At 58.8% G+C, this 56,415-nt stretch carries 59 protein-coding genes and 3 pseudogenes (1 of these 62 only partly in view); 10 read left to right on the plus strand and 52 right to left on the minus strand.

Features of this window, described 5'->3' with window-relative positions; translation table 11 throughout:
- From AC066Y_RS35525 to ahpD, 6 genes and pseudogenes are all read left to right on the plus strand, one after another.
- A partial coding sequence (locus tag AC066Y_RS35525; RefSeq protein WP_478277977.1) for a transposase domain-containing protein occupies nucleotides 1–106 on the plus strand: 106 nt, incomplete at its 5' end.
- Nucleotides 107–288: 182 nt separating this feature from the next.
- Nucleotides 289–921, plus strand: coding sequence for a hypothetical protein (locus tag AC066Y_RS35530; protein ID WP_478277932.1), 633 nt, complete (start codon nucleotides 289–291; stop codon nucleotides 919–921).
- Nucleotides 918–2,114 (plus strand): molybdenum ABC transporter ATP-binding protein, encoded by a 1,197-nt coding sequence (gene modC, locus AC066Y_RS35535; protein ID WP_478277933.1) that lies wholly within the window; start codon nucleotides 918–920, stop codon nucleotides 2,112–2,114. The genes AC066Y_RS35530 and modC overlap by 4 nt, the downstream gene beginning before the upstream one ends.
- Entirely contained in the window at nucleotides 2,098–2,277 is a 180-nt protein-coding gene (locus AC066Y_RS35540) for a hypothetical protein (RefSeq protein ID WP_478277934.1), read from the plus strand. Before modC ends, AC066Y_RS35540 begins: the two co-directional genes overlap by 17 nt.
- A 277-nt stretch (nucleotides 2,278–2,554) precedes the next feature.
- Nucleotides 2,555–3,109: a peroxiredoxin gene (locus AC066Y_RS35545; protein ID WP_478277935.1), complete on the plus strand. Its 555-nt coding sequence runs from the start codon at nucleotides 2,555–2,557 to the stop codon at nucleotides 3,107–3,109.
- Nucleotides 3,110–3,115: 6 nt separating this feature from the next.
- A pseudogene (gene ahpD, locus AC066Y_RS35550) lies at nucleotides 3,116–3,663 on the plus strand (alkylhydroperoxidase, AhpD family).
- A gap of 182 nt (nucleotides 3,664–3,845) precedes the next feature.
- Here ahpD and AC066Y_RS35555 read toward each other — a convergent pair.
- The 8 genes from AC066Y_RS35555 to nifH all read right to left on the minus strand — a co-directional run bounded on the left by AC066Y_RS35555 (nucleotide 3,846) and on the right by nifH (nucleotide 11,702).
- Entirely contained in the window at nucleotides 3,846–4,142 is a 297-nt protein-coding gene (locus AC066Y_RS35555; protein ID WP_157348532.1) for a ferredoxin family protein, read from the minus strand.
- 39 nt (nucleotides 4,143–4,181) lie between these two features.
- Complete coding sequence (locus AC066Y_RS35560; RefSeq protein ID WP_253626050.1) at nucleotides 4,182–5,489, minus strand: FAD-dependent oxidoreductase; 1,308 nt, start codon at nucleotides 5,487–5,489, stop codon at nucleotides 4,182–4,184.
- 11 nt (nucleotides 5,490–5,500) lie between these two features.
- Nucleotides 5,501–6,610 carry an electron transfer flavoprotein subunit alpha/FixB family protein gene (locus AC066Y_RS35565; RefSeq protein WP_050420689.1) on the minus strand — a complete coding sequence of 370 codons (1,110 nt, stop codon included), beginning with the start codon at nucleotides 6,608–6,610 and terminating at the stop codon, nucleotides 5,501–5,503.
- Between the two features lie 541 nt (nucleotides 6,611–7,151).
- Nucleotides 7,152–7,316, minus strand: a complete 165-nt coding sequence (locus tag AC066Y_RS35570) for a hypothetical protein (protein WP_478277936.1) — start codon at nucleotides 7,314–7,316, stop codon at nucleotides 7,152–7,154.
- Between the two features lie 261 nt (nucleotides 7,317–7,577).
- Entirely contained in the window at nucleotides 7,578–7,919 is a 342-nt protein-coding gene (gene nifW / locus AC066Y_RS35575; protein ID WP_456718463.1) for a nitrogenase stabilizing/protective protein NifW, read from the minus strand.
- A 485-nt stretch (nucleotides 7,920–8,404) separates the two neighbouring features.
- The gene (nifV, locus tag AC066Y_RS35580) at nucleotides 8,405–9,637 is read right to left on the minus strand and encodes a homocitrate synthase (protein WP_478277937.1); all 1,233 of its coding nucleotides are present in this window, start codon (nucleotides 9,635–9,637) and stop codon (nucleotides 8,405–8,407) included.
- 320 nt (nucleotides 9,638–9,957) lie between these two features.
- The gene (locus AC066Y_RS35585; protein ID WP_478277938.1) at nucleotides 9,958–10,668 is read right to left on the minus strand and encodes a nitrogen fixation protein NifQ; all 711 of its coding nucleotides are present in this window, start codon (nucleotides 10,666–10,668) and stop codon (nucleotides 9,958–9,960) included.
- A 149-nt stretch (nucleotides 10,669–10,817) separates the two neighbouring features.
- Entirely contained in the window at nucleotides 10,818–11,702 is an 885-nt protein-coding gene (gene nifH, locus AC066Y_RS35590) for a nitrogenase iron protein (protein WP_050403050.1), read from the minus strand.
- A 561-nt stretch (nucleotides 11,703–12,263) separates the two neighbouring features.
- Here nifH and AC066Y_RS35595 point away from each other — a divergent pair.
- A complete protein-coding gene (locus AC066Y_RS35595) occupies nucleotides 12,264–12,677 on the plus strand; it encodes an ArsC/Spx/MgsR family protein (RefSeq protein WP_478277939.1) in 414 nt (137 codons plus the stop codon).
- A 448-nt stretch (nucleotides 12,678–13,125) separates the two neighbouring features.
- Nucleotides 13,126–13,869: an OmpW/AlkL family protein gene (locus AC066Y_RS35600; protein WP_478277940.1), complete on the plus strand. Its 744-nt coding sequence runs from the start codon at nucleotides 13,126–13,128 to the stop codon at nucleotides 13,867–13,869.
- 566 nt (nucleotides 13,870–14,435) lie between these two features.
- On the opposite strand, the gene AC066Y_RS35605 is transcribed toward AC066Y_RS35600, so the two are convergent.
- The 14 genes from AC066Y_RS35605 to AC066Y_RS35670 form a co-directional block, all read right to left on the minus strand.
- Nucleotides 14,436–14,783: a (2Fe-2S) ferredoxin domain-containing protein gene (locus tag AC066Y_RS35605; RefSeq protein WP_478277941.1), complete on the minus strand. Its 348-nt coding sequence runs from the start codon at nucleotides 14,781–14,783 to the stop codon at nucleotides 14,436–14,438.
- 1,198 nt (nucleotides 14,784–15,981) lie between these two features.
- Complete coding sequence (locus AC066Y_RS35610; protein WP_478277942.1) at nucleotides 15,982–16,455, minus strand: Rieske (2Fe-2S) protein; 474 nt, start codon at nucleotides 16,453–16,455, stop codon at nucleotides 15,982–15,984.
- A 564-nt stretch (nucleotides 16,456–17,019) separates the two neighbouring features.
- Nucleotides 17,020–18,174, minus strand: a complete 1,155-nt coding sequence (locus tag AC066Y_RS35615; protein WP_478277978.1) for a DegT/DnrJ/EryC1/StrS family aminotransferase — start codon at nucleotides 18,172–18,174, stop codon at nucleotides 17,020–17,022.
- A gap of 44 nt (nucleotides 18,175–18,218) precedes the next feature.
- Nucleotides 18,219–18,491 (minus strand): hypothetical protein, encoded by a 273-nt coding sequence (locus AC066Y_RS35620; protein ID WP_478277943.1) that lies wholly within the window; start codon nucleotides 18,489–18,491, stop codon nucleotides 18,219–18,221.
- Between the two features lie 34 nt (nucleotides 18,492–18,525).
- Complete coding sequence (locus AC066Y_RS35625) at nucleotides 18,526–18,885, minus strand: DUF3024 domain-containing protein (protein ID WP_478277944.1); 360 nt, start codon at nucleotides 18,883–18,885, stop codon at nucleotides 18,526–18,528.
- Between the two features lie 15 nt (nucleotides 18,886–18,900).
- Complete coding sequence (locus AC066Y_RS35630) at nucleotides 18,901–19,140, minus strand: nitrogen fixation protein NifZ (protein WP_478277945.1); 240 nt, start codon at nucleotides 19,138–19,140, stop codon at nucleotides 18,901–18,903.
- Entirely contained in the window at nucleotides 19,137–19,457 is a 321-nt protein-coding gene (locus tag AC066Y_RS35635) for a nitrogen fixation protein NifZ (RefSeq protein WP_456718473.1), read from the minus strand. The genes AC066Y_RS35630 and AC066Y_RS35635 overlap by 4 nt, the downstream gene beginning before the upstream one ends.
- 1,334 nt (nucleotides 19,458–20,791) lie before the next feature.
- Complete coding sequence (locus AC066Y_RS35640) at nucleotides 20,792–21,016, minus strand: 4Fe-4S binding protein (protein ID WP_478277946.1); 225 nt, start codon at nucleotides 21,014–21,016, stop codon at nucleotides 20,792–20,794.
- Nucleotides 21,017–21,024: 8 nt separating this feature from the next.
- Nucleotides 21,025–22,584 (minus strand): nitrogenase cofactor biosynthesis protein NifB, encoded by a 1,560-nt coding sequence (gene nifB, locus AC066Y_RS35645; protein ID WP_478277947.1) that lies wholly within the window; start codon nucleotides 22,582–22,584, stop codon nucleotides 21,025–21,027.
- A gap of 337 nt (nucleotides 22,585–22,921) precedes the next feature.
- Nucleotides 22,922–23,767, minus strand: a complete 846-nt coding sequence (locus tag AC066Y_RS35650) for an SIR2 family NAD-dependent protein deacylase (RefSeq protein ID WP_478277979.1) — start codon at nucleotides 23,765–23,767, stop codon at nucleotides 22,922–22,924.
- A gap of 14 nt (nucleotides 23,768–23,781) precedes the next feature.
- Entirely contained in the window at nucleotides 23,782–24,006 is a 225-nt protein-coding gene (nifT, locus tag AC066Y_RS35655) for a putative nitrogen fixation protein NifT (RefSeq protein WP_456718476.1), read from the minus strand.
- Nucleotides 24,003–25,253: a cysteine desulfurase NifS gene (nifS, locus tag AC066Y_RS35660; RefSeq protein WP_478277948.1), complete on the minus strand. Its 1,251-nt coding sequence runs from the start codon at nucleotides 25,251–25,253 to the stop codon at nucleotides 24,003–24,005. The genes nifT and nifS overlap by 4 nt, the downstream gene beginning before the upstream one ends.
- Nucleotides 25,205–25,510 carry a NifU family protein gene (locus AC066Y_RS35665; RefSeq protein ID WP_478277949.1) on the minus strand — a complete coding sequence of 102 codons (306 nt, stop codon included), beginning with the start codon at nucleotides 25,508–25,510 and terminating at the stop codon, nucleotides 25,205–25,207. Before AC066Y_RS35665 ends, nifS begins: the two co-directional genes overlap by 49 nt.
- Nucleotides 25,510–25,830: a HesB/IscA family protein gene (locus AC066Y_RS35670; protein WP_478277950.1), complete on the minus strand. Its 321-nt coding sequence runs from the start codon at nucleotides 25,828–25,830 to the stop codon at nucleotides 25,510–25,512. Before AC066Y_RS35670 ends, AC066Y_RS35665 begins: the two co-directional genes overlap by 1 nt.
- Nucleotides 25,831–26,105: 275 nt before the next feature.
- Between AC066Y_RS35670 and AC066Y_RS35675 the strand changes: the two genes are divergently transcribed.
- Complete coding sequence (locus tag AC066Y_RS35675; protein WP_478277951.1) at nucleotides 26,106–26,696, plus strand: hypothetical protein; 591 nt, start codon at nucleotides 26,106–26,108, stop codon at nucleotides 26,694–26,696.
- Between the two features lie 8 nt (nucleotides 26,697–26,704).
- Here AC066Y_RS35675 and AC066Y_RS35680 read toward each other — a convergent pair whose 3' ends face one another.
- The 10 genes from AC066Y_RS35680 to nifD form a co-directional block, all read right to left on the minus strand.
- The gene (locus tag AC066Y_RS35680) at nucleotides 26,705–27,100 is read right to left on the minus strand and encodes a Rieske (2Fe-2S) protein (protein WP_478277952.1); all 396 of its coding nucleotides are present in this window, start codon (nucleotides 27,098–27,100) and stop codon (nucleotides 26,705–26,707) included.
- Between the two features lie 695 nt (nucleotides 27,101–27,795).
- Nucleotides 27,796–28,656, minus strand: a complete 861-nt coding sequence (locus AC066Y_RS35685; protein WP_478277953.1) for a host specificity protein — start codon at nucleotides 28,654–28,656, stop codon at nucleotides 27,796–27,798.
- 411 nt (nucleotides 28,657–29,067) lie between these two features.
- The gene (fdxB, locus tag AC066Y_RS35690; RefSeq protein WP_456718482.1) at nucleotides 29,068–29,367 is read right to left on the minus strand and encodes a ferredoxin III, nif-specific; all 300 of its coding nucleotides are present in this window, start codon (nucleotides 29,365–29,367) and stop codon (nucleotides 29,068–29,070) included.
- 3 nt (nucleotides 29,368–29,370) lie between these two features.
- Nucleotides 29,371–29,580 (minus strand): CCE_0567 family metalloprotein, encoded by a 210-nt coding sequence (locus AC066Y_RS35695; RefSeq protein ID WP_478277954.1) that lies wholly within the window; start codon nucleotides 29,578–29,580, stop codon nucleotides 29,371–29,373.
- Nucleotides 29,581–29,588: 8 nt separating this feature from the next.
- Complete coding sequence (locus tag AC066Y_RS35700; RefSeq protein ID WP_478277955.1) at nucleotides 29,589–30,053, minus strand: NifX-associated nitrogen fixation protein; 465 nt, start codon at nucleotides 30,051–30,053, stop codon at nucleotides 29,589–29,591.
- A gap of 6 nt (nucleotides 30,054–30,059) precedes the next feature.
- Nucleotides 30,060–30,455 carry a nitrogen fixation protein NifX gene (gene nifX, locus AC066Y_RS35705; protein WP_163154760.1) on the minus strand — a complete coding sequence of 132 codons (396 nt, stop codon included), beginning with the start codon at nucleotides 30,453–30,455 and terminating at the stop codon, nucleotides 30,060–30,062.
- Nucleotides 30,452–31,858, minus strand: a complete 1,407-nt coding sequence (nifN, locus tag AC066Y_RS35710; RefSeq protein WP_478277956.1) for a nitrogenase iron-molybdenum cofactor biosynthesis protein NifN — start codon at nucleotides 31,856–31,858, stop codon at nucleotides 30,452–30,454. Before nifN ends, nifX begins: the two co-directional genes overlap by 4 nt.
- A gap of 9 nt (nucleotides 31,859–31,867) precedes the next feature.
- Nucleotides 31,868–33,514, minus strand: coding sequence for a nitrogenase iron-molybdenum cofactor biosynthesis protein NifE (gene nifE / locus AC066Y_RS35715; RefSeq protein ID WP_478277957.1), 1,647 nt, complete (start codon nucleotides 33,512–33,514; stop codon nucleotides 31,868–31,870).
- 88 nt (nucleotides 33,515–33,602) lie between these two features.
- A complete protein-coding gene (gene nifK, locus AC066Y_RS35720; RefSeq protein WP_478277958.1) occupies nucleotides 33,603–35,159 on the minus strand; it encodes a nitrogenase molybdenum-iron protein subunit beta in 1,557 nt (518 codons plus the stop codon).
- Between the two features lie 65 nt (nucleotides 35,160–35,224).
- Nucleotides 35,225–36,727 carry a nitrogenase molybdenum-iron protein alpha chain gene (gene nifD, locus AC066Y_RS35725; protein ID WP_456828146.1) on the minus strand — a complete coding sequence of 501 codons (1,503 nt, stop codon included), beginning with the start codon at nucleotides 36,725–36,727 and terminating at the stop codon, nucleotides 35,225–35,227.
- Between the two features lie 363 nt (nucleotides 36,728–37,090).
- Between nifD and AC066Y_RS35730 the strand changes: the two are divergent.
- Nucleotides 37,091–37,201: pseudogene (locus tag AC066Y_RS35730) on the plus strand (IS5/IS1182 family transposase); the annotation flags it as partial.
- Between the two features lie 252 nt (nucleotides 37,202–37,453).
- On the opposite strand, the gene AC066Y_RS35735 reads toward AC066Y_RS35730, so the two are convergent.
- The 20 genes and pseudogenes from AC066Y_RS35735 to AC066Y_RS35830 form a co-directional block, all read right to left on the minus strand.
- A complete protein-coding gene (locus AC066Y_RS35735) occupies nucleotides 37,454–38,701 on the minus strand; it encodes a cysteine desulfurase (protein ID WP_478277959.1) in 1,248 nt (415 codons plus the stop codon).
- Nucleotides 38,698–40,014: a Fe-S cluster assembly protein SufD gene (gene sufD / locus AC066Y_RS35740; protein WP_478277960.1), complete on the minus strand. Its 1,317-nt coding sequence runs from the start codon at nucleotides 40,012–40,014 to the stop codon at nucleotides 38,698–38,700. The genes AC066Y_RS35735 and sufD overlap by 4 nt, the downstream gene beginning before the upstream one ends.
- Nucleotides 40,015–40,033: 19 nt before the next feature.
- Nucleotides 40,034–40,786: a Fe-S cluster assembly ATPase SufC gene (sufC, locus tag AC066Y_RS35745; RefSeq protein ID WP_478277961.1), complete on the minus strand. Its 753-nt coding sequence runs from the start codon at nucleotides 40,784–40,786 to the stop codon at nucleotides 40,034–40,036.
- A gap of 63 nt (nucleotides 40,787–40,849) precedes the next feature.
- Complete coding sequence (sufB, locus tag AC066Y_RS35750; RefSeq protein ID WP_478277962.1) at nucleotides 40,850–42,346, minus strand: Fe-S cluster assembly protein SufB; 1,497 nt, start codon at nucleotides 42,344–42,346, stop codon at nucleotides 40,850–40,852.
- A gap of 194 nt (nucleotides 42,347–42,540) precedes the next feature.
- Entirely contained in the window at nucleotides 42,541–42,735 is a 195-nt protein-coding gene (locus tag AC066Y_RS35755; RefSeq protein ID WP_128971097.1) for a 4Fe-4S dicluster domain-containing protein, read from the minus strand.
- 640 nt (nucleotides 42,736–43,375) lie between these two features.
- On the minus strand, nucleotides 43,376–44,488 hold the full coding sequence (gene ald / locus AC066Y_RS35760; RefSeq protein WP_478277963.1) for an alanine dehydrogenase: 1,113 nt from the start codon (nucleotides 44,486–44,488) through the stop codon (nucleotides 43,376–43,378).
- A gap of 379 nt (nucleotides 44,489–44,867) precedes the next feature.
- On the minus strand, nucleotides 44,868–45,914 hold the full coding sequence (hypE, locus tag AC066Y_RS35765) for a hydrogenase expression/formation protein HypE (RefSeq protein ID WP_478277964.1): 1,047 nt from the start codon (nucleotides 45,912–45,914) through the stop codon (nucleotides 44,868–44,870).
- The gene (gene hypD, locus AC066Y_RS35770) at nucleotides 45,911–47,053 is read right to left on the minus strand and encodes a hydrogenase formation protein HypD (RefSeq protein WP_478277965.1); all 1,143 of its coding nucleotides are present in this window, start codon (nucleotides 47,051–47,053) and stop codon (nucleotides 45,911–45,913) included. The genes hypE and hypD overlap by 4 nt, the downstream gene beginning before the upstream one ends.
- Nucleotides 47,050–47,286, minus strand: a complete 237-nt coding sequence (locus tag AC066Y_RS35775; protein ID WP_456718501.1) for a HypC/HybG/HupF family hydrogenase formation chaperone — start codon at nucleotides 47,284–47,286, stop codon at nucleotides 47,050–47,052. The genes hypD and AC066Y_RS35775 overlap by 4 nt, the downstream gene beginning before the upstream one ends.
- A gap of 1 nt (nucleotide 47,287) precedes the next feature.
- The gene (hypF, locus tag AC066Y_RS35780) at nucleotides 47,288–49,546 is read right to left on the minus strand and encodes a carbamoyltransferase HypF (protein ID WP_478277966.1); all 2,259 of its coding nucleotides are present in this window, start codon (nucleotides 49,544–49,546) and stop codon (nucleotides 47,288–47,290) included.
- Entirely contained in the window at nucleotides 49,543–50,490 is a 948-nt protein-coding gene (gene hypB, locus AC066Y_RS35785) for a hydrogenase nickel incorporation protein HypB (RefSeq protein WP_478277967.1), read from the minus strand. The genes hypF and hypB overlap by 4 nt, the downstream gene beginning before the upstream one ends.
- Nucleotides 50,490–50,831: a hydrogenase maturation nickel metallochaperone HypA gene (gene hypA, locus AC066Y_RS35790; RefSeq protein WP_456724961.1), complete on the minus strand. Its 342-nt coding sequence runs from the start codon at nucleotides 50,829–50,831 to the stop codon at nucleotides 50,490–50,492. The genes hypB and hypA overlap by 1 nt, the downstream gene beginning before the upstream one ends.
- A complete protein-coding gene (locus tag AC066Y_RS35795; protein ID WP_478277968.1) occupies nucleotides 50,824–51,240 on the minus strand; it encodes a hypothetical protein in 417 nt (138 codons plus the stop codon). The genes hypA and AC066Y_RS35795 overlap by 8 nt, the downstream gene beginning before the upstream one ends.
- On the minus strand, nucleotides 51,237–51,917 hold the full coding sequence (locus AC066Y_RS35800; protein ID WP_478277969.1) for a hypothetical protein: 681 nt from the start codon (nucleotides 51,915–51,917) through the stop codon (nucleotides 51,237–51,239). Before AC066Y_RS35800 ends, AC066Y_RS35795 begins: the two co-directional genes overlap by 4 nt.
- Nucleotides 51,918–52,016: 99 nt before the next feature.
- Complete coding sequence (locus AC066Y_RS35805; protein ID WP_478277970.1) at nucleotides 52,017–52,880, minus strand: hydrogenase expression/formation protein; 864 nt, start codon at nucleotides 52,878–52,880, stop codon at nucleotides 52,017–52,019.
- A gap of 20 nt (nucleotides 52,881–52,900) precedes the next feature.
- A complete protein-coding gene (locus AC066Y_RS35810; RefSeq protein WP_478277971.1) occupies nucleotides 52,901–53,311 on the minus strand; it encodes a thioredoxin domain-containing protein in 411 nt (136 codons plus the stop codon).
- 188 nt (nucleotides 53,312–53,499) lie between these two features.
- A complete protein-coding gene (locus AC066Y_RS35815; protein WP_478277972.1) occupies nucleotides 53,500–53,790 on the minus strand; it encodes a HypC/HybG/HupF family hydrogenase formation chaperone in 291 nt (96 codons plus the stop codon).
- Between the two features lie 16 nt (nucleotides 53,791–53,806).
- Nucleotides 53,807–54,406: a HyaD/HybD family hydrogenase maturation endopeptidase gene (locus tag AC066Y_RS35820; RefSeq protein ID WP_478277973.1), complete on the minus strand. Its 600-nt coding sequence runs from the start codon at nucleotides 54,404–54,406 to the stop codon at nucleotides 53,807–53,809.
- Nucleotides 54,403–55,122: a Ni/Fe-hydrogenase, b-type cytochrome subunit gene (cybH, locus tag AC066Y_RS35825; protein WP_478277974.1), complete on the minus strand. Its 720-nt coding sequence runs from the start codon at nucleotides 55,120–55,122 to the stop codon at nucleotides 54,403–54,405. Before cybH ends, AC066Y_RS35820 begins: the two co-directional genes overlap by 4 nt.
- Before the next feature lie 4 nt (nucleotides 55,123–55,126).
- Nucleotides 55,127–56,415 (minus strand): annotated as a pseudogene (locus tag AC066Y_RS35830) (nickel-dependent hydrogenase large subunit) (it continues 501 nt past the right edge of the window).

A 56,415-nucleotide genomic window follows, 5' to 3' on the forward strand; every position in this document is an offset into this window, starting at 1 on the left:
CAACGTCGATCCGTTCGCCTGGCTCACCCTCACGCTTCAGCGTATCGCCAATGGCTGGCCGAGCAGCCAAATCGACGTACTTATGCCATGGAACCACGCCGCCTGACGGCCTCAGCTTGCCGCTTACGCATGTTCGCCAACGCACCATCTCCAGCGCAAGTGACGATGGGGCCCCGCCCAGCTTCCATCTCATCGCCCTGCATGTGCGGTTGATGACGCGAGCGTCCAAAACCCTACCATAAGATACGACCATCTAAGACGCCGGGCGGAGAGCGATGCGAAGCCCCTTTGTCACGCCAGCCGCGCACCATATTCCTTGGAACGGCACGCGGATTGCTCGGCAAGGATCAACGAGCTGCCGCGAAGAAAGCGGTCGCAGCGGACCCGGAGTCTAAAGTGAGACTTATCCGATTGATCTTGATCGATCTGACTTTGATGCTGCTTGCACCCGGGAACGCTGAAGCTACGATTAGGGCCACCGGCGCAGCCTTCACATCTGCTACCAAAACTGTGGCGTCATCGGAGCGGATTTCGGCCCCAGAGCCAATCTGGAGCTCTGGCGCGAGCCGACAGCCTTCCCGCCCAACGACACAAGCGGCGCCATTTCAGCTTGCAACGAACACCCTCGGTCCGGCCAAGCCGGCTGAGCATTCCACGATGCCGGAATTGGGCTCTCCCTGTGTGATCGGAAAGCGCGCACGGCAGCGTCTGATTGCCATGATCATCGATGGCTCGGAGATGCTCAACAAGCCGCTTGTCCTAACACCATCGATCTGTAACGCCGCAGCCATGCGTTATGGCCTCTTGGGGGCGGAGACACCGCGTTGGAGCGGAACAGACTGGATTCTCGGAGGCATGGTGATCGCAGCGATTCTGCTCGTGATCTTGGTAGAACGATACATCACAGGCGCGGGCACGTGAGAGAAGCAAAACCTGGATATATCGAATTCGCCTTCAACGGCTCTCTCGCAAACATCCCGCTAGTGGCCCAATTCAGCGCACCAGCCAAAGGCGTCACGGCTATTTTTGGGCCGCCTGGCTGCGGCAAGACCGCGCTCGCACGCTGCATCGCCGGCGTGCAGCGTCTACCGGGTGGATTTTGCGCAGTCGATGGTGAGATTTGGCAAGATCAGACGACGTTTCGGCCGCCTCATCTGCGTCCCGTCGCTTATGTATTCCAACGACCAATTCTTTTTTCGCATTTGTCCGTCAAGCGCACCCTTCTGTTCAACGCGTCGAAATCGAAACCGACACTGATCGATTTTGATGGCGTGGTCGAATTGCTCGCCCTTACCCCACTGCTCGAGCGTTCGCCATCGCATCTTTCTGACGCCGATCGACAGCGCCTTGCCCTGGGCAGTGCGCTGCTGGCACAACCTCGGCTACTTTTGCTTGACGACCCACTCATTTTGCTCGACCGCTCCGCTAAATGCGAGATCTTGCCGTTTCTCGAGCGCATGCGGGAAGAGCTCCCATTACCCATGATCTATGTCAGCCATGACATGGCTGACATCGAGCGCTTTGCCGATCATCTCGTCATGATGAAAGATGGCGTTGTGACTGCGGCCGGGCCACTCAATGTCGTTCAGATTGCCCCGGCTCTTGCTGCGCACGGCGATGCGGTAGTCTGCCTTGATACCGTGGTCGGCGGCTATGACGGGCGCTATGGGCTGATCATCCTCCGCCTCAAAGGGGCGCGCCTGTTGATCCCTGGATCGCCGCTTAGGCCGGGGGCGCAGCTGCGGCTGCGCGTCGCAGCCGGCGATGTCAGCATCGCGTGCGAGCCGCCGCGCGCCAGTTCCATCCTCAATGTCTTTCCGGCACGCATCAAAGCCTCTCTGCCGTTCGACGATGCTGAGGTCACCTTGGTCCTGGCTCTCGAAACTGGCCGTTCGGGCGTACCGCTTCTAGCCCGCATCCCGCGTCGTTCCTTTGATGCGCTACGGCTCAGCAATGGCATTGACGTATTCGCCCAGGTCGCGCGCGCCGTGCCGGTCGCAGTCCCCGAGCGGTTGCTCGCAGGACCTTCCACATCAGCAGGAGGAGTTCGACGGATAAGCGCCGATACGAGAAACGAACAGCAATCGGAGTACGACAGTGAGCGACAATCTTGATGAGATAGATCCGAAGCATATTGCGGCTGCCTTCGACCGACCAGACGATGTAGATATGCTACAGGGCGATTCAGCCCAGGATCTCGCGTGGCGAGCCGTACGCGTCGGCGGCATCATCCATACCCAAGCCTTTCCTCGTGGTCATGACGCCTCAGAACGATAGCCGCATGTGCGTTGACACTCTACAACCTGACGCTACGTAGATTTCAAGCCTTCATTGCCACCGTAGCGAGCCTGGGTGGGTTCATTCCTGTTTCAGATGCGGCAGACCTCGCAGCTTGGTGATCACCTACCGTTTCGAGCGGCCTCGCGCGAGGCGAACTCTGCAGCCAAGTCACTGCGCGGCGCAACCAGGGCAATCGGCTCTTGGGAACTGATGGCATGTCGTTTGCTTCACCAGCGTGGTCACCATGTCCGGAAAACAAACGTGTGAGGACCGTATGCTTGGAATTGGAAGTCAATTGCCGCCGTTCGAGATCATAGGCGTGAAGCCTGGCTTTCAGGCGCAGGAAGAAGATGGGCAGAGTGCATTCGAGACGTTGACCGAAGCCAGCTTCCCAGAAAAATGGAAGATCATCTTCTTCTATCCCAAGGACTTTACCTTCGTCTGCCCGACCGAAATCGCCGAGTTTGCCCGGCTTTCCAAGGAATTCGTCGACCGCGATGCAGTGGTACTGGGGGGCTCGACTGACAACGAGTTCTGCAAGCTTGCGTGGCGACGCTCACATGTCGACTTGCAAAATTTACCAATCTGGCAGTTTGCCGACACAAAGGGGACCCTGGTCGATGGCCTTGGCGTGCGTTCCCCCGAAGGGGTCGCGTATCGCTACACCTATATTGTTGACCCCGCCAACACGATCCAGCACGTCTATGCGACCAATCTCAACGTCGGGCGCAGCCCCAAGGACACACTGCGCGTGCTGGACGCCCTCCAAACCGAAGAGCTCTGTCCCTGCAACCGCGAAATCGGCGGCGAAGTCCTGAAGGTCGCTTGAGGCAGCATGTTGCCGATCGAACAGTTGAACGAAAGATCCCCGATTTCGCCAAGGATGTCAGGCTCAATCTGACGTCCTTGATGGCCGATGAGACACTCTCGCCGCAGCGGCAATACGGGCTGTTGCTGGCGAGCACGATTGCGACCCGCAATGCAGACGTCATTGCCGCGATGGAATCCGCGGCGGTCGCCGTGATGACACATGTGGCGATCGCGGCAGCGAAATCTGCGGCCGCTGTGATGGCGATGAACAATGTCTAATACCGCTTTGTTCACCTCGCCTCTAATCCGGAATACAAGACAATGCCGCCACGGCTGCGCATGAACGTGATTGGCAGTCCGGGTGTTGACAAGTCTGATTTCGAGCTATGGTCACTTGCTGTCTCCGCCATGAACGGATGCGGTGCTTGTATGGATGCCCACGAGAAGACACTAAGAGCTGCGGGCGTCAGCTCCGAGGTGATCCTCACTGCCGTGCGCTCTGCTGCTATCGTCCAGTCAGGGGCGATTGCTATCGAAGCCGTTTGGCCGAGCCCATCCCCGGCAACGGGCTGATTCCTCCTCTGCCATCCGATCGACAGGGTGTGGCGCCGTTCCGTATCGCCACACCTGTTACCTTGATACGTGTCTAGCTCAAATTGCTCGCACCGTGCCAGAGGCGGAACGCGCGAATATGCTAATATTCCGACGCTTAGGGGCAGTTCGTACCACGGCTTCGTTCCATCCTCACCTTACCCTCAGCCAAACTTGAACAGCACCCCATATCCGCCGCGCGGGTAACTCCACTGGATATCGCCGGTGGGCTCGGCGATCACCCGGCAGGTACCGCACTCGATACAGCCGTCAACAGTCACCTCGACCCGCCCCTCATCGTTCAGCTCATAGCATCGCGCGGGGCACGCTTTCAAAAGCGCGACTAGCTGCGGCGATGGGGACGTGTGTGCGCGAACCTTGACGTGCGGACGACCAATGTCGACAAGATAGCGGTTGTAATACAGCTTGTCTTCCACGCGCACCGAGGGTTCGGCATCCATGCTTTGTCCTTCCATACTTGGAACTCACACTGTTGATAATTAGCGCCAGGCTCGCGCAAAACGACATGCATCGCCGAACAGCCCCATCCATGAGCGCGCCTTGACAAAGGATTTCAAGGTCGCCTTCTCCTTCTCAACCTTGGGCGTACCATCGACCCGCACAAAGTTTTGCATTGCCTTAGAGATGAGCTGCGGATAGGTGAGAAAGAAGTTTTGTGAGTGAGTATGCATCAGGGGCGGCAAATCCTTGTACTTCTTGAGGTCCTTGATGACGAAGGACTCATCCAACATCTTCTTGTAGAGCGACAGATTTGTCGCTGTCATCGGCTCGCCGCGCGATTTCACCAGGCCGATCGCTTCGGCCGCTATGCGACCTGAGGTCATCGCGAGATTGGACCCCTCGCGATGAACGGCATTGTTGAGTTGCGCCGCATCGCCAACGACCACCCAGCCTTCCCCGTAGAGCTGCGGGATCGATTTGTAGCCTCCTTCAGGGATGAGATGCGCCGAATATTCCTTGACTTCGGAACCTGCTAGCAGAGGCAACACAGAGGGATGCCTTTTAAATTGATCGAGCAAGCCGTAGGGCGTCTGGCCGGTGCGCTGGAAATCGGCGACGAGACAACCGATGCCCAGCGAAATACACTCTTTGTTGGCATAGATGAAACCCATTCCGGTCATACCGCGGGAAATGGTGCCCGCCGCCTCGATCACGACGCCTTCTTCGCCCTTAAGATTAAAACGCGCTTCGATAGTCTCGCGAGGCAAGAAGTGCATTTCCTTGACGGCGAGCGCAACGTTATCGGGTGTCGGCCGCGCGCGCAGGCCCGCGCGCGTCCCAAGCAGACCATTGACCCCTTCAGCGAGCACGACGACATCGGCATGTATTTCGCCGTCGCGGCGATCTGTACGAACGCCGACAATCCTTTCACGCTCGTCCCGTACGAGCTCCGTCACGGTCGTCTCGCAGAGCACGGTCGCGCCGGCTTCGCGCACCTTTGACGAGAACCATTTGTCAAACTGCGCACGTATGATCGTGTAACGGTTCGGCCGCTCCTCGTTGAAGTCGTCCGAGCGGTAATGCATCCCGACATGCGAGCGGTCGTCCATCATCCAGAACCGTTGTTCAACCAGATGACGTTCGAGCGGCGCCTCTTCGCGAAACTCGGGAATCAGCTTTTCCATCATGTCCGCGTAGAGGATTGCGCCCTGCACATTTTTCGATCCAGGATATTCGCCGCGCTCGAGCTGCAGCACCTTCATGCCTTGCCTGGCCATGGAGAGCGCCGCCGCGTTACCAGCCATACCGGCACCTACCACGATGGCATCGAACCTCTCTTCAATCATCATCATCTCCTCTAGACCGCGATCCGGGCGCGCGAATTCGGCAAGAGCCGAGCGCGAAATGCCGCCGTCAGCGCCGGCAGCAATTGCATGGCATCACTGACGATCGCAACATGGGCGAAGTCGAAGATCGGAGCACGTTTGTCAGTATTGATGGCGACGATCAGATCCGCCCCCTCGACACCCACCCGGTGCTGGATCGCGCCGGAAATACCGGCCGCAATATAGAGCTTTGGCCGGATCGTCTTGCCGGTCTGACCAATCTGCCGATCAGACGTAACCCACCCCTTCTGCACCAGAGGACGCGAGCAGCCATATTCAGCGCCAAGAAGAGTTGCGAGCTCGCGCACCAGCCGGAAGTTCTCAGGCGATCCCAGTCCCAAGCCACCCGCAACCACGACGTCGGCATAGGCCAGATTTGACGTCTCGGAATCACGATCTGGGAGGAACGACAGAACTTTCGTCACAATATCGTCTTCGACAAGGCCGAGCGGATGGACGATGATACGGGCAGCATCACGTTCGACGCGCTCAGGCATCGGCATGACCCGCGGGCGCACTGTTGCCATCTGCGGACGATAATTCAAGGTATAGATCGTGCAGAGTAACGAGCCGCCAAAGGTCGGACGCGTCGCCGCAAGAGAACCATCGGCGTCGACATCGAGCGCGGTGCAGTCGGCAGTGAGTCCCGTTGACAAAGTCGTCGCCACGGAACCCGCGAGATCGCGCCCCAGCGTGGTCGCGCCCAACAGCAGGATCTCGGGCTTGTAGGTATTGACGAGTTCGGTGAGCGCCTTGGTATAGGATTCATTACGGTAATCCGCCAAAACGTTGTCGCTCACGAGATAGGTCAGATCGGCCCCATAGCAAAAGGATTCAAGTGCGGCGTTACGGGTGGACTGCCCCTCCGGGCCGACAACGACCGCGGCGAGATTCACCTTCAGCTTGTCGGCAAGCCTGCGCCCCGCTCCCATGAGCTCCCAGGAAACCGGATGCACCTGGCCGCGCTCCAGCTCGACGAAAACCCAGACATGCTTGTAGGCCTTAAAGTGTTCCGGCAGTTCCTTCTTGGCTGCTGCCCGGCCGGCCGCCGCAGGCACAGCCGTTTTGGTGACATTGCTCATGCTTTAAAGTCCCCTCAAGAATACGCGCGCCCGCGCCACAGGTTTATCTAGATTCAGTTGACTGAGGATCAGTTCTGATCAGCAAGTGGCTGCTCGGCTGCCCGGCCCGCTTAGTGCAAACCGACCAGGCAGTAACACTCGTCATCGACGTAGACGCTCCGGGCGAACCAGAGCCAGAGATGTCCTCGACGGTAGTGCCTCGCGCGCTCGGTTCGACAAGCGCCACGGTGCCGGCGACGCCGCTACGGCATCTGTGCCCGGAAGAGTTGTTGCGTCCGCCTGCTCTGCAGTATCGGCGCATCGCTTTCGGCCCAGCGCTCTGCACCGGGTGCGCCCACCAAAGCGATCGGAGATGCGCCCCTGTCATGCACTGCGTGGTCAGCCTCCAGCCCCGGCACCTTGCATCGGCCGAGCTTGGCGCCTCCGCCGGACGCATGTTGCTATCCGCGTTGCGACGAATGCCACTTTGCGCGCATCCGCGGACTCGCTCGACGCTGACGACTATGTACATGCCCTCTCCAGATGTTGCGCAACGGACGACTTAGCCACTGACCACCATCTCACGGTCGGTGTCGGCTTCGTTCGCATCAAAGGCCATATCGAACGGACCGGGCGCGAGCGTGAGCCGCGCGATCATGCCGCATCGCTCGGTAGGCGGTAGAAGCAGCGTCATAGGCGTTCCTTTTTCATCTCGGACGATCGCCATCTGTCAGCATCGATGACGGGATAGGCACGACAACAGCAAGTGTCGTACCACTTGCAAGAACCATCGAAAGTCAGGGGCAAGCAATCATTTGACAGAAACTTAAATGCTCGCTCAGGGCATTGGACACGATCAGTCCGGACATGGGTCGGGAATGCGACAGCGTCGCTCGGGTCATGGCTGGCGGAGAGATGATCGGGATGAAGGAGCTTTCAGACCGCACGGCAATCGTTAGAGAACACCTCATTACGGCGGAGCGCGAAGTCACTTCAGCTCGCTCAACGGAACAAAAGCTGTCGATTTGCCTGGGCCAGCAACCGCATCCTTCAAAACCTTGAATACTCGCTGATCAATCGGCGGCGATGCCACGAAATCAGCATAAGCCTGCTCCAGCATCGCTTTGCACCGAGCTCTGATTTCCGGCTCTGTGGCGCCAGAAAATTGCTCTTTGGCGAAATATTGTCCCATGCGCTTTAGGATGTGAAGGCGCGCGACATTTACAATCTTCGGATCATAATCGACGCCAAGCAGCGAAAAGAACTCCTCTGCCGACGAGGCGTTGCTAAGCCGGTCCAGGATAGGGGCTGCCGGGGATGAGTTGATCATCGAAAGGTCTCCTTTGGATCAGCTCTCGGACGCCAAATAAGATACTCTTAGCGCCTGATGATATTGCCGCGGTTCTACCTCGCACAGCGGGTGCGCATCGCCAACGCCCGCCCCTGGAACGCCGAGGCGCTCAACTTCGCTCTCCAGATCTGCGGGTTCGGCGGGCGCCGACGTCAGCCCGGATGAGGAAGGGGCATGAACGGCCAAACCGCAATCGGTGCTGATGCTCGTCCGACCGGTGGTCGGGCGGGACGGCAGCCTCAAGAGAAGACGTCGCTTGGCAGTCCGCGGACCGCTCGCTGCTGGATTGCAGATCACAGCATGTATGCTGGAATGGTCTGCAATAACTGGAGCGGAGATTTGCGGCCGGCGAACTGGCCTGAGGAAGAGGGGCATTTTCGCGCCGGTCAGTGGCATCGGATAGCCTCCTTGCGACACACTTGGTCTCTCGAATAGTCGGCGCAAACGTTGCTAAGCACGGCTCTTCACCCGCTTTGGGTGGCTGGGCATCTGCACACGTCGCGCCAGATCGCCGCCACCGTTTTGCGCTCGACTGGCAGCTTGTGCTCGATCGCATGCTTGCGAACTTGCGACAGGATCTGTCTGGCTTGATCGGCGCTGGCGGCCAGCTTGAGTTCATCGAGCAACGCCGTAATCGCCGCAAGTCCGGAATGCTTGCCGATCACAAAGCGGTTGCGGCGGCCAAGCAAAGCCGGATCAAGCGACTGATAGGTGCGCTGATCCTTCAAAAGGCCATCGACATGAATGCCGGATTCGTGCGTAAATACGTGCTCTCCAACGATGGCCTTATTCAGAGGAATGGCACGCGCGGCCGCCGCAGCCACCAGTGCGGCGACGTTCTCGAGCTCCGGAAGTATGATGCCGGTCTCGCGCCCGTAGAGCTGCTTGAGTGCGACCGCGACTTCCTCGAGCGGCGCATTTCCGGCCCGCTCGCCTAACCCGATGACGGTCACCGAAGCGTGGCTCGCGCCAGCTTTGATGGCTGAGAGTGTATTGGCGGTTGCGAGTCCGAGATCGTCGTGGCCGTGAAATTCGAGTTCCAAATCGGTGGTCACACGCAGTTTCCTGACCAGCGCGTAGGTTGCGTCGGGATCGAGCACACTGAGCGTATCTGCAACACGAAAACGACACGCGCCCGCGGCTTTTGCGACTGCAATCAGCCGGATCAGAAACTCGACGTTGGCGCGCGAAGCGTCCTCGCCGCCAACAGAGACTTGAAGCCCCTTCTGACGAGCATAGCCGACCAATTGCCTCACCTGTTCCAGTGCCAGGCTGCGATGACCACCGAGCTTGGCTGCAATCTGCACATCGGAAGTCGGGATCGACATGTTGATCATGGACACCCGGGCTTCAATCGCCGCATCGACGTCCGCTTTCCTCATCCGGCACCAGCCTATCGTCGTCAGCGGAAGATCTGCTTCGACAATGGCGCGGATTGCTGTGATTTCCTCATTGCCCATCGCGGGCGTTCCCGCCTCGATCTCCGTGACCCCGGCCCGCGCAAGCGCCCGCGCGATCGCCAGCTTTTCCTTCGTGGTGAACGCAACACCCGGCGCCTGCTCCCCGTCCCTTAGCGTCGTATCGTTAAGCACGGTCGGCTTCGCGCGTTCTTGATCGAACCATGAGGGTTCTTCGCTAGAGGCGATCACGCAGGCTGGCTCCTTATCTTTGACCACATCCCCTTCAGCAACCCGCATGCCACTGCGCTATCCCTGCCAAAGGATTGAAAATCTACGCTTCCTTCCTTAACCTCCTCCCGCCAATGGATTGCCGCGAACGCGACTGGCTCATGAAACGGGCGCTTTTGCCATTCCCAAGTCGAGTTCGAAAGCCAAGGCGGTTGCAGCGCGCCGCGATGTTGGCGATTGATCCCGGAGCAATTCAGGCCGGCATGTCTTGGATTCATGGTCACTTGCTCGCATTAAAGCGGCGTTTATCCGCATGATGACAAGCCGCGCGGATCGCCAGATCCTGGAAGCGTTGTGGCGCTCCAACGCACGAGAACATTTGTGGCAAGTCAGATGGGCCAATCAGCGGTGACCTGCTGGCGAGCCGCCTCCAGCAACTGGTCGCGCCGGCGCTCGGCCATCCGGCTCTCACCGCTTTCTTCGCCAAAACAAAGGTTGAAGTCGTTACATTGCGTGCACACTGGTGTTGTGCACATCGCGAGGCCTTCATCCTCGCAAAGCATGCGATAGAAGAAACGCTTCCAACGCATGTTGTTGACATTGCGCGCGGCGAGCGGTGCGTAGTGACGGCTGAGCAGCCGAGAGAGCTCGCCACGATTGCGCAATCCGAGATCTTCCCATAGATGGTCTGGTTCGATGGCTCGTCGGGCGATCATGGCAGCCAGCCAGCGGCCGAGATCTCCTTCCGTCGAGCGGTGCTTCAGGAGAAGATCGCGCACCATTGCGATTTCGTCGTTCTCGTTGCATTTGTACCTCAGGAGCTCATCGGGAAGTTCGACCTCAAGTGAGGGAAAGTACTGCGCGAGCAAAGCCGCGAGTTCATCGTCCGATAGGCCAGTCTTCTCCGGAAGAGCGCCACCATCCATCCTGGCAGCCGCCAGAATAGATGCCAAAGCGTGGCGGTCGAAATGACTGTCACTGGCAATGTCGGCATCCGCAGGAAGTACGCCGGTGAGGAGGCGGTAGGCTACAATTCCGTTGGAACTGCTCGCATCAGGCTCACAAGCAGCCATAAGCGGAAGGAAGTGCACTTCGGACATGATTTTGTGGGTCTCTATAGCGGCCAGGTTTGCCTCGCCGCGTCCTGGTCTCGGCCGGGAGCGCTGATCAGAATGCCGGCCTCCCCGGATGGGGGGTGAGGGAGGCCGGCATCCGTCGCGCGCCTTCACAAGGCCGCGACTCACGACCTTTACGAGGCCGCGAGTTCGGCGGCAGTTTTGCCGATGATGGATTCGTCGACCGGCTTCATAATGCCATGCTCCATCAGCATGTCCTCGAGCTCGTCCATGGAGATCGGTGTCGGAATGATACCCTTGCCGCCATTGTTGTGAACCTTGGTAGCGAGATTGCGATAGTGATCGGCCTGCTTCGAATCCGGTGCATACTCGAGCACCGTCATACGGCGGAGTTCGGCATGCTGCACCACGTTGTCGCGCGGCACGAAGTAGATCAGCTGAGTGCCTAGCTTCTTGGCCAGCGCCTCCGCCAGTTCCAACTCCTTGTCCGTCTGTCGTTCATTACAGACCAGGCCGCCCAGCCGCACACCGCCCGAGTTGGCGTATTTCAGGATACCCTTCGAAATGTTGTTGGCGGCATACATGGCCATCATTTCACCGGACATCACGATGTAGATCTCCTGCGCCTTGTTTTCACGGATTGGCATCGCAAAGCCTCCGCAAACGACGTCGCCGAGCACGTCATAGGATACGTAATCAATGTTCTCATAGGCGCCGTTCTCCTCGAGGAAGTTGATCGAAGTGATGACGCCACGACCGGCGCAGCCGACGCCCGGCTCAGGACCACCGGACTCCACACAACGGATGTCCTTGTAGCCGACCTTCATCACGTCCTCGAGTTCAAGATCCTCCACGCTGCCGGCGCTCGCCGCCAAGCTCAGAATCGTGTCCTGCGCCTTGGCGTGCAAGATCAAGCGGGTCGAGTCCGCTTTAGGATCGCACCCGACAATCAGGATTTTCTGACCCATCTCGGCCAGCGCCGCCAACGTGTTCTGGGAAGTCGTCGACTTGCCGATGCCACCTTTTCCGTAGAACGCGATTTGCCTTAGTGAAGACATGTTGCTCTCCATCAACCGATTTGCCAAAAGTTGCGCGCTTCTGACGCGCGAGCTTGTTTCTCTTTCTCAGAAACGGGGCACACGGGTTCAAGGGAAGGAGCACATCGCTCGTCTTACGCGTCGGCGTGCACTCAGCCCTCACTCAGTGTTGCTGCCCGATATTAGCAACCGCCGTGCCAACGCTCGTAAGCGCTGCCCAAGTCTTTGATTACATTTAAAAAGCCACGTGCCCGCGAGTGCGCCTGGCTGTTTTGGAACCTATCGGTCAGCGCGGCTGTCAGAAAACGAACAAGAGCGGCAACCGCTGACGCGAAGCCCATTTGCATCGGCTGTCCCATATCTTCAGCCACGGAATGGGACTTGCTACTCCACTCGTGAACCGGCTCTCTGGGACTTGAGCGGTGCGACAATGTCGGTTGCGATCCAGACTGACCGAACAGCGGATGCCAGCGGCGCTTAGCCAACTGACATTGAAGATAATCGGCAAGACCATCGAATGGGCGTCGAACGCAGCAGCGACATGGCCATCGTTCAGCTCAGCGCTGCCAACATAGGTATGACATGGCGACAATCACCTTTTATCAAAAGCCCGGCTGCGCGACCAATGCGCGTCAGATTCAAGCGTTCAACGCTGCCGGTCACGACATCATAGCCAAAGATATTTTGATGGAGCCGTGGGCTTCGGAAGAACTGCGCCGCTTCTTCGGCAATACCCCGGTTGCCTCCTGGTTCAACCAAGCGGCCCCCCGTATCAAATCAGGCGAAGTCAATCCCGCCATGATTGACGCCCGGCGCGCAGTGGCGTTGATGTTAGACGATCCGCTCCTGATACGCAGACCTCTGATCGACGTCGATGGATCCCGATGCGCCGGATTCGATCATGAGCTCGTGCTGTCGCTGCTTGGCCGCAAGATCCCAGATGATCTCGAGGGATGTGTGCATGACGCAAACGAGACGCGCTGTCCGCAAACGTGAGGCTAGGACAGAAGGCTTTGATGCGAAGAACCACATTTTTCTGCTTCCGGCTTGGTTCGTGACCGCCGACTCGGACCCTCGCTGAGAAGGCCAAGCTGGCTGTTCCGCAACACGGATCTGCCGATATTGCGCCTCGCGTGAATGCTGCCTCTACCGGCCCTGCAATGTGCGGGGTTGCTGCATTGCCAATTTGATTTTGTATGGCCCAACGGGCATGGATTGGATCGGGGCATCAAGCCAACAAACAATCTCCTGAAGAGATTGGACTCAGCACGGACTATGAATCGAACAGCTATTAAGCAAAGACAACGACGCTTTTAGCCGTGCTTCTTATGCAACTCAGCCGCATAATTCCGGTGAGCCCGCCACTATTTTGATCCGCATCAAATTCTCCTCCGCTTGTCATGTGTGACAGAGATCTCGCGCGCCTTATCGCGCGACTTTTGGAATGGAGAATTCGATGAGAACAAGAACAATTCTGACGACGACGTCGCTCCTCACGCTCGCGATCTCGCTGGCCAGCATCTCGGCACAGGCTGCAGATATCGGTCCGGCGCCGGTTTATTACAAAGCCCCCCCGATCGAACCGTTCAATCCATGGATGATCCGCCTGCGAGTGCTCGGCGTTTTGCCGGATACTGCAGGCAGTTCAGTCCACGTCTCCGGGGTACCTTCGCTGTCTTCTCCCAACTCCGGTCTGTTGATCAGCGATCAAGCCATACCGGAGCTCGACATCACCTATTTCTTTACGAAGAACATCGCGGCCGAACTCATTCTCGGCGTGACCCGCCATCACATCAGCGGCACTGGCACGCTTAATGGACTCGATATCGGCAAAGCCTGGCTATTGCCGCCGACGCTGACCCTGCAATATCACTTCGACGATTTCGGCCCACTGAAGCCTTATATCGGCGCAGGCATCAACTACACCGCTTTCTTCAATCAGTCGGCGGCCAATACGTCGCTCGCCGGCCTTACCGTGACGGATCTGCACATCAGCAACCAGTTCGGCGCGGCGGTCCAATTTGGCTTCGATTACATGCTTGACCGTCATTGGGGCCTCAACTTCGACGTGAAGAAGCTGTGGCTGCGGCCAGACTATTCTGCGACCGTAAACAATGCGATTCCCGTCTCCGGGCGCGCCAATATCGACCCATGGCTCATCAGCGGCGGCATCGCTTACAAGTTCTGACGTCAGAACAGGATCCAGAGAAGAAGACAAGGTTGATCAATCCGGACGCGGCGAGCCATCGAGCGCGTCCTTCAACCGCACCGCAGTTCATCCGCGAGCGAGATGGCGCGTCAAAGACGCGTCGTCTCGCGAAGAACGTGAGCGCCATCCGCACCTTGCGCTTGCGGCGTGCTGCGTAGGGACAGTATTAAGTGACGCGAACAGATTGATCGAACAGCCATCGAAAGAAACACGTTCTTGCTTTGTCAGGCGTTGCGACCGTGCCAGTTGCCGATCGGGTCTGAAAATTCAAGGCGCCGCGCTGCGCCGTGACAATGATAGTCTGACAAGGGAGTTGACGCTCAAGGTTCAAGACCCGGGCGCGAGCACCGCTCTAATCTGGGCCCGTCTCACCGAACATCTCAAAGAGCGCCATAACGACAAGCTCCATGACGCGCTGTTCGCACGTCCTGACGCCTGAGGGCCACCCGGTCATCCTGAGCCGACCGACGTACCGAGGGAACAGCTCATCGACGGAGAAGCTGTCCATGCTTGATTGCCCGGCCAAGCGGCGCGAAGCAAGGCGTTTAGCTGCGCTTTAGCACCATCACGAGGCGGTCGACACGTTTACCCTGCTTGAGATGGGATTCCAGGATTTCGTCGACGTCTTCTGGCGTAGTCGCGCGGTACCAGATTCCGTCAGGATAGACGACCATCAAGGGACCGGAGTTACAATAGCCGAGGCAGCCAGCCATCGTGAAACCGATATCGTTAAGGCCTTGCGCTTCGATCGCCTTGCCCATTCGATCCCACAATGCTTGCGCGCCAGAGGCGCCGCAACTGCCGTGCGGATGATTGGGCGGACGCTGCGTGTTGCAGGCAAAGACATGATGCCTATAAATTTGGGGAAGCTCGAATTCGGTTTCTGAGTCCATGCGCTTATCCTGTGATCAATGCGAGCGATCCGAAAGAGACATGGCCCGGGCTCGCATCGCCCTCACAGGGTCTCTTGCTGTCGAACGCCGCATCGATAGATTGATGCTACTGATTTCGATGTGCGCCTGCGAACGCAGGCGAAATGAGCGAACGCAACACTAATTGTGAACGCCGAAGATCAGCCACAGATGACTCACGTCTGGCACAAGCTTCCTGATTCGTTTCAACGTCTTCTCCTACCATCGCAATCTCGTCATACATTGCTCAACCATCCGATTGCTGCAAAGCAAGTTCCACACCAAATGCAGAATCCTCGTGTTTTTACGACTATCTCTTGTTCTGCCGAAGCGCTCCTCATCGTTGATGCTGGAGTTCCGACAATGTCGTTTCTCTTCTGTTTTGGACAGGACAATCGTTGGCTTCGCGTTTGACGCCCCCCATTCTGCTTCAGCCGTTCGCACGCATGATGTGCGCTCCGCTGTTTCCGATCTATTGTTTACCTCAACAGGATAGCGCCTGGCGCAAACGCCCCGACAGTCAGAGTGAACGCAGACCCGCGTTCAAGGCTATAAGTTAAGCTGCCCGGACTTGATCGGCCGTCACGAAACCGGCAACACAGCGGTCCTGGATCGCGCCCACAGCCCTCCACGATACCGTCAAGGCGCACTTGCCGCCTCAATGCCAAACAGCGAACGCGTGTTCATACATGCATGCGTCCGTAAACCGGCGGCCCCCGAAGATCGCGGCGCCACTCGCTGAGAGGTCACATTGAGGCGTTTGGCATCGCAATTGCAGCGCAGAAAATAAGCCAGCCGTCGCTGACGGCCAAAAGCTTCTGACACGGGATCGTCATTCTTCCTCCCAAACGATCCTGTCAGTCTGGGTCTCCCCATTCTCGCAGCCCAGACGGTGTCCTCGGCGGACTTCCAGCCGCCGAGGACATTTCTTGAACATGTTCTATCGGCCGGCAGCAAGAAGCACGTCCCGCCTGCGAGATCCATTTGGCGAGTTGACGTAAGAGCAACCTTTTGTTGGTGTGGCAGAGCTCGCTGGCGCCCGGCAGCAAGGCGTTGGACTGCCGTTTGCTCTGACAAGCTAAGAAGGCACAATACCCATCTAGACCAACGCTCAGGAGCGACGATTTCGTCCTCCGATAAAATCCCTCAGCAACTTGAACAACAGCCAAATGATAGGCCGTTAATCCGGATGGATCGTGATATCCATTGTTTCTTCGCTGTCCTCGAAGCGCTCGGAAGCCCGATCCTCCTCCAGCAGCTTGACGCCGCATAGGCAAACGTCACCTTCGATCACGGCGAGCGCTACCGGCTCAAGCGCTTGTCCATTGCAGGGACCATCGATGCACACTCCGGTCTCGATCTCGAATCTTGCACCGTGCCGGCCGCATCTGAGATAGGAGCGGTCCGCCGAGAAAAACTCGCCGGAGCCGATGTTGAGCCAGACGTCGTCATGCGGACAACGGTTGACATAGCCAAAATAGTCGTTGCCGAAGGTGCGCACCACAATAATGGAAAACAGCCGGCTCTCGCCGCTATCATCGATACGCGACAGGCTAAAGCCCCTGGCGCCACTCCGCTCGATGGCATCGGCCGGACAGACGGCAAAAACCTCGATCTGATCGCGCATTGGGTTCCCGATCATCGCTTGGCTCATCCCGGCCTCGCAGTTTCCTGCCTGAAGGCATCGACCGTAGTACGGCTCAGTCGAAAAATGCCACGGCCACGAGCGAGCGGTCGATATGCCGAGCTAGCGCGGGCGTTGAGGACTTCAAACCATTGGTTCGGCGTGAGCTTTGCCGGGCGCTCGCTGATCTGGACCACTCTTCCGTTCGGAGCGAAGCGGACGTGAATGATGACTTCTTGTACGTTCATAGTAATCTCTGTTTGACTAAATCGAGACAGCCCAGCCGAAAACCGATGATGGCGTGCTCAGATTCGAGCATCTTGGCGCGTCGGCCTTAAGCCACGGTGTTGGCACGGCACTTTGCGACGATCGAGCAGGTTTTCTGCAAGCGCGAGGCTAGAGGATTTCTCCCGCGGCATCCCGAACAATACATGATGCAGCGGCATGCGGCGTGCTCCGCATTTACGCGGATCGCTATCTACCCGCGGAGCATCGCATGACATGCGCTCGGTCGATTTCTCATCTCGCGCACGCCCAGAGCTACGATTGTGCTCAATCAATCCTCCTCCTTTCATGTGGTGCATAACGATCATCTCAGTAGATCGCCGCACCTGCGCCCACGTTGATCGAGGCATCTTTCACGGTCTCCACGATTAACGCGATCTGCTTGTTCGTGAGATGGGTGTGAAACGGCAGCGCTAAAGCGCGATCGGCGACCTTTTCGGTAACCAGGAAATCGCCACGGCGATAGCCGAGGTCAAAATAGTGGCGTTGCAAATGCAACGGTTGGCTGTAGGCGGCGGATTGAATCCGGGCGGCGCGCAGATCATCGATAATGGCGTCCCGACCGGATCGCGTGAAGCGTGTCCCCAATTGAACGAGATAAAGCATCCAGTTCACATCCGTCACATCGGGACCGACATAAGGCGGCTTGATGCCTTCAAATGACTGGATATGCGCGTTATAGAGCTGCTCGATGAGCCGACGCCGCTGCAGGATTTCATCGAGACGCTTCAGCTGCGCCAGCCCCAAGGCAGCCGTGAGATCGCTGATGCCAGCCTGGTACGGCGCTGTGCTCGCGACGACAATTGAGAATCGCTCGTCCAGGCGGTGGGCGCGATGGCGGCGCAACCCAACCGCAATATCGATGTCATCCGTCACCACCATTGCGCCTTCACCGCAGCTTAGGGCTACCGGCTGGGCAAAGTCGAACACGGCCAGGTCGCCAAATCGGCCGACGAGTTCCCCCTTGTAGCTCGACCCGATCGCCTCGGTAGAATCCTCCAAGAGCAGCAGCCGGTGGCGCTGTGCGACCGTCTGCAGTTCTGCCCATGGCGCAGGATGACCGTTGGGATTGCCGGCGACAATCGCCCGCGTGCTGGCCGTAATGCTCTCTTCGACCTTCGCTGGAAGCAATGTTCCCGACCAATAGTCGACGTCGGCAAATACCACACGTGCGCCTGCGAGACTGATGGCATGCACTGTTTCGCGAAAGCCGTAGGGCGAGGCGATGACCTCGTGCCCTGCTCCGATCCCAAGCGCCTTCAGTGCAAGCAGGAGCCCAATCGTACCACTCGAAACCGCAACGGCATGTTTGCGACCCAGATAAACCGCGAAAGCCTGCTCGAACGCCTCGGTGATCCGCCCACTGGAGATCTGCGACGAACACAACAGGGTTTCAACTGCAGAGAGCTCAGCGACGGTAATATCCGGATCCGACAGTGGGATGAAGGATGCATTGTTCTCCACATTGTGCGCGCCATCGCACGGATGCTCTGCGAGCTCAGTGCCGCTCACTGCGTAGCGCTCCTTTTGGCCAATATGATGCCAGTCGCCCGCGCCGGATCGGCCGTAATCTGAACGCAGTGATCCGATCCATCGATCAGATGGAGATCGAAACGCACAAACTGCCGGAATGGCTGATCCGGCATATCCGACGCATCACAGCGCACACAAGCAAGGTGCGGAAAGCGGCGCCGCAGCTCGACAAACGGCCCCCCCTCCTCGGCCCTGTCGGCCGCAAGCAGCTGCTCGATTTCAATCAATTCCTGCGCAGTGAGCGTCATCGTGGCTCCTCTGTGACCCGTCAAAAGCCGTCCCTCATTGCCAGAACAGACGCTCCGGATCCGCGTTCAATTCGTCGATTGCTGAAGTCAGGCGGTGATACAGGCTGTAAAACTCCCAGATTCCTTGGGCGTGGTTCTTGCAAAACACCTTCCAAATTCCGCTCACCCCATCATAAAGAATCAGCGCGACGTCGATTAGAGCGCCGTCCTTGTCAATATTGCGCGAGCAACAGGGGCTCTCGACGAGGTAGCCGCCTTTCACCGGCGTCACCTTCGGCGAGACGTAGAGATAACGCTTGCGGGAGCTCAAGCTGCGCTCGATCCGCTTGCTATCAAGCTCGTTGGGGTGCGCCACCAGCCCGGTCTTGACCTTCCTCATCAGCCCGGCATTCATCGAGAAAGCCTCCCTTCAAAGACTTGTGATTTCTTCTTCAAGACAGCCTATGAGCAACCGTTCTCCAAAATCGACAGTATAGATCGGAACGTTCGCTTCGGTATGGATGGCAACTCTGATGATCTCTCCGGCCACTCCGGCGCCGAGCAAGATGCCCTCAGGCTCCACATTGGGAAAAGAGCCGTCGTTGATGAGGTCGACTGCGGTTTTAACCCGCTGGCCCCGCCGATATTTCGGAAAACCGGGTTCACTCACGACACGGCCTCCTCCGGCAGTGGCAGATCATCGATCTCCTCGCTAGCATCCATAGGCTCGAGTTCCTTGCGTTTCATGCCAACGCGGTAGCCGCTTTCCAGAAACTCAACGCCGTAGATGTAGAACTGCTGCAGGAACGTGCCGATCGAGATGACGTAACCGATCTCTCCCTTCTTGACCAAGATGTCGCCGATCTCCCTGCCACGAAAGGTGCCATCATTCCGGATGGTGCGATTGGCTCGTACCTTTTGGCTAAAACTGAAGACAGGCGGCTCGTCGAGCTCGACGACGTCGCTGTCGCGAACAATACCGCTCATGTAGCGCTCCTCATGCATCGCTCGTTGGTAGACCATGCAGGGATGCTGCCCGGCCTGACCAGGAGACACGATTGTGCTCATCCCCCGCCGCACTCAGCCGATTCGCCCACCGCAATTCGGTTCGCCAGTTCATGTCGACGTGCTGATCAGGATGTCGCTGTAGGGCAGTTCGTGCCTTGAGTGACAGCCGTTCAGCGATATCTAGCCGCGCTCTAGCGTATTGGCCCGTAGCTACACCAAGTAGCCCCGCAACGGCAGCGCGACGCGGCACGATGTGACGGAACTGGACGTCCTCAGCGCAAACCGATTGATTGCGGAGCTGCGGGGCGAAGTGGCGCGCGAGGGCGCCGCCAGCTCCTTGTCGGTCAGCATCGGCATCATTTCGCCGTATGAAACGATGTTCCTGCTTGGACGACGAGGCTTCTATGGCCATCAAGCATCGACGATAAGACAATGGCATTACCCTGCGTGGACACGATCGCTCGGACCTCGACGTCTGCGCGCCAAGTGCCGCCGTTGCTGAGCGCGGGATTCCGCTGGAAAAAGTGCTGGAGACGTTGCCGGCACGATCATTTGCGCAAATAGCCGAACACCGGCAGTCGCATGCTTTTCTGCGCGACGGACGAGCGCAGGTACTGTAACTTGAGTGATGGGCGGCCTCGCCAATGTGATCGATCATCGGATTGGCTCCTCCGCTCCAGAACGTCCGCGAACGATTCGGCACCGATCGTGTCAGCCGGTTCGAGTTCGAACAGCTTGGTCGCGGCCTTGCCCCTTCTTCCAGATTGCCGAGAAATATCGGGAGGCCGGTGAAGTCCTTCAGCACGTTGGGATGCAACCGCGGCATGATGAGATCGGCGGGATCTCGAGCAGCATCAGCTGCGTTCACCATTCGCCAGCCTTGGCACGCGACTTCGCCGAAAGTACGCGCGATCAGCGCTCCCTGACCGGCAGATGGCGACTTGGCTGCTGCCTCGAAGGTCATCGGCAGCTTCGCTCGTCCGGCGCATTCCGCGATGTTGCGGCTCGGTACGGCTGATCCCGCCGGGCATGCGCCGGTCGGCGTGGCCTCGTCAGTCACATCAACGATACCCGCGCTGCCTAGAAGCCTACGCTCGGAGTTGAGAGGCGTTTTTGGCGCGCCGCGCCAAATCAAATGCCGGCCGACGCTCCGCTGCCGGCGAGCAACAGCACGATCGCAGGGACATCCTGAGCAGCCGCCTTCGCGAACGGAGGTGCGAAGGTCGAGACCTGCGGTGCTGACAACGCGCCGCACGAAGCTTGCAAAGTTCACAGCCCCAGCTCTTGGCATGCCGTTCATGGAAGCTCGCGTCCTAGCCTGGCGCCTGATAGCGGGGCAACGAGGTGTCAATTGCGCAGGTATTGTCGACCGGACAGGCCGCGGCGCATTGCGGCTCGTCGAAATGGCCAACACATTCGGTGCATTTCGTCGCTTCGATGACAAAGCTTCCTCCCTTTTCCGAGATGGCAGCGTTCGGGCATAAGGGTTCGCAAGCTGAGCAGCTGGTACACTGAGAGGCGATGATCTTGAATGGCATATACCCCCTTACGCCGCAGAGATCAGAGCTCCCTGGCGGATCGCCGCGTCGCCGCGCTTCTCATGCTGGACATCGCCGCTCTTCACCTTGTCGAGATAGGACCTGAACCAGGCGATCGTCGACTTCTCGATGAACTCATGCGCGTATTGATCAACCGGCTCGATCCCGGCCTTGATCAGGTTGCTTTTTGGGCAGCTACCGATCTTGGCCACGAACACCGCATGGCAGTCCTGGATGCCACGAATGATGGTCGAAAGCCTGTCTTCCTCGCCATAACCGTCCTGGCAGTAGACGTCGACGCGACGGTGACCGATGAATTTGGCGCCGGATGTTGAAAGTTCGTATACTTGGAATTCCTTGGCATGCCCAAAGTGCTCGTTGATGAGTCCTGAGCCCTTGGTTGCGACCGCCACCAGAACCGTGATCGCGCTTGTCTCGCCGGCGAACTGTGCAAGCTCTTGTTGGTGGGCCACGACGCTGGCGGCACGCTCGTCCTCCACCCTGTCTTGATAAGCCTTGCGCGTGCCAAGGTCGTATTTGACGTCCATTTTCATGATCTGATCGGTACTGAACTCTGCGCTGCGATCCTCTCCGATCAGTCCGACCGCATCAGCGCGGCACTGGCGACAATGCCGCATCATGTTCATCTTCTCTTCACAAGCATCCTGCAGCGTCTTCAATTCCTGCGCCGTCGGCCCCCGCTGACCGTTTAGGCCAAACACTGTGCCGTACTCAGGCGCGGAGATCAGCGGCATGATATTGTGAAGGAAGGCACCGCGCGCCTTCACCGCCTTGTTGACCTCGACCAGGTGCTGATCGTTGATGTGGGGGATCATCACCGAGTTGACCTTGCACAGGATACCCCGTTCGCTAAGCATCTCCAGCCCTTGCAACTGACGGTCGGTGAGTATCCTCGCCGCGTCGATGCCGGTGTAGCGTTTATGGTTGAAGAAGATCCAGGGATAGATCTTGGCGCCGATTTCGGGATCGATCGCGTTGATAGTGATGGTGACGTGGTCGATTTTTGACCTGACGATCGTGTCAATATGGTGCGGCAGAGCCAGTCCGTTGGTCGACAGACACAGCTTGATGTCGGGCGCCGCCTTGGCGACCAGTTCGAATGTCTTGAACGTCTTTTCCGGATTGGCGAGAGCATCGCCGGGACCAGCGATTCCGAGCACGGTCATCTGCGGAATGGTGGTCGCGACCACGAGCACTTTTCTCACCGCCTGCTCGGGGGTGAGCTTCTCGCTCACCACGCCCGGGCGAGATTCATTGGCGCAGTCATATTTGCGGTTGCAGTAATTGCACTGGATGTTACAGGCTGGCGCGACCGCCACATGCATTCGGGCGTAATGATGATGCGCCTCTTCGCTGTAGCAGGGATGGTTCTTCACCTTTTCCCAGATTTCGCTCGGCAGATCGCCTTGGCTTGTCCGTGACCCGCAGCCTGCCTGAGCGGTCTTGGCTGCGGTGCGACAGCCCTTATGCTCGGCGGCAGACTGCATCATCGTGCCGTTATCCAGCGCAGCTTTGGCGTATCCTCCGCCCCCCACGACCGCGTTCATTCTCTTTTTTCCCGCACATTGGCTTCCCAGGACCATCCGTGAGCGAGCCTCAAGACGAGGCGTAGCAACTCACATGCCACGGCGCAGAAGAAGACATTTTGTTAGTATGTTATAGCGTTAGCGGGCCCGGCCGACGTTGAGACATGTAAGAGCGGCAATGATACGCTTGTTAAGAATGCGACAGACACGTCCTCATCCTCACTCAGAGCTCCGCGCGCTGGCGCATCAATGATGGTGTCAAAGCACGCGCAACACCCGGCTCCATTTGAGCGGGCCTTTCGTGCGTCGCGCACTCTCACAGCTGGCGATACCAGCTGGGCAATCGAGCTTCACACATCTAACGGGTGAGCAGTATCTCAACCGCGCAAGGGAGCCGAATCGCAAGCGGCGCCAGACCTTGTTCGAGTAGAAAACGGAGCTCGTTGCGCGACAGCGTGTCCGGATCGACGATCGCATAGTGGGCGCCGCCCGAGCGCTTGATAATCTGCCGCGCATAGCCGCGCAACAGCTGGTCGTTAAAGCGGCAGCCGATGAAGAGAAAGGCCCGTCCGCTCCGCCGTTCCTTGATGAAGTCCGGAATTGGCGTCTGAATGTCGATCTCGGTCAAGGCCTCGACATAGTCAGCATCGGAGATCAGGAAGTTGTTGGCTGGATGCACGCTGCCATGCGGCTTATAGAGCACCGTCGCCCAGCTACCGGCCACGGCACTGTCGACCTCTTGGCCAGAGAAATCATAGAAGCGGTACCAACGATTCTCGCCAATGCCGGCACGGGTAATGCCCTGAACTTCACCCCAGCCCTCGCACTTGCCCAGCGCGGCGCGCATTGCGCCATCGTACCACGCATCGACGATGACGGGAAGCGACAGGGACGCGAAATGATGATGTAACGGCGTCGGCTGCGTTAGCCGAGCGAAGGCCTGCACCATCATTGTCGTCAGCGTAGAGCGATGTTTGCTGACCTCGATATGCTGCGCCGATGCCCATGCATTGCCTTTGGCCCGCCGGGGCAGCGCAACCTTGCGGGCGAAGAAGTCGGCCAGCGCCTCGGGCGAGGTCGGCACATTGGATCTGGACAGTTCGGTGAGGCCAGGACCGAGATAGGGCACCACGCGCGCAGCCCTTAACCCGGCAGCGATGTCGACGAGAATGGTCCTAGCCTCAGCTGCATCGACCAAGTCGATCCGCCGAGGCCCCTTCACTGACCCTCTCCGTCCGCTCCTCGTTTTTTGGCGTCGATTGTGATTGGTAATTTTGTATCGCTCGCCATCTTGGGCAAATCGAGTACCCAACCGTTGGCTATTTTGATCCACCCACCCCAGAGCGTCTCATACTCGGACTCAATGATCGGCTCTTCGAGATCTTTCTTTGGTACGTAGATCGACAGGCCTGCCTCTGGAGACCGGCGGATCATGATTTTCACATTGAACTCCTTGACTGTGAACCATGGCTGGCCAAGCGGGCCGTCTCCCGCGAAGCGGCGCGCAGGCGAGCGACGATGTCAGACACGGCGCACACGACCTCGTCGACCTCTGCAAATGAGGTTTCTCGCGATAGCGAGAAGCGCACCGCGCCACGCATGCTCCACGCCGGCACCTGCATGGCCCGCAAGACGTGCGATGGCTCCATCGAGCCCGCGTTACAGGCTGATCCGAGCGACACAGCAATACCGGCTCGATTGAGATGATGGGCGATCGCTTCGCCTTCGAGATGGTCGAAGGCAATATTGGTCGTGTTCGCCAGCCGGTTGCTGATATCGCCGAGCGCAATGCACTGACCAATGTGCAGTATCCCCTGCTCCAGGCGGTCGCGCAACGCAGCAATGCGAACGCGCTCCGGTTCAAGCCGCTCCGCCGCGAGCTCTGCAGCCTTTCCAAGGCCGACGATTGCGGGAATATTCTCCGTTCCGCCGCGGCGCCGTCGTTCCTGGGATCCGCCCCAGATCAGCGGCCGGAAACTTGTCCCTTTGCGCAGATATAGCGCGCCGATGCCTTTGGGACCATGCAGTTTGTGCGCGGATAGCGACAGCATGTCGATCGCACTATCCTTAAGGTCTACGCGCATCTTGCCGACGACCTGGACCGCATCGGTGTGAAACAGCGCGCCCGCCTCATGGGTCAACCCCGCAAGAAACTCTACAGGAAATATCGTGCCAGTCTCGTTGTTAGCCCACATAACGGAGGCAATCGCTGTGCGTGGCCCGAGCGCGCTGCGAAACGCCTCGATATCGAGCCGGCCGCGGGCATCTACCGGTACGACATGCGTCTTGACTCCGCTTGCCGCCAATTGCTCGGTTACCGCAAGAACGGCAGAGTGCTCGACCGAGGTGGTGACGATCTCGTCGCGGCCTTCCTGGGTCGCAAGCGCAGAGAGAATCGCGGCATTGTTGGCCTCGGTCCCTCCCGAGGTGAAAACGATCTCATGATCGTATGCGCAGCCTAGCAAACCCCGTAAGCTACCCCGGGCCTGCTTCAAGGCGACTGCGACCTCGCCGCCAAAGACATGCGTGGATGAAGCGTTGCCGAATTGCTCTGTGAAGAACGGCAACATGGCTTGCACAACGGATGGATCGGTCCGCGTCGTTGCATTGTTGTCGAGGTAAATCGGCACTTGAGTTCCGCTCAATTCAGCGCCTCGCCGACAGCCGCAATCGGGACGAGACGAACGCATTCGCCGACCCCGTTGACCAGCCTCGTCTGAATGCGGTCCAGCGTCAGTCTAGGAAGCTTACAGAACGCGGATGCGCCGGTCAGACTGACGATGATCCTGTGCCTATTGGTCCGGATGAGCCGACAGCCACCACGATCGCCATGCAGATCCGCTCGCATCTGTCCGATAGCGTCGCGAATGCGAAGCTCTCCCGCTGCGGCCGACGATTGGCATACTCGTTCCGGTTCGGCCAGCATGCTGCGATGCTTCTTCTTCATCAGCTGAACGATTTGCCGCAGGAGCAGCTCGCGATGGCGTTCGGGTTTTGAAAGGTGAATCCGGAACTATCCGGCTCTAGGACGAAATCAATGGTCGTTCCGATCAGATGCTCATGGCTCTTGCTGTCGACAAATACCTTCAGACCCCCGCATTCGATCACGGTGTCACCAAGCGTCGGCACCTCGGCCAAGCCCATCTTGTATTTGAACCCATTGCAGCCGCCTGCTTCGACCATAATGCGCAGGCCGCCGGTCGGCTGCATTGATGATGCCATCGCGCCTTTGATGGCACTCACTGCGCTATCTGTCAGGTTGATCATGGCTTACCCTCTCATGAGCTTAGGTCTGCCCGACAATGGCAAGTCATGTGCCAGCGTGCACAGCTTGATCCCGCTTACCTTTTTCTGATCGCATCTGTCGGCTTCAGCGCCGGTGTCGAGTTCGTGACAACGCTGCCTGGGACGATCGCCTCTCGCATACGTGTTTTGTTTCGCGGCACGGCTGGAGGTCGTTACAGAGGCGGCGGCAAGCAATTTGCATCGCATCTGGCATCGGCCAGCGCGCCGGTGAAAAGCTCAAATCGAGGACGAATTTAATGACTGCAATCGAAAACACCGCACTCGGTCGACTTGAGAAGGAGGGCCGCCTGCTCAATGCTGTACTCAAGGGCGGGACGACCAAGCCGGGCCGGTTTGGCTTTCGCGGCGACATAGCACTAAAATTTCAGACTCAAGTCGCGGACGAGAAGCGGCCGCCGGATTATTCGATCGAACAGGTTCTGACGGTCGCGCAGGACGGAGAAGGCACAATTCCGGTGCTGGCGGGCTACCTGCACTCCTTCGCCTATCTTGCTGACGTCGCGGCCGTGCTTGATGGTGCCTTAAGCCGACAGGGCAGTTATTTCTTGTTCTGTAACAACATAGATTTGCTGGCAAAATACCAGACCAAGCTCGGTGGCATTACCTTCCACGTCCTGCCGTGCGATGAGTCCACTGTTTGGAAGGAAATGATGGACCTGGTCGGGCTCAACAAGGACGACCTCAAGAAGCTGGATGCGGGCGGCAAGCTTGACTACCTCCTTGACGCGGCGAAGGCTCTCAATCTGTCCTACGACGAGATTTCCTACGAGGACGGGCTAAAAAGGATGGAGCCGGTAAAAAACCGCAACGAGAACCGGCCGGTCTGACGCGGACGTCATTCGTTCCGGGACGCATCGTCTTCGACAAGACGCACGCCGACGACACAGATATCGCCATCCAGCACTGTCAAGGCGATTGGCGTGAGCGTTCTGCCCTTACACGGACCATCGACGCACAGCCCGGTTCCGAGCTCGAAGGTGGATCCGTGTTTGCCGCACATCAGCCGGACGCCCTCTGGATCGAAGAACTCGTTTCGTTCCCAGTCCAAAGCAACGCCGTTGTGCGGGCATATATTGAGATAGCCAAGCACCTTCTTACCCCAGCGTACCACAACGATGGACCACGGCCGGTGATTGCCGTCATGATCGAGGACCATAAGGTGGAATCCCATGGCCTTGCGGCTCGGAATGTCGTTAAAATCACAAATCGCGTAAATAGCATCTACCTGCATTCATTGCTCGCCTATCGCAAGGGCTCTGCAGTGTTGCTGTGCCTTGTGCTGCAAGAATCGTCGGAGTTTTGCTCGGCGTTCTCTTCGCCCAACGCGCAGCCTTAGCTGTGCCGCACGACCTGACCGGCTAGCAGAATCGCAAGCGCGTGCGCAGTTCGTTGCTCCTGGCGTAGGGGATCCATTCCGTCTTCCCAGCGTACGCGCATTGGTGCTCCCAGGGGGTCTCCATAAAACTGATGTTCTATTGTACTGATAATTTCGTCCATTTGCTGGACGAGCCCGACAAGGCGCTCGATCGTATGCTGGAACGCTCGTTTGGTCGCACACCCGATGGGGCACCTTGCGCTAGCCGTCGCAGAACGATTTTTACGATCGCCAACTTCGCAACCCGTTCAGTGATACCAGATTCAACGGAAGTACTGACATCGTGAGCGCAATCGGTTCTCGCATTTGCATCAGATCGCCGCTCAAAAGCTGGACTAAAGCAGGTCCTCTCCCAAACCGTACCAAGGCCCTGCTGGCTCGGCGAGCAGGCCCTGCGAACATATGACACTAGGCCGACCCAACCCCACCAAACAACTCGCGAACTGGTACCTGATAAGTACAAGGGAGCGCGACGCGCGCTCCCTTCAAGGCTACGACTTCCGCTCGGGCGCGAGCAATGGCGAAAACCGATCAGTTTCGCCGCGCGCCAATTATTCCGAATCGTCTTGCCCAACCGCCAATCCTCGAAGAGCGCGTTCCAAATAATACGAAGGATCATCGTCAGATGAATCCGTCTGAAAGCTCTCCTGACTATTGCTATCGCCATCTTCGACTTTGGAAAGATACTTTGTTGGCTTACCTACTCGCTGCCACTCGTCGTTCTCGTTCTTCGTCCACACGTCGGGATGCTGGTGAGGATCGAGCACCCAGTGATTGCGACCCACGTGAACAAAACCCATTTCTGCCAGACGGGGTTCCACCTCCTCAACGGCAGGACGTGACAACACCAACGGATGGTCACCGTCCATTCGCAGTTGATGCTCGAGCAGGATATCGCCCGCGTTCTCGACCAACGGATGAGTGACGCGTAGATCTACGACCGATGTAATGTCGTTTCGTCCGAACTGTTGGCGAAACTGGTCCCCCTTGATCCGGACCGGGCCTCCCGCTCTTAATAGGCCGACGCTTTCGTCACCCAGCTGATAGCTGAAAAATCGGGCGGGCTTGTCCGGATCATCGTACGTGCTGGAATAGCCACCAGCGACAGTTGCGGCGCGCTCGGCTTTCTCCGAAACGAACTGAGAGTACTCTTGCGGGTTGCTCGCGATGTGCCTGATATCACGACCCAGGAATTTCCTCACGCCCTCCATGAAGTCTTCTCGATCGAAGATCTCTATAATGGGTGGATCGGAACGCAGAGAGTATGGCGCCGCCGCCCCCGACGACGACCCACCTCGTTCCATGCGGCCAACTGTCTCCGCGAAACGGGGGCTATCTCCAGCCTCGTTCGAATCATCAGCCTGATAAGCGCTTGTGGACTGGCTGGATGAGCCAACGGTTCTGCCATACATCAGATCGCCCTCCTATCGGCGAATTGCACGCAATCGAGCTCGTGCCGCGCAAGCTCCGCCGATGAGGATACAGAATCTAGCTGACCACAACCTGACTGCAGCACCGGCCCACTGCGGGGCCGGCAAGCCGCTTCCCCGGAAGAAGGGCAGCGACTCGGCAACCGTAAGGCCCGCCCAATAGGCGAACCACGCGCCCCTTCGCGGACGGGCGATCAACGGCGTGCCACTCGACGTTGTTGCTCTCGACCAGTACTAAAATACCCGATCAATCATTTCCAAGTCACTTAGTCTCGGAGGTTTGAGCACGATGGCCTGATCAAAGATGCGAGCTCACTGATCACGTGCGCGTCACCCGCCCAGGTGGCGCATGTGATTTCACTATCCTCTGCTTCTGGACGAGGCGATCTTCGCTCACGTGACTTCAGCTCCGACTGAGGTGTGGATCTGGCAATTGGCCGGGCACACCCTTGCGCAGGCGCCGCAGCCGATGCAGGCGCCCTGATCATTTAGAACCATGATCTTCTTTTCGATCTCATCGTCCGCGTCATCGTCTAGATCGACAAGCTCGCCCTCTTCGCTGATTCCCTTCAAAGTCATGACATCTCGACCGCACACCTTGAAACAGCGCCCACAACCGATGCACTTCTTGTCATCGATCGATGTCAAGTATTCCGGTATCCACTCGCGGCCATCGCGCGCTGCAAATGACATAAGTCAGCCCCTCTGGCTATTTTCCAGCGCCTTCAAATCATGGCTCTTGCGCTCGAGTTCGGCATAGGCATCGTACGCCTTCTCCGCCACCGTCATGATCGAGCCCCAGTTGACAGGCAATTCCTCCGACAGGTCGTGCAAATCCATTTTGGCTTGCAGCGCCTTTCCTGACAGCTTCTTCAGTTCTGCTTTCAATGCTTCACGATCACTCATGAGCGCCCTCAATAGTTCGCCACGTCCGGAAATCTGCGAACCATGTCGATTCCGTCGTTGACATATTTGTCGCCTTCCTGTGCAAGCTTTACGAGATTAACGAAGCCAAAACGATGCACATCGCGTAGCTGCTTGTTCACGGCGATAAGGCGCCCTGCGATCAACACCACGCGGCCGAAGCCTTCATGATGCAGCTTCATAATGGGCTGGACCATCACGCCGGTGACCCTCTCGATCGAGAGCGCGACCGCGTCGAAGAACAACTCAAGCCGCCACAGCGTGTCGGGATCGGGATCGCCGACAACCGGCAAGGCGCGCCGCTTCTCCTTGTCCAAGATGTAGGGTTCGAGCAGGTCGAGATCACTCTTGTTCGTCCAGGCGCCGTTGGCATCCTGAGCGCGCCAAATCTTGATCAGCTCCATGGGGAACGGCGCGTCGATGCCGCTACCCTGCCGCACTATTTCTTCGGTCATCTCACCTCATTCGTCGAACTCAAACGCGCGGCGCTGGTCCTTGGCCATGGCCTTGCGCAGCCAGGGAGGTGGCGTTCCCTTCAGTACGTCCTGAAGCTTTTCAAGCAGCATCAGGATGCTTTCCGGCTTGCTCACCTTGATAGGATGGATCTTGTTGGCCACCACCCTCGCGGCACCAGCACCGCCGATGGCGGCGACGTAGAGAATTGCACAATCCTTGATTGCATCGATCTTCGGCGCCAACTTATCGTCGTTGCCGTCTTCCTTGAGATCGCCCTCAAACTCAATTGCTTTAAGAAAGACGTGCCCGCCCGGCGCGACATCATAGATTGCGATATTCTTCGCCCAACCAAAATGTGCATCGACCCGTCTAAGATCTTGCGTAGCGAATGCGACCTTCATGCTGTCGACCTCTCAGCTGCGCCACTCGAGCTGTGGCCGGCTCGTCGTGGCAGTGCGGGCGGAGCCCGCCAGCTATCCGGCGTAGGCTGGTGGTTCTCCTCTCGGTCAGCAATCACGAGATTGGCGATATCGAAGATCATATCGCGCGTACCACGATAGCCGACGGATAGCTGGTGTCCTGCACCAAGCCGATCGAACATCGGAAAACCTGCGCGATAGAACGGAATTTTCAGCCGAGCCGCCGCCTGCCTGCCATGCGAATGCGTGATCAGCAGGTCGCATTGTTTGGTTCTGGCGAGTTCCTCGAGATCCTCGAGATCACCGATGAAGACTTCCTCGGTCTTGACTCGCTCAATAACGACCGACTGTGTGGTTGTCACTGCTGCGGTCACCTGCGCACCCATGTCATGCAGCGTACTGGACAGGTCGAACAGGAGGTCTGGCTCGGCGGCGATCGCAACTCTGCGACCACCAATATGGAAGTGCGCGTCCAGCATTGCATCGGTGAGCTGGCCACGCTGCCGCCGATATTTCACCGGTACGGGCCGCCCGCTGATCTCGCTCAAAAAGGTGATAAATTCGTCGTTGGGATCGAGACCGCAAAGCCGTTCGAACAGGCGAAATGGCACGCCGGCCTTGGCCTGCAGGACCTCCGCCGCGCGTCGCATTTGTGCGCCAATTGCGATCGTCCATTGAGCGCGTCCCATGCTGGCAATTTCGTCGATGTCGATGCCGCCGATGGTTGTCGGCGTAAACTCATCGGGAATATGCCCATCGAGCGAGCCTGCCAGATCAGGCAAAAAGGACGGCCGCAACCCGAAATCCTCCAGGATGGTCCGGAGTTCGTCGAGATCACCGGGGGTGAGGTGGCATCCTGGAAGAACATTCACCTTGGACGGGTCGCGCAATCCACTCACGCCCGGCCCCTCGACCAATGCCTCCACAATGCGCGCCACAGCCTTCGCCCAGCCGTCCTGGAACGCTCCCTTGAAATCTGGTGTCGAGACATAGACCAGCGGCAATTTTGCAAGTTGCGGATGCTTGTCCCGGATCAGCTTGAGGTAGGCATCGACATCGTCGCCATTGGTCTCTGTAACCCCGGTTGAGCAGATCCCCACGATCTTTGGCTTGGCTCGGCTGTGGATATTGAGTATCGCCTGCTCGAGATTCTCGTAGCCACCGAGCACGGTTGCGACCTCGCTCATAGCGGTGGTTTGCAGCGGTACTGCTTCCTTGAAATGGCGCACGAAGAGCGTGAGCCCGAAGGATGTACAGCCTTGCGATCCGTGCAGAAGCGGCATAGCCCCACGCAACCCCATAAAGGCGAAGGCTCCACCGATCGGCTGGCTCATCTTCAGCGGATTGACCGCACAAGATTTAGTAGGGGCTGTGACGCGGGCCATAACAGCTCCCTATTCCGCGGCCTGTGGCGGGGCAGATGACGAGGCCGCCAAGATTCGCTCTATGCGTCTATTGCAGCAGCCGCCGACCGCGTTGGTGTGCTCTCTGACAGCTTCCACGCTGATCAAGCCATGCGCGGTGATCGCATCCTCGATCGTTCCGAGATCGACCTTGTTGCAGGAGCAGATCTCCTTGGCTCGGCGCGCCGTTTCGCCGAGCGCAGGATCGCAAGCGATCTCGGCCAGCGGTGATCGCATCTGCACCATCGCCTTCGCCAAGACCTGCCATGGCGCAGGTCGACGCAGCTGCTCCCACATCGGATTGGAGAGCGACTTGTCGATCTCCTCCACCAGTTTGACCATTCCAAGATAGCCCAGATAGGCATGGCACCGCTCTTGGTTGATATCGATCCAGGGCATCGCCGCCTTCAGTGCGACAAACTGCGATTTGCCGCCCGACAGCATGATGTCCGCTTCCGCTTCTTTCAACATTCTGTACATTTCGCGCGGCGTCATCTCCTCGATCATTTGGGCATCCTGCCCCATCAGCTCCTTGATGCGTTCCTTGTCCTCCCTGGTCGATTTCTTCACGCTGGTTCCGACCAATTCGAGACCGGCTTCCTGCAGTGCCGCCACGACCGACCATGACTTGACGCCGCCGGTAATCAACAAGGCCTTCTTGCCTTTGAATCGTGGCTTGTACGGTTCGATGGCAGCCCAGGCGCGCGTTTCCTCGCGCGCGATCACCGCATCAGTGCGCCCGAGCAACTCTTGGGGGGCGCCGCGCTCGACCAATAAGCGGGCGATCTGGCGAAGCGAATCACTCGAATCCTGGATACCGTAGAACGACCCCTCGAAGAACGGGATCCCGTAGCGTTCCGTCATTTTGCGTGCGACGTTGATCATAGATTTTGAGCATACCAACATCGCCGCCCGCGCACGATGAGAAGAAGCGACCGCGCGATACTTTCCGTCGCCAGAGATGCAGGAAAGAATCCGGACTCCGAGCTCGTCCAGCAATGGCTTCACTTGCCAGAGCTCTCCTGACAGGTTGTATTCTCCGATCAGGTTGATGTCGTACGGCGTTGTGTAGTCCGGCTCCTGCGTTCCGATGACATGTTCGAGCAGGGCCTCGCCGGCGAGCTTGTTACCCAGGTTTTTGGAGCCAACGAACCCTGGGGAATTGATCGGGATAACTGGCTTGCCGAACCTTTGAGACGCAGCCTTGCAAACCGCATCGATATCGTCGCCGATCATCGCCGGGATGCAAGTCTGATAGACGAAGATCGCGGGAGGGTCCCACTTATTGATGATTTCTGTGATTGCCTTGCACAGCCGCTGCTCGCCTCCGAATACGATATCGGTTTCGTTCAGGTCGGTTGTGAATGCGGTCCGCCACAGATTTGGGCCAGACGACGCCGAGCCGCGATTGTCCCAGGAGTTGCCTTCGCACGCAATCGGACCGTGCACCAAGTGAGCGACATCGGTAAACGGCTGCAGCGCGATCTTGGCACCGTCGAAGGCGCAGCCGCCCGCAGCACTGCCCGGCTGCAGTTGCCTGGTGCAGCCCTTCCTGCGATCAGCCTTCGACTTACTGCCATTCTTGGCGCAGCCCGGCTCGTCGAAGATATTCTGGACCGTGGCCGCCAGCGAACTCATCCGTTTTCCCCTCAGCGGAAGCCAATTGAAAGGTTTAATGCGTTTGTGCCATCGCCGGATTCGGCGATGGCACGTGCACCATTCGTCATCAACGAATGATGTCGAAGCTGTAGTCGGTTTTGCCAAGAAGGTTAGTCTTCTTGTCGATTTCGTCGAAGATCTTGTCGAGGATCTTGACCAGCACATTCAGGCCACCCTGATAACCCCAAACGGGCGAGCGGTGATGGTGATGCCGATCAAAGACTGGAAAGCCAATTCGGATCAGTGGCGTTCCAGTGTCACGCTCGAGGTACTTGCCGTACGTGTTGCCAATCAGAAAATCGACCGGCTCGGTAAATAGGAGCGAGCGCAAGTGCCAGAGGTCCCGGCCAGGGTAGACTTGGCAGCTCTGCCCAAACGGCGAGCTTGCAAGCAGCGCCGCCATTTTTGTCTGCCATGCCTTGTTGCCGTTGGTGGAAAGCACATGGGTTGGCTCGGCGCCCAGTTCGAGCAGAAAGGCAGCTACCCCGTAGCAGAGATCCGGATCACCATAGATCGCGAACTTCTTGCCATGGATATGCGCACTGGAATCGGCGATGGCATCGACCAAGCGGCCGCGCTCTCGTGCGAGTTGCTCCGGAATGTCCTTGCCGCCGATCCGCGATAACGCCACCAGCAAGTCATCCGTCGCGGATAAGCCAATCGGGTAGTTGAAGGACAAGACATCCTGACCATGCTCGGCCACGAATTGCAACGTTTTCTCCGTACACCACTCCTGCATGGAGATTGTCGCCTTGGCGTGAACGGCGTTGGCTGCGTCTTCCAGCGTGGTGCCACCGTCATACATCCGGAACTCGCCATCTGTCGGGGTGTCGAAGACTTCGGAGTTGTCGGCGAGTATGGTGTGCTGGATTCCCATCAGTTCCAGGATGCGCCTGATCTCGCGAAGGTTTCCGACGGTATAGCCATCGAAACCGCCGATGATGTTGATGGCCTGGTTCGGCCTGCGCTCCAGCTTCGGCACCGTTCCGGCCTTGCCGTCCCAAAAATGCTCCAAGATGCCCTTGAGCGCGTTGTCGTAGCCGGTGACGTGGCTGCCGACGAAGGCCGGCGTGTGGGCGAACGGCACGTCGAACTCCGCCGGAACCGAGCCCTTCTCTTTGGACGTCTTGATGAAGGCGTTCAGGTCATCGCCGATCACCTCAGCCATGCAGGTCGTGGAGACCGCAATCATCTTGGGTTTGTACATGTTGTAGCTGTTGGCGAGCCCGTCGATCATGTTGTTCAGGCCACCGAATACAGCAGCGTCCTCCGTCATCGACGAAGAGACGCAGGAACACGGCTCCTTGAAGTGTCGCGACAAATGGCTGCGATAATAGGCCACGCAGCCTTGCGAGCCGTGAACGAAAGGCAGCGTGCCTTCAAAGCCGACGGAGGCGAATACGGCGCCAAGCGGCTGGCAGGCCTTGGCCGGGTTTATCGTTAGCGCCTCCCGCGCAAAATTCTTCTCGCGGTACTCCGGCGTTTTCGTCCATTCCTTGATACGCTCGACTTCGGCGGGCTCGCGGGGATCCTCGAACATCTTCTTCTTGTCCAGCATCTGCTGGTATTCTGGACCGCGGAACAGTTCGAGATGATCGAGCACGTGCTCGGCACTTTGCGCCATTATTAAGATCCTTTTACTATCGAAATTGACCGCCCCGCTCTCCGCTGAGAGCGAGACTTGTTGCCCTATTCTGCAGCCAAGAGCTTGGCCCTCGGCGTTTCCTTCCAGGGCGCCTTCGTCTTTTTCCAGACAGGCGAGTTGACAGCCATGTCCATGTCGCGCGCAAAGATCGCAAAGCCGTCATAGCCGTGATATGGACCCGAATAGTCCCAGGAATGCATCTGCCTGAACGGCACGCCCATCTTCTGGAACACGTATTTTTCCTTGATGCCCGAGCCGATGAGGTCAGGCTGGAGCTTTTCGACGAAGCGCTCGAACTCGTAGCCATTGACGTCGTCATAGATCAGCGTGCTGTCCTTTACGTAGTTCTGAGCGGTGCGCTGATAATCGTCGTTGTGGCCAAACTCGTATCCGGTGCCCACGACTTCCATCCCGAGGTCTTCGTAGGCGCCAATCACATGACGCGGACGAAGCCCGCCGACGTACAGCATGACCGTTCGGCCCTCCAGGCGCGGGCGATACTTCGCAACCACCGCGTTGACCAGCGGCTGGTACTTTTCAATCACCCGCTCGGCCCCTTCCTTGATCTTGTCGTCGAAATAGGCCGCAATCTTCCGCAGCGATTCTGCGATCTTTGAAGGTCCGAAGAAGTTGTATTCGCACCAGGGGATGCCGAATTTCTCTTCCATGTGGCGGGAGATGTAGTTCATTGAACGGTAGCAATGCAGAAGGTTGAGCTTGGCTTTCGGAGTTGCCTCGAGTTCAGCGAGTGAACCGTCCCCGGACCACTGCGCGATCACCCGCAGGCCCATTTCCTCCAGCAGAATTCGCGATGACCAGGCATCACCGCCGATATTGTAGTCGCCGATGATTGCAACATCGTAAGGCGTCGGCTCGAACTTTGGTGCGCCGTCGGGCTCGAGCTTGTCGAAGATCCAGTCACGCACCGCGTCGTTGGCAATGTGGTGACCTAGTGACTGCGACACGCCACGAAAACCCTCGCAGCGGACCGGCACGATGGTCTTGCCTCCATACTCCTTGGATTTGGTTCTTGAGACAGCCTCGATATCGTCGCCGATCAGTCCGATCGGGCATTCCGATTGGATGGTGATGCCGTTGTTGAGGGGAAACAGCTCCTGGATTTCGTCAAGAACTTTGACAAGCTTCTTGTCACCACCGAATACGATATCCTTTTCCTGGAAGTCGGAGGTGAATTGCAGGGTCACGAAGCTATCGATACCCGTCGTACCAACGTAATAGTTGCGGCGCGATCCCCACGAATACTGGCCGCAGCCAACAGGACCATGGCTGATATGGACCATGTCCTTGATAGGCCCCCAAACCACGCCCTTGGATCCCGCATAGGCGCAGCCCCGGATCGTCATCACGCCGGGTATGGATTTGATGTTGGACTTCACCCCGCAGTCGGACTTGCCGGCCTGGTGAACGTTGAGGTGCTTGGCACGCCTTTTCGCGGTTTTCTCCGGATAGACCTTCAGCACCTCCTCGATCAGCTGTTTGTTGCGAGCCCTGATATCTGCGATACTCTGGGTCGTGGCGAGACTCATCTGATGTCCTCAAGGTTAGCTGTTGCAAGAGCGGCTTCTGACCAGAACTTTTGCAACCAGCATGCCAGCGCTTCGCGAACACAAAACCCATAACGATTAACGGCAGTTAGCGCGTCTCGCGCGGGGGCAACGCCGTTGTTACGAAGGCGACATCACGCTTTGCTCGGAGGCTTCTTGGTTTGACCTGTTCGAAACGGAACAAGGGGGAGCTATGCGCGAAATGGCCCCGCTCAGCTATCAGCGCGTGTTTTCGTTCTAGACGTGAACCCATAAACCTGCCGGGCGGACGGCTTGCCAGAATCCGCTATGGCCCGATAGCGACCAAATTCCGCAGCGCGACGAAATAACGCAAAGAATCGAATCATGCGCTACGAACTCAGCGATTGCGAATGGACCGCCATCAAACCGATGCTGCCGAACAAGCCGCGGGGCGTTCAGCGCGTAAATGTCCGTCGCGTGCTTAATGGCATCTTTTGAGTCGTGCGTTCGGGTGCGCGATGGGGCGACCTGCCGGAGCACTACGGCCCCCGCGCTCGACGAAGGCGGACGCAAAACAAAAGCAGCTGCGAGGTGCCCTGGCCAACCAGGCTTGCCAATGCGAACTTTGCTTGCCGAGACCTCAGGTGTTGACCTTCTGCGATGACGATGATGCTCAGGGGCACGACGTCATTCTACTTCGCAGCTCAATGCAGGCTCCCTCTCACCCCGACGCAGCACGCTCGCCGATCACGCGAATAGCTGGCGCGCCTTGATAAGTGCGCGCACGAGCACATCAATTTCTTCGCGGGTGTTGTAAAGTCCAAGGGACGCACGGCATGTTGCCAGTGCGCCGAAGCGCTTGAGCAGCGGCATCGCGCAGTGAGCCCCCGCCCGCACCGCTACACCGGCGCGATCGAGGACGGTGGCAATATCGTGCGCATGCGCACCTTTCACATCAAACGAGATGATCGGCCCCTTCTCGGCCGGCGCCCCGACCATGCGCACGGAGTTGATGTCCCCGAGCTGCTCTTGCGTGTAAGCGAGCAGTGCGCTCTCGTGCTTGCGGATCTGCGCCTTGCCTATTGAATTGATGTAATCCACGGCTGCGCCCAACCCGATCGCCTCGACGATCGGCGGCGTACCTGCTTCGAACCGGTGCGGCGGATCCCCATAAATGACACCGGAACGCGAGACCTCGCGGATCATCTCGCCGCCGCCATTGAAGGGCGTCATCGATGCCAGATGCTCGGATTTGCCGTAAAGCACGCCGATTCCGGTCGGACCATAGAGTTTGTGGCCGGTCATGACGTAGAAATCGCAATCAATGTCGCAGACGTCGACGCTCAGATGGACGCATCCCTGTGAACCGTCGACCAGCACCGGGATACCACGAGCATGTGCGACCCTCACCAGGTCTTTCACCGGCAAGACCGTGCCGAGCACGTTCGACATCTGTGTGATTGCGACCATCTTGGTGCGCGAGGTCAGCAGTCGTTCAAATTCATTGAGCAACAAGTTACCGGCATCATCCACTGGTGCCCATTTGATCACTGCACCGAGCCGTTCCCTAAGAAAATGCCATGGCACAATATTGGAGTGGTGTTCCAAAATTGACAGAACGATCTCATCACCCGGGCTGATGCGCTCACGACCGAAAGTCTGCGCGACCAGATTGATTGCCTCGGTGGCGCTGCGGGTGAAGATGATCTCTTCGTTCAAATGCGCGTTCACAAACCGCGCCACCTTGGCACGGGCGCCTTCATAGGCCTCGGTCGCCGCATTGGCGAGATAGTGCAAGCCGCGATGAACGTTGGCATATTCGCTGGAGTACACCTGCATCATGCGGTCAAGTACCGCCTTTGGCTTTTGCGCGGACGCAGCGTTATCGAGGTAGACGAGCGGCTTGCCGTACACGGTCATGGCCAGCGCCGGAAAGTCACTACGCAGACGGTCGACCTCGTAACGACCATCGCTGACCGCGGGATGTTCGCTCATCGCCGCAGCCAGTGTTCAGCTTGCGCGGCCACAAAATCGCGCAGGTTATCGGCAGCGATCTCCTCAATCGACTCTCCAATGAACGCTTTAATGAGCAACATCTGCGCATCCTTCTCGGATAGCCCCCGCGCGCGCAGATAGAATACGAGATTGCCATCCAGCGCTCCTGAGGTCGCTCCGTGGCCGCAGGTCACGTCGTCGGCCGAGATTTCAAGTTCTGGCTTATTGTCCGCCTCGGCCTGATCGGATAAGAGCAACGCTCGCGTCGACAGGCTGGCGTCGGTCTTCTGGGCGGCGGGACGAACGACGATTCGGCCCTGAAACACCGAGCGGCCCCAATCATCAACGACCGCGCGGAACTTCTGCCGACTGGTGCAATGCGGCACGGCGTGGTCGACCACGATTGTTGTGTCGGCGTGCAGTTTATCTTTGATGAGATTAACCCCGTTCGCAGAGAGCTTGGATCCCTCGCCGCCCAGCGTCACGAATCCCTGATAGCGATTGATGGAGCCGCTGCACGTCATGCTGAAGAGATCGAGCTTAGCTCTGGTGCCGACCGCGATGATCCCCGATGAGATGTTCACCGCATCAGCGGCGTCGGCCGCTACCCGGATGTGCGAAAGGCTCGCCTCGTCCCCAACCAGGGCAATTAGCACATCGTTGGCCTGATAGCCGCTTGAGCCTTCGGCCGAGATGAAACTTTGCATTACGGCCGCATGCGCCCCTTTATCGAGCTGCAGATATGAGCGTGTAAAAGCGGACACCGAGGATCCGGTTGCGACCTGAACGATTTGAACTGGGCGTTTAATCGTGTTGCCTTCGGCAATCGTAATCACCAGACCATCTCTGGCCATTGCCGCATTGAGCGAGATCACCGCATCGTCCGTCGTCGAAAGCACCAAACCGGCCATTGCGCCAGTACCCGAGTTCTCCAACACCTCTCGCAGTGACTGCACATGGAGCTCATTTTGCAGCTCGCCGAGATCCGATAGCTCGGGCGCGAATATGCCGTCCACCAAGACCAATTTGACCGCATGATCGACAGCCACTCGTCTGGCCGACGCCTTTGCGCGCGCCAGCGCCGCCGCATCCGGTCGCGGAGCGAGTGGCAACACCTCGCCGATCAGGGCACGCAGATCCGTGTATCTCCAGGCCTCCATGCGCCGATGCGGCAGGCCGGCGCGCTCATAGGCTTCGAATGCCCTCGCACGGATATGGGGGACGAGGCCCGCGCCAGGCAGCCGTCCGAGCGCTGCTGCGAGAACATTGCTCGTTGCGCACCCGGCATCGGCCTTAGCCAATACTTGCTTCATGGGGAAGTCCCTTGAGCCGTCAGGCCGCGGTTTCGAACTGGGCGTAGCCACAGGCCTCGAGTTCCAGCGCGAGTTCCTTGCCGCCGCTCTTCACGATGCGGCCTTTCGACATCACGTGCACATAATCGGGCACGATGTAATGAAGGAGCCGCTGATAGTGGGTGATCACGATCATCGCACGTTCCGGCGAACGCAGGCCGTTGAGGCCGCTGGCGACGATACGCAGCGCGTCGATATCGAGACCGGAATCGATCTCGTCCAGGATGCATAGACTCGGCTCAAACAACGCCATCTGCAGGATCTCGTTGCGCTTCTTCTCGCCGCCCGAGAAGCCGACATTGACGCCGCGCTTGAGCATGTCCCGGGTGATGTTGAGCGACTCGGCCACTTCACGGACCTTTTTCAGAAATTCGGGCGTGGAGAATTCGCCTTGGCCGCGCGCCTTGCGCTGGGCGTTCAGTGCCGTGCGCAGGAAGTTCATGGTGGTGACGCCGGGGATCTCGACCGGGTACTGGAACGCCAGGAACACGCCCTTGGCGGCGCGCTCATCGGTCTCCATCTCCAGCAGGTCTTCGGCCTTGAACAGGATTTGGCCGCCGGTGACTTCATAGCCGGGCTTGCCGGCGATGACATGAGACAGCGTTGATTTTCCGGAGCCGTTCGGCCCCATGATCGCGTGCACTTCGCCCGCATTGACCATAAGATCGAGGCCACGGATTATTTCGCGACTGTCGACACCAACATGCAGATCTTGGATTTCGAGCAGTGTCATTTTCGATCTGATCCCTCAAAATGCGTCGTTCGGAACGGTGAGCCGGGTTCGCGGGACGTTTGGTTATCCGACAGACCCCTCGAGAGAGATCGAGATCAGCTTCTGCGCCTCCGCTGCGAACTCCATCGGAAGCTTTTGCAGGACATCTTTCGCGAAACCGTTGACGACAAGGCCGATGGCCTGTTGCTCGCTCAAGCCTCTTTGCAAGCAGTAGAACAGCACGTCCTCGGAAATCTTCGACGTCGTCGCTTCGTGCTCGAACGTCGCCGAGGAATTCTTGGCCTCGACATAGGGCACAGTGTGCGCGCCGCATTTGTCGCCGATCAGGAGCGAGTCGCAGGCGGTGTAGTTGCGCGCGCCGGTGGCTTTGCGGTGCGCACTGACGAGGCCGCGATAGGTGTTCTGCGACTTGCCGGCGGCGATGCCCTTGGAGATGATCCGGCTCGACGTGTTCTTGCCGAGGTGAATCATCTTGGTGCCGCTATCGACCTGCTGGAAGCCGTTCGAGATCGCGATCGAGTAGAACTCGCCGCTCGAATTGTCGCCGCGCAGGATGCAGCTCGGATATTTCCAGGTGATCGCCGAACCGGTCTCGACCTGGGTCCAGGAGATCTTCGAATTCTTGCCGCGGCAGTCGCCGCGCTTGGTGACGAAATTGTAGATGCCGCCCTTGCCTTCCGAATTGCCCGGGTACCAGTTCTGCACCGTCGAATACTTGATCTCGGCATCGTCGAGCGTGACGAGCTCGACCACCGCGGCGTGCAGCTGGTTCTCGTCGCGCTGCGGCGCGGTGCAGCCTTCGAGATAGGAGACGTAGGAACCCTTGTCGGCGATGATCAGCGTGCGCTCGAACTGGCCGGTGTTGCGCTCGTTGATGCGGAAATAGGTCGACAGCTCCATCGGGCAGCGCACGCCCGGCGGCACGTAGACGAACGAGCCGTCGGAGAACACCGCCGAGTTCAGCGTCGCGAAATAGTTGTCCGAGGTCGGCACCACGGTGCCGAGATATTTCTGCACCAACTCGGGATGCTCGCGGATCGCCTCGGAGATCGGCATGAAGATCACGCCGGCCGCCTTCAGCTCCTTCTGGAAGGTGGTCGCGACCGACACCGAATCGAACACCGCGTCGACCGCGATCTTGCGGTTCGGCGCCTGCTCGCCACCGAGCGGCGGCTCGACGCCTTCCAGGATCGCGACCTCGCGCAGGGGAATGCCGAGCTTCTCATAGGTCTTGAGGATTTCCGGATCGATCTCGTCGATCGAGGACAGCGTCTTCTTCGGCTTCGGCGCCGCGTAGTAGTAGATGTCCTGGTAGTCGATCTTCGGATAGTTGACGCGCGCCCAGGTCGGCTCGGTCATGGTCAGCCAGCGGCGATACGCTTCCAGGCGCCATTCCAGCATCCAAGCCGGCTCATTCTTCTTTGCGGAGATGAAGCGGACGGTGTCTTCCGACAGGCCTTTCGGGGCCTTGTCGGACTCGATCAGCGTCTCAAATCCATAACGATACTGGTCGACGTCGATGCGCCGGACGCGCTCGACCGTCTCTTGTACAGCTACCATTGCTTACTCCATTCGCGCATGGACGATCCCCGATGGCGATGATCGCGTCGCCTCTCCTCCGAGCGGATCGCGCAAGTCACGGCCGACTCGAGGCCAGGGTGTGAAAGAACCAGGAGACGAACCCAAAAGGGAGCCGCCCTCGATAGGGTTTCGATCATGTTTCGCGCCGGAGTGCCGCCCGTCGGCTACTCGATCTATGCCGGCACACAGGTATCAGGCACCGGACAAACGACGGCGCATTGCGGCGCATCAAAATGCCCTTCACATTGAGTGCACTGGCTCGGATTGATCACATATATGTCGTTCTTCAGGCTGATCGCGGCGTTAGGGCATTCGTACTCACACGCACCACAGACCGTGCATTGTGACGCGATTATCTTGTAGGCCATCACTACGATTCCATAAGCAAAGGTGCGAGATTACGCCTTGCCTTCAAGTCTCATGCCAAGGAGTCTTGTGCTTGATTTGTCTTGGCTACTTTCGATAGCGCAAGCCGCCGCCTCGACCAGGTGTCGTAAACCCTACAATCGGCATCGCAGCTGCTTGATCTCGTAGCTTGCGCATTGTCGAGATTCGCGATAGCCAGCGATCATGTGAAGGGGTTCGCCAATAAGAAGCAGCTCGGCTCGACCTGACGTGACGGCGGAGCGCTTTTGAAGTGGTATCGATTGTAGCCGTGCCACCGTCTCGGGGGGATCGCAGATCGCCCTCTGGTGATGGTTCTGCTCGCCCAGACAGCGGCAGCGAAGGCACCACGATGTCAATCGGGCGACGTCGTCATCGGCTCAAGCAACGTCTCCATATCGCAACCAGAAAAATCGTCGCGATGGCACTAAATGGAACCGCTCCGGTGATCGAGGGCCTCCTGGCCGAGCCGGCGCACGCAAATGTTCAAATCTCGCAGATTACGGCCGCGATCGGCGTCGCAAATAAATCTCAGCGGACCCCAGCAGATTGATAGAGCCGAAAAAAAGCCACCCCGGAGGGTGGCCCAAGTCAGGGAGGAAACGCCCGTAGGGGCCTCTGGGATCAGGCTGCAGCCTGCTCGATCGGTGAGAACGGGAGCCCGAGACTGTCGGCCACCGCCTTGTAAGTCAGCCGGCCTCGATGGACGTTGAGGCCTGCACGCAAATGCGGATTTTCCACCACGGCGGAAAACCCTTTGTTGGCCAGAGCCAAGCCAAACGGCAGCGTGGCGTTATTTAGTGCCTGGCTCGAGGTGAGCGGCACGGCGCCGGGCATATTGGCCACGCAATAATGAATGATGCCATCCACTTCATAGGTTGGATCGGCGTGAGTGGTTGGGTGCGACGTCTCAAAACAGCCGCCCTGATCGATAGCGACATCCACAAGCACGGCCCTCTTACGCATCGAGCTCAGCATGCTCCGGCAGATTAGCTTCGGCGCACTCGCACCTGGAACGAGCACGGCACCAATCACAACATCGGCCGCAAATACCTCTTCCTCCACAGCTTCGATGGTCGAAAACCTGGTTCGAACGCGCCCTTCGAATAGCTCATCCAACTCGCGCAACCGAGGTATCGAGCGGTCGATGATGCTCACCTCTGCACCCAGACCGACCGCCATCCGTGCCGCGTGCGTACCAACGACGCCACCACCGATCACCACGATGCGGGCCGGCTGAACACCGGGCACGCCACCGATCAACAGCCCTCGTCCGCCTGCACTGCGCTTTAGGGCGCTACCCGCCGCTTCGACCGCGAGCCTACCTGCGACTTCGCTCATCGGAGCCAGCAGCGGAAGACCACCATGCCCATCAGTCACGGTCTCATAGGCGATCGCGGTGCAACCCGATTTTAGAAGCCCCTTGGCCTGCTCCGGGTCCGGCGCCAGATGCAGATATGTGAACAGGATCTGGCCCTCCCGCAGCTGGCTCCATTCGGACGGCTGAGGTTCCTTGACCTTCACGATCATTTCGCTCGATGCGAATACCTCAACTGCAGAATCCAGAATCGCTGCGCCGGCGCTGCGATAATCGTTATCGGTTGCGCCAATGCCGGCGCCGGCATTGGTTTCGATCATTACGCGGTGGCCCGCTGCCGCGTATTCGCGGACGGCTCCAGGGGTCAGGCCCACGCGATATTCGTGTGCCTTGATTTCCTTGGGAACTCCGACCTTCATTTGCAAACTCCCTGCCTAGTGCGCCTTTCTAATTGAAAGAGCGCAGCGATATTGCGACGCAGCAGCCCAAATTGCGCAGGAATTCAGCGATCTTTGACCAGCCGTGCAGGTTTTCGATGCCGAATGGGTTGAGCGACCGTGCTCGCTAAGCTTAACCGTCGTACTCCGCGATGGAGATGACGCGCTTAATCGCAACAACGATTCCAGTCTTGCCGACCTTGTTAAAGAACGAACAACGTAGTCTGCCAGTGAGGCAGGATTTGCCCAGCGGCTGGATTGCTTGCCACCGCTGATGGACAAATGACCATTGATCATCAATCTGATTCCTAGATGCGCACGCTTGACGCCTTCATGCTTGTCGCAAATGGGCGTGGATTGTTCAACAAATCCGAGGCAACTGTTCGCCTGACAACCAATCGACGATCCGTCCGCCGCCGAAACTGGTCGCTATCTGCACAAATTTGTGATCGTCAGCTACCGTCTCGCCAATATCAGCAGCATCGCGTCCGAGCGGATGCGCCTTCATAGCTGCAAGCACTGCGGCGGCCAAATCGGGCGCGACGATCGCAACGAGCTTGCCCTCATTGGCGACATGGATCGGATCAAGCCCAAGGAGTTCGCAGGTCGCCGCAACCGCGGGCTTCACCGGAATGGCTGCTTCCTGTAGACGGAAGCCAAGGCCCGATTGATGCGCAATCTCATTGAGGGTTGCCGCAAGACCCCCGCGCGTTGGGTCGCGCATCACCCGGATGCCGGCGCCGCCAGCCGCAATCATGACCGCGACAAGGTCATGCAACGCCGCGGAATCCGACACGATCTCGGTTTGAAACGCGACGTTCTGGCGTTTTGTCATGATTGCCACGCCATGGTCGCCAAGGCTGCCGGACACCAGCACACGGTCCCCGACCATGGCCTTATCGGCGGAGAGATCGAACTCATGGGCCAGAGCCCCGATCCCGGTCGTGGCGATAAACAGACCATCGGCCTTGCCGCGCTCGACGACCTTAGTGTCCCCGGCAATGATGTAAACGCCCGCGCCGCGCGCTGCCGCGCCCATCGAATCCGCAATCGTCTTCAGATCAGACAGCGGGAAACCCTCCTCGATGATGAAGCTGGCCGACAGATAGAGGGGCCGCGCGCCGGACATCACGACGTCGTTAATCGTCCCGTGCACAGCGAGTGAGCCGATATTGCCGCCGGGAAAGAACAGCGGCGAAACCACATAACCGTCGGTGGTCATCACCATCTTACCCGTCGCAACGTCAAAGGCCGACTGATCATTGCGGCGGGCAAGCCATTCATTACCGAAGGCTCGGTGAAAAAGGCTGGAAATCAGCTGTGCCATGGCTCGTCCCCCGGCCCCATGGGAAAGATCAACGCGTCCGTTCTCGAGATCGAGCTTGCGTTGATAGCCCTGTACGCTCATGACGTTTGCCTCACCTGATCATCGCGAACCCGGCCATATGTCCAATACGCCGCACACGCGCCTTCCGATGAGACCATGCAGGATCCTATGGGAGTTTCCGGCGTGCAGAGGGTTCCAAACAGCTTGCAGTCGACTGGCCGCTTGGCGCCGCGCAGGATGGCGCAGCACTCGCACGCCGGATTGTCGGCGACACGCAGTTCGTGCATCGCAAAACGCGCCTCCGCGTCGAACCGCGCATAGGCCTGCTTCAGCTTCAGTCCACTATTTGGTACGAAACCGAGCCCGCGCCATTCGAACTGCTCACGCGATTCGAATGCCTGCGAGACCTCGTCCTTGGCGCGCCGATTGCCTTCACGCCTTACTGCACGGCTGTATTGGTTCTCCACGTCATAGCGGTCTTCGTTCACCTGCCGCACCAGCATCAGGATCGCCTGCATCACGTCGAGCGGTTCAAATCCGGCGATCACGATCGGCTTGCCGAATTGTTCCGCCAGGAGCTCGTAAGGCTGCGTCCCGATGATCGTGCTGACATGTGCAGGCCCGACGAAACCATCGATTGCGGTCCCTCCGATATTGCGGATCTTCGGGTTCTTAAGAATGCTCTGCATCGCAGAGGGTGTAAGCACGTGGTTGCAGAACACGCTAAGGCGCCTCAGCCGCTTCTGCTCGGCTATCCGGATCATCACGGCCGTCGGCGGAGTGGTGGTCTCAAATCCGATGGCAAAGAACACAACCTCGCGACCCGGCGCCTGTTCGGCGATCCGGATAACGTCGAGCGTCGAGTAGACCATCCGGATGTCTGCGCCGAGCGACTTGGCTCGCAACAGGGACTGTCCTTGCGAGCCAGGCGCCCGCATCAGGTCGCCGTAGACGCAAAGGGTGACCTCCGGCCGCTCGACGAGACGAATCGCCATGTCGATCCGGCTGGCAGGTAGAACACAGACCGGACAACCGGGCCCGTGGATCATGCGCACATTCGCGGGCAGCAGATCCTCAAGGCCATAGCGTGATATCGCATGAGTGTGTCCGCCGCAGAATTCCATGAACCGATAGGCTTTTTGCCGATCGGCTTCGGCCTTAATCGCAGCGGCGAGCCCCTGCGCAATGGTCTTGTCGCGAAATTCGTCAGCATACTTCATGACCGGAGTTCCTGCCCCGCTCTGCCTAGCTCCTGCAGGAGATTCAGCGTGCGCTTGGCTTCTATCGGATCGATCTTGGCCAGCGCATACCCAACATGAACAAGGACGTGATCGCCGACGTCGAGCTCGTCGATAAGAGCAATCGATATCTCCAGGCTAACACCATCGATGCACACGACGGCCATGTGGTCGGGAAGAATTTTTTCGACCTTTGCTGGAACCGAAAGACACATATCAGGCTCTCCCTTCGCTGGCGGACGACTGTTCAGCAATCTGCAGAGCGGCAATCCAGGCTTGGCCAAGGCTCAAACCACCATCGTTGGGGGGCACCCGCTGTGGCACCAGCGGGGTCAGGCCGGCAGCGCAGCACCCGCGCCAGATTTCATCCATCAGTACCGCGTTCTGAAAGCAGCCCCCGCTCAGAACGACGGTATTGACGCCGGTTGTCCGCGCGGAGCGCATGACCCAGTCAACGCAGGCGGCGGCGAAGGTGCCATGAAACAGGCCGGCTCCACCCGCGGCGTCAATGTCGTCTGCAATCAACCGCGCAAACAGCGGACGAAGCGACAGCACGCCACCATCGATCGCCCATCCGGCCTCTAGAATCGCAGTCCGCCGCACTAGCGCCTCGAGCTTGATCGCGGCTTCCCCTTCATAGCTCTGCCAACTCACAATCCCCAGCAGCGCCGCCACCGCGTCGAATAACCGGCCCGCGCTGGTCGTGGTGGCCCCGCCCGACTGATCGAGCAAGGCCGACATACATCCAGCTTGCCGTTGCCCTGCAAAGCGCGGCGCGATTTCGTTACCCCGTCCGAGCCAGTGTAGTATCGCGCTCGCCATGCGCCACGGCTCGCGGGCTGCGCGATCACCACCAGGTATTTGCAGCGGCGCGAGATGACCGATGCGCCGGCACATCGCGCCTTCGCACAACAATAGCTCGCCACCCCAGTTACCGCCATCCGAGCCAAAACCATGGCCGTCGAGCACCAGAGCAAGCGCCGGTCCCGCATGACCATGTTCAGCGATCACGGCGGCAGCGTGTGCGTGGTGGTGCTGGACCGCAATTAGCGCGCGGCCGCTTGCTTGCGCAAAGCGGGTGGATGCCATGTCGGGATGCAGATCATGGGCGGTGACGACAGGCTCTACGTCAAGGATCGATGCGAGGTGCCGGATCGTCCCCTCGAACACACGGATGCCTTCGGGCGTATTGAGGTCGCCAATATGTTGGGAGACGAACGCTTGGTTGTCGCGCGTGATGGTGACGGTCGATTTCAGCTCGCCGCCGACGGCGAGCACAGGCGGCACAGACTGCGCAAGTCGGATCGGTTCGGGAACATAGCCACGAGCGCGACGAATGAATTGGGAGCGGCCAGCCACCACCGCGACCACGGAGTCATCAGCACGGGTTAAAATATCCCGATCATGGGTCACGACAAGATCGGCGATCGCCTCGAGTCGGCGCAGCGCCTGCGCGTTGTCGATCAGGAGAGGTTCGCTACAAGGATTAGCACTGGTGACGACGATGACCGGGCTTGGTTCTGCAATCCATGCTCTTGTCGGGCGAAGCGCATGAAAGATCAGATGATGCAGCGGGGCTACCGGCAACATGACACCAACGCGAGACAAGCCGGGCGCTATGGCGGGCGCCAGACATTTGCGCGAAGTTAGAAGGACAATGGGCCGCGCTACGGATTCGAGCAGCGCGAGCTCGAGAGCGTTCGCTTCCGCGATCTCGTTGACGCGCTCTATGGAACCGAGCATAACTGCGAACGGCTTCTGACGGCGCTGCTTTCTGCTGCGCAGGCGCTGCACAGCGTCCTGGTTACGGGCATCGCAGAGGAGCTGGTAACCGCCGAGACCCTTTATGGCTACGACTTGACCGCCTGCGATTGCAGCGACAATGGCGTCGATCCCATGGCTAAGCCGAGGGCCGCATTCTGGACACGCGATCGCCTCCGCATGAAACCTGCGGCTCGCCGGATCCGCATATTCGGCCGTGCAGGCGGCGCACAGCCTAAACGCCTTCATCACCGTGTTGTTGCGATCGTATGGGAGCCGTCCGGCAATAGTGTAGCGTGGACCACAATGAGAGCAGCTAATGAAGGGATAAAGGTAATGGCGATTCTCTGGATCGAATAGCTCACTGAGGCATTGCCCGCAGGTCGCGGCGTCGGCGATGATGTGCGTTGACGATTTACCGCCTTCGCTCGCGCCTATCGAAAAGTCTTCTGTCGCGAGCGGCGCCGTCTCCTGAACGCAGATGTGTTCGATGCGTGCCAACGGAGGCGCCTCGAGCGGCAACGTGGCAACAAATTCCGACGCACGGCCACCTTCGACCTCGATTGTGACGCCCTCCGGGCCGTTGACGACAAATCCTGCCAATCCGTACCGCGTAGCGAGGCCATAGACATAGGGACGAAAGCCGACCCCTTGCACCGCCCCTCTCACGCGCACGCGTAGTCGTGTTCGGTCGCAAATGGTTGCGGCGCTCATCGCCTGGCGTCCTCTACGGCGTGCCTTTGGTGGGCCACCTGTCTATAAATCCAAGCGTAGAGCGCGCCAAAACCCTCGCCGGTACGGGCCGAAACCGTAAGCACTTCGATCTTTGGATTGGCGCGTTTGGCATATCCAATGGTCTTGTCCAGATCGCACTCAAGCCATGAGGCTAGATCGATCTTGTTGATCACCATGAGTGAAGAAGCCGCGAACATATCGGGATATTTCAGCGGCTTGTCTTCACCTTCGGTCATCGACAACACAACGATCTTGCAGGCCTCGCCAAGATCGAAGGCCGCGGGACAGACCAAGTTACCGACGTTCTCGATGAAGAGAATACCGCGCGTGAGCCGCGGCAAGCGGCGATAAGCCTCGCCAATCATTGCAGCATCGAGATGGCAGCCCTTACCCGTATTGACTTGAATAGCTGGCACGCCGGCCGCTCGAATGCGTTCGGCATCGTTTGAGGTCTGCTGATCGCCCTCGATGACTCCGGTCGGATAGCTGCGCTTGAGCTCGGATACGGCGCGGACGAGCAGCGAGGTTTTGCCTGCTCCGGGACTCGACATAAGATTAAACACCAGCAGCTCATCGGCCGCAAAGAGCGTCCGGTTGTCGGCTGCGATCGCATTATTCTTGCCGAGGATGTCCCGCTCGACCCGAATGATGCGTTCGCTGTTCATGTTCACGACCTTCAATCCAGCCGGGCCCGCGCCGCAGCTCAGACGCGCTTGCCGACCATCCGTCTGATACTGTTTGTGATCACGGCTGTGGCGGGCATGGGATGAATGCTGCACGCTCTCGTCGCCGTGACAATGTGCGTCATGGCGCTCGCAATCGTCCTGCCCATGAGGATAGCAACGGCCTTGGCTCTCCAGATCACGCGCTCCGGCAAGTTCGATCGAAGACATCCCTTGGCTGCAACCGCAAACGGTACACATCAATCGATCTCCAGTTCTTTCACTCGCATCTGATCGCCCCCGGTTACCTGCAACTGATAGCTGCCGCAGCGAGGGCAGCGCTCACCGCGGCGAGCAATTTCGACGCTGTTTGAACAGCTGATGCACCAGGCGATGCCCGGGAGTTCGAGGATTTTAAGGGCTGCACCTTCGGTAATCGTTCGTGTCGCAACGACAGCAAAGCAGAACCTGATCGCTTCGGGCGCGACATGGCTCAGCGCCCCGATTTCCAGACAGATGCTCCGCACCCGCGACAACGATCGGTGACGCACCTCCTCCTCGACGATTTGGATGATGCCCAGACAAATCGCCATTTCATGCATCGTCAACCTTGCGAAACCTGAGTGTGACTCCGACACAGGGATCAAGCGATTCAATCACCGCACGAACCGCTTTCCGATGCCGTCTCGCCGTCAGCACCGCGCCCTGCAGGTTCCGAACAAGCGGTCCGTTTCTATGGAAATTCCATTCCGTCGGAACGAGAAATTCGAAGCGGCATATCTGGCCCTGAGGATCAAGCTCAACCGCATGATAGAGCCTGCCCCTGGCGCATTCGACCGCGGTCGCGGCGCGTCCCGGCCCCAACCTGTAGCTTTTGATGATCCCAGGCTCAGCCGAGTCGATATGAGCACCGGACTTGAGCCAATCGCATAGCCGAACGATTTCTGCAATTCTGGCCTTCAGCCGCTCGACCGCACCCGACCGACCCAGCCAGAGCCGATCACGCGTCATTTGGCGTGCCCATGGACCCGTCTCGGGCGCACGCCCCCAAGGTCGGGACAATGGCAAAATGTCGGGTCATCGCCGAGCAGCCGTTCGATGATGTTGCGGTCGTCGGCAGCGGACAGGAACGAGTGCGCGATCCGGATCGATTTCAGGTCGATCTCGTCCAGCGCGGCTATGCGAATTGCCAGTGGGCTGCCCGGCTTGGGCGCGCCATCTCCGTTCGGCATGCCGATCGCGGCCAGCCCAGCCACAATTCTCGCCGTCGCTTCGCGTCGAGCAGGACCGCAGGCCCGTTGTCCGCTACTGATTAGTGCTGACATTCCCCGCATCACGGAGCGAATCGCGGCGGCACTTGCGGTGTCCTGCGCAAGATGTCCGACCAAGAGGCTCCGCAGCAATTCCGCGATGCGCTCGGCGACGACCAGCGTAACACGATGCTGCCTAGTCGTGGGGCTGATCGCTTCGTCGCGCGCCGTCTCGATCGCAGACAGCAGTGCCGCTTGCTGCGCAACGGCACACAATGCCAAGAGCCGCGGGATCTGTTTGAGCAGCAACGAGGCCGGTTTGCCAGCGAACAGCCGCGCGAGCGGTGGCCGGACCCGCGGCAGGATCTCGACCGCGTCAACTACATCGGCAGCAAGCCAGACCGTGACATCGATTTTGTTGCCGATCGCGAAGCTCATATGCACCGCTGCGTCATTAGCTCGCACAAGACATGTCGGCAGCAGCCGTCCGCGCGCAATCTGCGAGATCCCCCGGATTCCAAGCATTCTTTGAGTTCTTCATGTGAAGTATGTCTCCATAATTTCCTGCAGGCGCTCGGCGGAGTCCTCGAAATCCTCGTCGGCAGCCAAGGCAACGATCGGCACGTCTCCGACCTCCACCGTATCAAGGATTACGTTGTCCAAAGAATTGAAGTACTGCACCGACCAGACGTTCCTCACCCCGGTCGCCTGCACGCGGCATGTGCCGTAACCGCGGAAGATGAGCTGGACCGGACCATTGCCCAAACCTTGCTGCAGGAATGCCAAGTCCACAGCACTCATCGGCAGCAACGTCAGATTGATAACATGCGCTCGCATGCCCGACCGCCAGACACGCGCCCGCTCCCGTATTTCCGCTAGCACCGGGAGCACGTTGATGGCGCCGTCCGGCGCCGCGCCAATCACAAGATCGCCAGACGTTAGGTCAGTTGCGGCGCGCTGCACAATCTGCGGGATTGCCCCAACCTCAACATATTCGTGGGTCGGCTCGGACCCGATACGCACGCGCCAGATTCCCGCAAGGACCGCCTCCCGGAGTTGCGCAAAAGAGCCATCTGGCAACGCAACCACGCCGGCGACCTCGCCCTCGCCGAACACTTCGCCAATCAGCTTGCGCTCGAGCTCGCTGAGATTGGCGAGGCCGTACAGCTGCGTCCGAGTGCTCTGCCTCTGGCCGCGAGCGGCAGCGGCGACATTCGACAACAGCACCGTGGCATTCGGATAGTTCCTTGCAAGCTCGTTGCCGTCGCGCCGGGCGCGCTTGGCTAGCGCCTCCATAGTCGTCAGCCCGCTATGGAATACATCGAGACTTTCCGTGCCCGTGGCAGACTTGCTCACCACCTGCTCGGCGTCCTCGGATACGACCCGGACCGCTGTCTTCATGATGCGATGTCCCGTTGGATCTATCGGGAGGCATTGCCGGCACAAATGCTACCAGCGTACAGCCAAACGATCGGTACGAGGATGCAGTCGATCTTGACCAAACGGACCAGACGCCTGCCGATCAGGCAGAGCGTATCGTGCCGATGGCACAAAATCAGCGTCGATCGACGACGCAGGCCGAGCCGTCCGACCAGCTTTCCAGCTAACGCATGCGCAGGCACTGCGCCATGCACGCGACGCCGAAAAGCCTCGATCAATTCAGGAAGGCATAATGCGACATGGATGGCCCGGCGCGAATGTACGGCATCGACCGCCAGCAGCACTTCGGGCGCGTTCGCGGAAGCGTGCGTGACCAGGCGTGCATCCGCGCCGACGCTCTCCACCTCGGACGGACAGGGTGCGAGATCATGCCGCGTCGGCTGGAACTTCATCAGGCTCCTTTCTGATAGTCCTTAGTTTGAGCTAGGTGGGATGTAGCAAGGCACGTGCCAATCATCGCCTCGCTGTGAGGGAGACTGGAATCAATCGATCGAAGCATTTGACCTTTCCATGCAGAAGGTGCGCGCGATTGATCGATTTGCGGGCAGGCGCAGTCACCGCAACATCGGCAGCAGAACCGCTAACGTAGGTGCTCGGGCAATTGCGGCTCACGACCGATCAGGTCTGCAAAGAAGGGATCGCAGTCCTGGCCGTTACGGCTGGCGTCAAGCGCGTCGAGTGCTTCCGAGATCAGCCTTGCTTCATCCTCATCCAAGAGCCGCACGGCGCTATCGATATGAACGAGCACCCTGGCGCCGACCGGGGCCCCGTAGAGCAGCACGACCGAGACACGCCGCTGTTCATTGCGGTACTCACAAAGTGCCGTGATGTCGTCCGTCTCAATAATCGTCATTGGCAAACCAAGGCACATGATCAATCGCGAGCCGCTAGATCGGCTGCGCTCCCATCTCATAACTTGCATGGTCGATATTGTTCGCCAACAACCGTTCTGATGCAGGCAGCGGCGCCGTTCGCAGTGTGGCCGGCGAGCCCCACTGTGCCAGGAGTTTGCAAGCCAGTTCAATCGCCGGCGCAATCTGGAAGCGCACCGGAGCTGTCAGCGGACCGCCCCGATGCTCCAGGTCCAGCGCCTGACATCCGATGAGAGCGAGGTGTCGCGGGCAGCGGCCAAGCAGATCGGCCGCACTCAAGACCTCCTGAAAGCCGGTCTGATGTAGGCTTATCTTCTTGGCAGCAGAAAATTTTGGCACCTCGGCATCCCGCATGAGCTTCAACTCTCCGGGCGGGAGTGCAAAGTCGATGGCATCGAACACGATCAGGCAATCGGCCTGCTCAAGATAGCTCACGAGGTAGAGCCCCTGCGTGCCGCCATCAAGGATGGTGACGTTGTCAGCGACTACATAGCGGCGATGGAACTCCTCTACCGCCCGCACGCCGAACCCCTCATCGGCCCACAGGATATTGCCGATGCCAAGCACAAGGATCCGTTGCTTGTTGTCCGGAACTAGTAACCGCGTGCCATTCAATCGCGAAACTCGCGCTCACCCGAAATCATGGAGGAGATGCTCCGGCGCGACATGATGTCCTCCCGGATCACCGCGTAGATGTGAACCAGCACAAAGACCAAGATCACCCACAGGCCGAGACGGTGCCAGGTATGGACGTCCTGGCTATTCGGCCAGATTGAAAACACCCAGCCGAACAGCCTGTCCTGCCAACTGTCGCTACCGGCGCCCTGCCCATAAAGTGCGAAGCCTGTGACGATCATGAACGTGATCGTTTGCGTAAACATAAGGAACATTGCGAGCTGAGCCAGGCGGTTGTGCCCGACGCGTCGGTCGGGCTCAACTGCAAGGAACGCGTACCAGCGAATCTCGTGGTGCACTTCGCGCCAAAAGCACCCGCGCCAGAGCGGAACGTAAAAGATCTGCATGGCATGCCGATTTCCAATCAGAGCCGAGTAAATGCGCAGAAGAAAGCCCACGCTGAGCACATATCCCGCAGAGAAATGCACAAATCGGATATAGCCGAACAGGAAATAGCCGCTTGCCTGTCCCGACATCGCCGGTGTGCCCGTTCCAATCAGATAGCCGGTTAGGGCCAGCATCAGAATGGCCGCCGCATTGACCCAGTGCCACAGTCGCACCGGCGCTTCATAAACGTAGGCGCCGCGACGGCCGATACTGCGCTCGGTCGGTGCCGCATCGACGGCAGCGGGGGGCTGCGGAGCCTCGTTTCGCATGTCCCTAACGAACATTGACTGAAGCCATCTCTTGGCCGTCAAGACTCATGACATGGGTCGAGCACGCCAGGCACGGATCAAAGGAATGGATCGTACGCAAGATCTCCAGGGGTCGCAGCGGATCGGCCAACGGGGTGCCGATCAGGGAGGCTTCAAAGGCGCCAATATTGCCCTTGGGATCGCGAGGAGATCCGTTCCATGTCGTCGGCACGACACATTGATAGTTGTCGATCTTTGTGTCCTTGATCCTGATCCAATGCCCAAGCGCACCGCGCGGCGCCTCAGTGAAACCGTAGCCCATGCCTCCTTGGGCCAGCTTTCCGGCTTCCATCTTGTGACATTGGCAGTTGCCGTATTGCCTGCCTTAATGTGGACGACCAACTTATCCTGGAAGTAACGCAGCTGATGCGCCGCCCACTGACATTCGAGTGCCCGCGCCGCGGTGCGGCCAAGCGTCGAGAACATCGCCGTCAGGGGAAGATTGAGTCCCTTGAGCAGTCTGTCGGCCGGCTCCTTGAACTCGGCTTTGCCCTGCGCATAACCGATGATGTATCGCGCCAAAGGCCCGACCTCGACGGCGTGGCCGCGCCAGCGCGGCGCTTTGATCCACGAATACTTGCCGCCTTCGTCGAGTTCCTTGATATCTGTCTTACTGCCCTTGGCTTTTGGCCCGAGCTCGAAACTCGGTTCGGTGATGCCATCCCATGGATGCAGTCCACAGCAATCGCGCGGGTATTGATACCACGAATGCGTGACGAACTCCTGGATCTGCTCCGGATCACTATGATCGATCGGCAATATCTCCTTGAGATTGCCATCAAGAATGACGCCGCGCGGCAGCTTGAGATTGTTCGCAGAACAGTCGTTGGCGTTTTCGAGGATGTCGCCGTAGGACATTACGCTTTTGCTTGAAAGTCCGCCGCCATGGAGCCAATCCTTATAGAACGAGCCGATCATTGCGACGTCGGGCAGATAGACCTGCTCGACAAACTCGATCGAACGGTCGATGATCGAGGATACGAGATTAAGTCGCTCCATGTTGATCGCACCCACCGCACCAGTTCCGTCGATGTTGATCGCGCAGGGCACGCCGCCGACCAGCCAGTTCGGATGCGGATTCTTGCCGCCATAGACGGCCTGGATTTTGACGATCTCCTTCTGGAAGTCGAGCGCTTCTAGATAATGCGCCAGGGCCATCAGGTTCGCTTCCGCTGGCAGCCTGTAGGCCGGATGCCCCCAATAACCGTTCTTGAAGGGACCTAATTGCCCTGATCCGAAGAATTTAGTCAGCCT

It is taken from the genome of Bradyrhizobium sp. USDA3010 (assembly GCF_056429065.1).

Coding starts and splice junctions, on each gene's coding strand:
- AC066Y_RS35545 (WP_478277935.1), top strand. CDS start 2,555: ATGCTTGGAATTGGAAGTCAATTGCCGCCGTTCGAGATCATAGGCGTG.
- AC066Y_RS35555 (WP_157348532.1), bottom strand. CDS start 4,142: ATGGATGCCGAACCCTCGGTGCGCGTGGAAGACAAGCTGTATTACAAC.
- AC066Y_RS35560 (WP_253626050.1), bottom strand. CDS start 5,489: ATGATTGAAGAGAGGTTCGATGCCATCGTGGTAGGTGCCGGTATGGCT.
- AC066Y_RS35565 (WP_050420689.1), bottom strand. CDS start 6,610: ATGAGCAATGTCACCAAAACGGCTGTGCCTGCGGCGGCCGGCCGGGCA.
- AC066Y_RS35570 (WP_478277936.1), bottom strand. CDS start 7,316: ATGGCGATCGTCCGAGATGAAAAAGGAACGCCTATGACGCTGCTTCTA.
- nifW (WP_456718463.1), bottom strand. CDS start 7,919: ATGATCAACTCATCCCCGGCAGCCCCTATCCTGGACCGGCTTAGCAAC.
- nifV (WP_478277937.1), bottom strand. CDS start 9,637: ATGCGGGTTGCTGAAGGGGATGTGGTCAAAGATAAGGAGCCAGCCTGC.
- AC066Y_RS35585 (WP_478277938.1), bottom strand. CDS start 10,668: ATGTCCGAAGTGCACTTCCTTCCGCTTATGGCTGCTTGTGAGCCTGAT.
- nifH (WP_050403050.1), bottom strand. CDS start 11,702: ATGTCTTCACTAAGGCAAATCGCGTTCTACGGAAAAGGTGGCATCGGC.
- AC066Y_RS35595 (WP_478277939.1), top strand. CDS start 12,264: ATGGCGACAATCACCTTTTATCAAAAGCCCGGCTGCGCGACCAATGCG.
- AC066Y_RS35600 (WP_478277940.1), top strand. CDS start 13,126: ATGGAGAATTCGATGAGAACAAGAACAATTCTGACGACGACGTCGCTC.
- AC066Y_RS35605 (WP_478277941.1), bottom strand. CDS start 14,783: ATGGACTCAGAAACCGAATTCGAGCTTCCCCAAATTTATAGGCATCAT.
- AC066Y_RS35610 (WP_478277942.1), bottom strand. CDS start 16,455: ATGAGCCAAGCGATGATCGGGAACCCAATGCGCGATCAGATCGAGGTT.
- AC066Y_RS35620 (WP_478277943.1), bottom strand. CDS start 18,491: ATGACGCTCACTGCGCAGGAATTGATTGAAATCGAGCAGCTGCTTGCG.
- AC066Y_RS35625 (WP_478277944.1), bottom strand. CDS start 18,885: ATGAATGCCGGGCTGATGAGGAAGGTCAAGACCGGGCTGGTGGCGCAC.
- AC066Y_RS35635 (WP_456718473.1), bottom strand. CDS start 19,457: ATGAGCGGTATTGTTCGCGACAGCGACGTCGTCGAGCTCGACGAGCCG.
- AC066Y_RS35640 (WP_478277946.1), bottom strand. CDS start 21,016: ATGCCATTCAAGATCATCGCCTCTCAGTGTACCAGCTGCTCAGCTTGC.
- nifB (WP_478277947.1), bottom strand. CDS start 22,584: ATGAACGCGGTCGTGGGGGGCGGAGGATACGCCAAAGCTGCGCTGGAT.
- nifS (WP_478277948.1), bottom strand. CDS start 25,253: ATGCGTTCGTCTCGTCCCGATTGCGGCTGTCGGCGAGGCGCTGAATTG.
- AC066Y_RS35665 (WP_478277949.1), bottom strand. CDS start 25,510: ATGAAGAAGAAGCATCGCAGCATGCTGGCCGAACCGGAACGAGTATGC.
- AC066Y_RS35670 (WP_478277950.1), bottom strand. CDS start 25,830: ATGATCAACCTGACAGATAGCGCAGTGAGTGCCATCAAAGGCGCGATG.
- AC066Y_RS35675 (WP_478277951.1), top strand. CDS start 26,106: ATGACTGCAATCGAAAACACCGCACTCGGTCGACTTGAGAAGGAGGGC.
- AC066Y_RS35680 (WP_478277952.1), bottom strand. CDS start 27,100: ATGCAGGTAGATGCTATTTACGCGATTTGTGATTTTAACGACATTCCG.
- AC066Y_RS35685 (WP_478277953.1), bottom strand. CDS start 28,656: ATGTATGGCAGAACCGTTGGCTCATCCAGCCAGTCCACAAGCGCTTAT.
- fdxB (WP_456718482.1), bottom strand. CDS start 29,367: ATGTCATTTGCAGCGCGCGATGGCCGCGAGTGGATACCGGAATACTTG.
- AC066Y_RS35695 (WP_478277954.1), bottom strand. CDS start 29,580: ATGAGTGATCGTGAAGCATTGAAAGCAGAACTGAAGAAGCTGTCAGGA.
- AC066Y_RS35700 (WP_478277955.1), bottom strand. CDS start 30,053: ATGACCGAAGAAATAGTGCGGCAGGGTAGCGGCATCGACGCGCCGTTC.
- nifX (WP_163154760.1), bottom strand. CDS start 30,455: ATGAAGGTCGCATTCGCTACGCAAGATCTTAGACGGGTCGATGCACAT.
- nifN (WP_478277956.1), bottom strand. CDS start 31,858: ATGGCCCGCGTCACAGCCCCTACTAAATCTTGTGCGGTCAATCCGCTG.
- nifE (WP_478277957.1), bottom strand. CDS start 33,514: ATGAGTTCGCTGGCGGCCACGGTCCAGAATATCTTCGACGAGCCGGGC.
- nifK (WP_478277958.1), bottom strand. CDS start 35,159: ATGGCGCAAAGTGCCGAGCACGTGCTCGATCATCTCGAACTGTTCCGC.
- nifD (WP_456828146.1), bottom strand. CDS start 36,727: ATGAGTCTCGCCACGACCCAGAGTATCGCAGATATCAGGGCTCGCAAC.
- AC066Y_RS35735 (WP_478277959.1), bottom strand. CDS start 38,701: ATGAGCGAACATCCCGCGGTCAGCGATGGTCGTTACGAGGTCGACCGT.
- sufD (WP_478277960.1), bottom strand. CDS start 40,014: ATGAAGCAAGTATTGGCTAAGGCCGATGCCGGGTGCGCAACGAGCAAT.
- sufC (WP_478277961.1), bottom strand. CDS start 40,786: ATGACACTGCTCGAAATCCAAGATCTGCATGTTGGTGTCGACAGTCGC.
- sufB (WP_478277962.1), bottom strand. CDS start 42,346: ATGGTAGCTGTACAAGAGACGGTCGAGCGCGTCCGGCGCATCGACGTC.
- AC066Y_RS35755 (WP_128971097.1), bottom strand. CDS start 42,735: ATGGCCTACAAGATAATCGCGTCACAATGCACGGTCTGTGGTGCGTGT.
- ald (WP_478277963.1), bottom strand. CDS start 44,488: ATGAAGGTCGGAGTTCCCAAGGAAATCAAGGCACACGAATATCGCGTG.
- hypE (WP_478277964.1), bottom strand. CDS start 45,914: ATGAGCGTACAGGGCTATCAACGCAAGCTCGATCTCGAGAACGGACGC.
- hypD (WP_478277965.1), bottom strand. CDS start 47,053: ATGAAGTATGCTGACGAATTTCGCGACAAGACCATTGCGCAGGGGCTC.
- AC066Y_RS35775 (WP_456718501.1), bottom strand. CDS start 47,286: ATGTGTCTTTCGGTTCCAGCAAAGGTCGAAAAAATTCTTCCCGACCAC.
- hypF (WP_478277966.1), bottom strand. CDS start 49,546: ATGAGCGCCGCAACCATTTGCGACCGAACACGACTACGCGTGCGCGTG.
- hypB (WP_478277967.1), bottom strand. CDS start 50,490: ATGTGTACCGTTTGCGGTTGCAGCCAAGGGATGTCTTCGATCGAACTT.
- hypA (WP_456724961.1), bottom strand. CDS start 50,831: ATGCATGAAATGGCGATTTGTCTGGGCATCATCCAAATCGTCGAGGAG.
- AC066Y_RS35795 (WP_478277968.1), bottom strand. CDS start 51,240: ATGACGCGTGATCGGCTCTGGCTGGGTCGGTCGGGTGCGGTCGAGCGG.
- AC066Y_RS35800 (WP_478277969.1), bottom strand. CDS start 51,917: ATGAGCTTCGCGATCGGCAACAAAATCGATGTCACGGTCTGGCTTGCT.
- AC066Y_RS35805 (WP_478277970.1), bottom strand. CDS start 52,880: ATGAAGACAGCGGTCCGGGTCGTATCCGAGGACGCCGAGCAGGTGGTG.
- AC066Y_RS35810 (WP_478277971.1), bottom strand. CDS start 53,311: ATGAAGTTCCAGCCGACGCGGCATGATCTCGCACCCTGTCCGTCCGAG.
- AC066Y_RS35815 (WP_478277972.1), bottom strand. CDS start 53,790: ATGTGCCTTGGTTTGCCAATGACGATTATTGAGACGGACGACATCACG.
- cybH (WP_478277974.1), bottom strand. CDS start 55,122: ATGCGAAACGAGGCTCCGCAGCCCCCCGCTGCCGTCGATGCGGCACCG.